The organism is Pantoea rodasii, from assembly GCF_002095465.1.
GTDB lineage: Bacteria > Pseudomonadota > Gammaproteobacteria > Enterobacterales > Enterobacteriaceae > Pantoea > Pantoea rodasii.
Genome location: NZ_MLFP01000008.1, coordinates 1 through 57671 on the forward strand (window position 1 = coordinate 1; position 57671 = coordinate 57671).

57 protein-coding genes and 9 pseudogenes (1 of these 66 running past the window's edge) are annotated in these 57671 nt (G+C 51.3%); 53 read left to right on the forward strand and 13 right to left on the reverse strand.

Annotated elements, in window-relative coordinates:
* Positions 1-207, reverse strand: a 207-nt coding sequence (locus HA45_RS27635) for a hypothetical protein (RefSeq protein WP_211280905.1), incomplete at its 3' end; no start/stop codon positions are given.
* 173 nt (positions 208-380) lie between these two features.
* On the opposite strand from HA45_RS27635, the gene HA45_RS27245 reads away from it, so the two are divergent.
* The 5 genes and pseudogenes from HA45_RS27245 (at position 381) to HA45_RS12185 (ending at position 3873) form a co-directional block, all read left to right on the forward strand.
* Positions 381-677: a winged helix-turn-helix transcriptional regulator gene (locus HA45_RS27245; RefSeq protein WP_158087313.1), complete on the forward strand. Its 297-nt coding sequence runs from the start codon at positions 381-383 to the stop codon at positions 675-677.
* Positions 665-985, forward strand: coding sequence for a transposase (locus tag HA45_RS12170; RefSeq protein WP_143808504.1), 321 nt, complete (start codon positions 665-667; stop codon positions 983-985). Before HA45_RS27245 ends, HA45_RS12170 begins: the two co-directional genes overlap by 13 nt.
* Positions 982-1329 (forward strand): IS66 family insertion sequence element accessory protein TnpB, encoded by a 348-nt coding sequence (gene tnpB, locus HA45_RS12175; RefSeq protein ID WP_100702978.1) that lies wholly within the window; start codon positions 982-984, stop codon positions 1327-1329. Before HA45_RS12170 ends, tnpB begins: the two co-directional genes overlap by 4 nt.
* Positions 1330-1348: 19 nt before the next feature.
* Positions 1349-2920: pseudogene (tnpC, locus tag HA45_RS12180) on the forward strand (IS66 family transposase).
* A gap of 56 nt (positions 2921-2976) precedes the next feature.
* A complete protein-coding gene (locus HA45_RS12185) occupies positions 2977-3873 on the forward strand; it encodes an ornithine carbamoyltransferase (RefSeq protein WP_100702979.1) in 897 nt (298 codons plus the stop codon).
* Between the two features lie 22 nt (positions 3874-3895).
* Here the strand turns inward: HA45_RS12185 and HA45_RS12190 are convergent, their stop codons facing one another.
* Positions 3896-4705, reverse strand: a complete 810-nt coding sequence (locus tag HA45_RS12190) for a shikimate dehydrogenase family protein (protein ID WP_100702980.1) — start codon at positions 4703-4705, stop codon at positions 3896-3898.
* Between the two features lie 756 nt (positions 4706-5461).
* Here HA45_RS12190 and HA45_RS27505 point away from each other — a divergent pair.
* On the forward strand, positions 5462-5632 hold the full coding sequence (locus tag HA45_RS27505; protein ID WP_166936816.1) for a hypothetical protein: 171 nt from the start codon (positions 5462-5464) through the stop codon (positions 5630-5632).
* A gap of 617 nt (positions 5633-6249) precedes the next feature.
* Here the strand turns inward: HA45_RS27505 and HA45_RS12195 are convergent.
* The 3 genes and pseudogenes from HA45_RS12195 to HA45_RS12205 all read right to left on the reverse strand — a co-directional run.
* Positions 6250-6477: pseudogene (locus HA45_RS12195) on the reverse strand (Y-family DNA polymerase); the annotation flags it as partial.
* Between the two features lie 8 nt (positions 6478-6485).
* Complete coding sequence (umuD, locus tag HA45_RS12200; RefSeq protein WP_100702982.1) at positions 6486-6935, reverse strand: translesion error-prone DNA polymerase V autoproteolytic subunit; 450 nt, start codon at positions 6933-6935, stop codon at positions 6486-6488.
* A gap of 1185 nt (positions 6936-8120) precedes the next feature.
* Positions 8121-8756, reverse strand: coding sequence for a hypothetical protein (locus tag HA45_RS12205; RefSeq protein WP_100702983.1), 636 nt, complete (start codon positions 8754-8756; stop codon positions 8121-8123).
* Positions 8757-9704: 948 nt separating this feature from the next.
* On the opposite strand from HA45_RS12205, the gene HA45_RS12210 reads away from it, so the two are divergent.
* The 13 genes and pseudogenes from HA45_RS12210 (at position 9705) to HA45_RS28130 (ending at position 19685) form a co-directional block, all read left to right on the forward strand.
* Positions 9705-10601, forward strand: coding sequence for an integrase domain-containing protein (locus HA45_RS12210; RefSeq protein WP_100702984.1), 897 nt, complete (start codon positions 9705-9707; stop codon positions 10599-10601).
* A gap of 305 nt (positions 10602-10906) precedes the next feature.
* Positions 10907-11254: a hypothetical protein gene (locus HA45_RS12215; RefSeq protein WP_100702985.1), complete on the forward strand. Its 348-nt coding sequence runs from the start codon at positions 10907-10909 to the stop codon at positions 11252-11254.
* Positions 11255-11351: 97 nt separating this feature from the next.
* Positions 11352-11693, forward strand: a complete 342-nt coding sequence (locus tag HA45_RS12220) for a hypothetical protein (protein WP_100702986.1) — start codon at positions 11352-11354, stop codon at positions 11691-11693.
* A 13-nt stretch (positions 11694-11706) separates the two neighbouring features.
* Positions 11707-12051, forward strand: coding sequence for a hypothetical protein (locus HA45_RS12225; protein ID WP_100702987.1), 345 nt, complete (start codon positions 11707-11709; stop codon positions 12049-12051).
* Between the two features lie 68 nt (positions 12052-12119).
* Positions 12120-12728, forward strand: coding sequence for a hypothetical protein (locus HA45_RS12230; protein WP_100702988.1), 609 nt, complete (start codon positions 12120-12122; stop codon positions 12726-12728).
* 80 nt (positions 12729-12808) lie between these two features.
* The gene (locus tag HA45_RS12235; RefSeq protein ID WP_100702989.1) at positions 12809-13420 is read left to right on the forward strand and encodes a hypothetical protein; all 612 of its coding nucleotides are present in this window, start codon (positions 12809-12811) and stop codon (positions 13418-13420) included.
* 71 nt (positions 13421-13491) lie between these two features.
* Positions 13492-14088 carry a hypothetical protein gene (locus HA45_RS12240; protein ID WP_100702990.1) on the forward strand — a complete coding sequence of 199 codons (597 nt, stop codon included), beginning with the start codon at positions 13492-13494 and terminating at the stop codon, positions 14086-14088.
* Between the two features lie 73 nt (positions 14089-14161).
* Positions 14162-15148: an ArdC family protein gene (locus tag HA45_RS12245; protein WP_100702991.1), complete on the forward strand. Its 987-nt coding sequence runs from the start codon at positions 14162-14164 to the stop codon at positions 15146-15148.
* Between the two features lie 102 nt (positions 15149-15250).
* The gene (locus HA45_RS12250; RefSeq protein WP_100702992.1) at positions 15251-16189 is read left to right on the forward strand and encodes a DUF1281 domain-containing protein; all 939 of its coding nucleotides are present in this window, start codon (positions 15251-15253) and stop codon (positions 16187-16189) included.
* On the forward strand, positions 16186-16413 hold the full coding sequence (locus tag HA45_RS12255; protein ID WP_100702993.1) for a hypothetical protein: 228 nt from the start codon (positions 16186-16188) through the stop codon (positions 16411-16413). Before HA45_RS12250 ends, HA45_RS12255 begins: the two co-directional genes overlap by 4 nt.
* 115 nt (positions 16414-16528) lie before the next feature.
* A pseudogene (locus tag HA45_RS12260) lies at positions 16529-18044 on the forward strand (UvrD-helicase domain-containing protein).
* Positions 18034-18990: a TraI domain-containing protein gene (locus tag HA45_RS28125; RefSeq protein WP_244563431.1), complete on the forward strand. Its 957-nt coding sequence runs from the start codon at positions 18034-18036 to the stop codon at positions 18988-18990. Before HA45_RS12260 ends, HA45_RS28125 begins: the two are co-directional and overlap by 11 nt.
* Positions 18991-19001: 11 nt before the next feature.
* A complete protein-coding gene (locus HA45_RS28130) occupies positions 19002-19685 on the forward strand; it encodes a conjugal transfer nickase/helicase domain-containing protein (protein ID WP_244563432.1) in 684 nt (227 codons plus the stop codon).
* Between the two features lie 32 nt (positions 19686-19717).
* Here the strand turns inward: HA45_RS28130 and HA45_RS12270 are convergent.
* The 3 genes and pseudogenes from HA45_RS12270 to HA45_RS12280 form a co-directional block, all read right to left on the reverse strand.
* Positions 19718-20105 (reverse strand): annotated as a pseudogene (locus HA45_RS12270) (acyl-CoA thioesterase).
* Entirely contained in the window at positions 20105-20575 is a 471-nt protein-coding gene (locus tag HA45_RS12275; RefSeq protein WP_049852759.1) for a hypothetical protein, read from the reverse strand. The pseudogene HA45_RS12270 and the gene HA45_RS12275 overlap by 1 nt, the downstream one beginning before the upstream one ends.
* Positions 20557-21132, reverse strand: coding sequence for a hypothetical protein (locus HA45_RS12280; protein ID WP_007885455.1), 576 nt, complete (start codon positions 21130-21132; stop codon positions 20557-20559). The genes HA45_RS12275 and HA45_RS12280 overlap by 19 nt, the downstream gene beginning before the upstream one ends.
* A 588-nt stretch (positions 21133-21720) precedes the next feature.
* On the opposite strand from HA45_RS12280, the gene dnaB-PI reads away from it, so the two are divergent.
* The 20 genes and pseudogenes from dnaB-PI to HA45_RS12380 all read left to right on the forward strand — a co-directional run bounded on the left by dnaB-PI (position 21721) and on the right by HA45_RS12380 (position 39229).
* Positions 21721-23109, forward strand: coding sequence for an SPI-7-type island replicative DNA helicase (gene dnaB-PI, locus HA45_RS12285; RefSeq protein WP_100702996.1), 1389 nt, complete (start codon positions 21721-21723; stop codon positions 23107-23109).
* Between the two features lie 136 nt (positions 23110-23245).
* On the forward strand, positions 23246-24661 hold the full coding sequence (locus HA45_RS12290) for a ParB family protein (RefSeq protein WP_244563444.1): 1416 nt from the start codon (positions 23246-23248) through the stop codon (positions 24659-24661).
* 3 nt (positions 24662-24664) lie between these two features.
* The gene (locus HA45_RS12295; protein ID WP_100702998.1) at positions 24665-25249 is read left to right on the forward strand and encodes a DUF2857 domain-containing protein; all 585 of its coding nucleotides are present in this window, start codon (positions 24665-24667) and stop codon (positions 25247-25249) included.
* Between the two features lie 45 nt (positions 25250-25294).
* The gene (locus HA45_RS12300) at positions 25295-25543 is read left to right on the forward strand and encodes a ParE family toxin-like protein (protein ID WP_100702999.1); all 249 of its coding nucleotides are present in this window, start codon (positions 25295-25297) and stop codon (positions 25541-25543) included.
* A gap of 76 nt (positions 25544-25619) precedes the next feature.
* The gene (locus HA45_RS12305) at positions 25620-26810 is read left to right on the forward strand and encodes an STY4528 family pathogenicity island replication protein (protein WP_100703000.1); all 1191 of its coding nucleotides are present in this window, start codon (positions 25620-25622) and stop codon (positions 26808-26810) included.
* Positions 26811-27041: 231 nt separating this feature from the next.
* Positions 27042-27755: a PFL_4669 family integrating conjugative element protein gene (locus HA45_RS12310; protein ID WP_100703001.1), complete on the forward strand. Its 714-nt coding sequence runs from the start codon at positions 27042-27044 to the stop codon at positions 27753-27755.
* Between the two features lies 1 nt (position 27756).
* A complete protein-coding gene (locus HA45_RS12315; protein ID WP_100703002.1) occupies positions 27757-28320 on the forward strand; it encodes a hypothetical protein in 564 nt (187 codons plus the stop codon).
* 14 nt (positions 28321-28334) lie between these two features.
* Complete coding sequence (locus HA45_RS12320) at positions 28335-30401, forward strand: DNA topoisomerase III (RefSeq protein ID WP_100703003.1); 2067 nt, start codon at positions 28335-28337, stop codon at positions 30399-30401.
* Positions 30402-30730: 329 nt separating this feature from the next.
* Positions 30731-31092, forward strand: a pseudogene (locus HA45_RS12325) (DUF3577 domain-containing protein); the annotation flags it as partial.
* Positions 31093-31269: 177 nt separating this feature from the next.
* Positions 31270-31875 (forward strand): single-stranded DNA-binding protein, encoded by a 606-nt coding sequence (locus HA45_RS12330; RefSeq protein ID WP_100703004.1) that lies wholly within the window; start codon positions 31270-31272, stop codon positions 31873-31875.
* Positions 31876-31937: 62 nt separating this feature from the next.
* On the forward strand, positions 31938-32180 hold the full coding sequence (locus tag HA45_RS12335; protein WP_100703005.1) for a DUF4160 domain-containing protein: 243 nt from the start codon (positions 31938-31940) through the stop codon (positions 32178-32180).
* Entirely contained in the window at positions 32164-32412 is a 249-nt protein-coding gene (locus HA45_RS12340; RefSeq protein WP_007885438.1) for a DUF2442 domain-containing protein, read from the forward strand. Before HA45_RS12335 ends, HA45_RS12340 begins: the two co-directional genes overlap by 17 nt.
* Positions 32413-32541: 129 nt before the next feature.
* On the forward strand, positions 32542-33189 hold the full coding sequence (gene pilL2, locus HA45_RS12345; RefSeq protein WP_100703006.1) for a PFGI-1 class ICE element type IV pilus protein PilL2: 648 nt from the start codon (positions 32542-32544) through the stop codon (positions 33187-33189).
* Complete coding sequence (locus HA45_RS12350) at positions 33186-33953, forward strand: DUF2275 domain-containing protein (RefSeq protein WP_100703007.1); 768 nt, start codon at positions 33186-33188, stop codon at positions 33951-33953. Before pilL2 ends, HA45_RS12350 begins: the two co-directional genes overlap by 4 nt.
* A 10-nt stretch (positions 33954-33963) precedes the next feature.
* The gene (locus HA45_RS12355) at positions 33964-34689 is read left to right on the forward strand and encodes a TIGR03759 family integrating conjugative element protein (protein WP_100703008.1); all 726 of its coding nucleotides are present in this window, start codon (positions 33964-33966) and stop codon (positions 34687-34689) included.
* A complete protein-coding gene (locus HA45_RS12360; protein WP_100703009.1) occupies positions 34668-35294 on the forward strand; it encodes a lysozyme family protein in 627 nt (208 codons plus the stop codon). Before HA45_RS12355 ends, HA45_RS12360 begins: the two co-directional genes overlap by 22 nt.
* A gap of 2 nt (positions 35295-35296) precedes the next feature.
* Positions 35297-35802: pseudogene (locus HA45_RS12365) on the forward strand (integrating conjugative element protein).
* A pseudogene (locus HA45_RS12370) lies at positions 35799-36367 on the forward strand (restriction endonuclease). Before HA45_RS12365 ends, HA45_RS12370 begins: the two co-directional pseudogenes overlap by 4 nt.
* The gene (gene traD, locus HA45_RS12375; protein ID WP_100703012.1) at positions 36364-38463 is read left to right on the forward strand and encodes a type IV conjugative transfer system coupling protein TraD; all 2100 of its coding nucleotides are present in this window, start codon (positions 36364-36366) and stop codon (positions 38461-38463) included. The pseudogene HA45_RS12370 and the gene traD overlap by 4 nt, the downstream one beginning before the upstream one ends.
* Positions 38456-39229, forward strand: a complete 774-nt coding sequence (locus HA45_RS12380; protein WP_100703013.1) for a TIGR03747 family integrating conjugative element membrane protein — start codon at positions 38456-38458, stop codon at positions 39227-39229. Before traD ends, HA45_RS12380 begins: the two co-directional genes overlap by 8 nt.
* 297 nt (positions 39230-39526) lie before the next feature.
* On the opposite strand, the gene HA45_RS12385 is transcribed toward HA45_RS12380, so the two are convergent.
* Together HA45_RS12385 and HA45_RS28135 are read right to left on the reverse strand one after the other, a co-directional pair.
* Positions 39527-42040, reverse strand: coding sequence for a hypothetical protein (locus tag HA45_RS12385; RefSeq protein ID WP_244563433.1), 2514 nt, complete (start codon positions 42038-42040; stop codon positions 39527-39529).
* 19 nt (positions 42041-42059) lie between these two features.
* Positions 42060-42641 carry a hypothetical protein gene (locus HA45_RS28135; protein WP_244563434.1) on the reverse strand — a complete coding sequence of 194 codons (582 nt, stop codon included), beginning with the start codon at positions 42639-42641 and terminating at the stop codon, positions 42060-42062.
* A gap of 726 nt (positions 42642-43367) precedes the next feature.
* Here HA45_RS28135 and HA45_RS12390 point away from each other — a divergent pair.
* The 11 genes and pseudogenes from HA45_RS12390 (at position 43368) to HA45_RS12440 (ending at position 52179) form a co-directional block, all read left to right on the forward strand.
* Complete coding sequence (locus HA45_RS12390; RefSeq protein ID WP_100703015.1) at positions 43368-43703, forward strand: integrative conjugative element protein, RAQPRD family; 336 nt, start codon at positions 43368-43370, stop codon at positions 43701-43703.
* On the forward strand, positions 43703-43945 hold the full coding sequence (locus HA45_RS12395) for a TIGR03758 family integrating conjugative element protein (protein WP_100703016.1): 243 nt from the start codon (positions 43703-43705) through the stop codon (positions 43943-43945). Before HA45_RS12390 ends, HA45_RS12395 begins: the two co-directional genes overlap by 1 nt.
* Positions 43946-43977: 32 nt before the next feature.
* On the forward strand, positions 43978-44367 hold the full coding sequence (locus HA45_RS12400; protein WP_100703017.1) for a TIGR03745 family integrating conjugative element membrane protein: 390 nt from the start codon (positions 43978-43980) through the stop codon (positions 44365-44367).
* Positions 44368-44378: 11 nt separating this feature from the next.
* The gene (locus HA45_RS12405; protein WP_100703018.1) at positions 44379-44744 is read left to right on the forward strand and encodes a TIGR03750 family conjugal transfer protein; all 366 of its coding nucleotides are present in this window, start codon (positions 44379-44381) and stop codon (positions 44742-44744) included.
* A complete protein-coding gene (locus HA45_RS12410) occupies positions 44741-45397 on the forward strand; it encodes a PFL_4703 family integrating conjugative element protein (RefSeq protein WP_100703019.1) in 657 nt (218 codons plus the stop codon). The genes HA45_RS12405 and HA45_RS12410 overlap by 4 nt, the downstream gene beginning before the upstream one ends.
* The gene (locus tag HA45_RS12415; protein ID WP_100703020.1) at positions 45397-46317 is read left to right on the forward strand and encodes a TIGR03749 family integrating conjugative element protein; all 921 of its coding nucleotides are present in this window, start codon (positions 45397-45399) and stop codon (positions 46315-46317) included. The genes HA45_RS12410 and HA45_RS12415 overlap by 1 nt, the downstream gene beginning before the upstream one ends.
* Positions 46307-47842 carry a TIGR03752 family integrating conjugative element protein gene (locus HA45_RS12420; protein ID WP_100703021.1) on the forward strand — a complete coding sequence of 512 codons (1536 nt, stop codon included), beginning with the start codon at positions 46307-46309 and terminating at the stop codon, positions 47840-47842. The genes HA45_RS12415 and HA45_RS12420 overlap by 11 nt, the downstream gene beginning before the upstream one ends.
* Before the next feature lie 12 nt (positions 47843-47854).
* Entirely contained in the window at positions 47855-48271 is a 417-nt protein-coding gene (locus HA45_RS12425) for a TIGR03751 family conjugal transfer lipoprotein (protein ID WP_100703022.1), read from the forward strand.
* A pseudogene (locus HA45_RS12430) lies at positions 48271-51131 on the forward strand (conjugative transfer ATPase). Before HA45_RS12425 ends, HA45_RS12430 begins: the two are co-directional and overlap by 1 nt.
* A 98-nt stretch (positions 51132-51229) precedes the next feature.
* Entirely contained in the window at positions 51230-51523 is a 294-nt protein-coding gene (locus tag HA45_RS12435; RefSeq protein WP_240629255.1) for a hypothetical protein, read from the forward strand.
* A gap of 219 nt (positions 51524-51742) precedes the next feature.
* Positions 51743-52179: pseudogene (locus HA45_RS12440) on the forward strand (VOC family protein).
* Between the two features lie 162 nt (positions 52180-52341).
* On the opposite strand, the gene HA45_RS12445 reads toward HA45_RS12440, so the two are convergent.
* Positions 52342-53082: an SDR family oxidoreductase gene (locus HA45_RS12445; RefSeq protein ID WP_100703026.1), complete on the reverse strand. Its 741-nt coding sequence runs from the start codon at positions 53080-53082 to the stop codon at positions 52342-52344.
* A gap of 245 nt (positions 53083-53327) precedes the next feature.
* Between HA45_RS12445 and HA45_RS12450 the strand changes: the two genes are divergently transcribed.
* Positions 53328-54062: a metallophosphoesterase family protein gene (locus HA45_RS12450; RefSeq protein WP_100703027.1), complete on the forward strand. Its 735-nt coding sequence runs from the start codon at positions 53328-53330 to the stop codon at positions 54060-54062.
* Positions 54063-54173: 111 nt separating this feature from the next.
* Here HA45_RS12450 and HA45_RS12455 read toward each other — a convergent pair whose 3' ends face one another.
* Both HA45_RS12455 and HA45_RS28140 read right to left on the reverse strand, forming a co-directional pair.
* Positions 54174-54704, reverse strand: coding sequence for a GNAT family N-acetyltransferase (locus HA45_RS12455; protein WP_100703028.1), 531 nt, complete (start codon positions 54702-54704; stop codon positions 54174-54176).
* A gap of 209 nt (positions 54705-54913) precedes the next feature.
* A complete protein-coding gene (locus HA45_RS28140; RefSeq protein ID WP_338064376.1) occupies positions 54914-55354 on the reverse strand; it encodes an NADPH-dependent FMN reductase in 441 nt (146 codons plus the stop codon).
* Positions 55355-57028: 1674 nt separating this feature from the next.
* On the opposite strand from HA45_RS28140, the gene HA45_RS29030 reads away from it, so the two are divergent.
* Both HA45_RS29030 and HA45_RS12465 read left to right on the forward strand, forming a co-directional pair.
* Positions 57029-57298: a DUF6404 family protein gene (locus HA45_RS29030; RefSeq protein WP_366557339.1), complete on the forward strand. Its 270-nt coding sequence runs from the start codon at positions 57029-57031 to the stop codon at positions 57296-57298.
* Positions 57299-57609: 311 nt separating this feature from the next.
* On the forward strand, positions 57610-57671 hold the 5' portion of the coding sequence (locus HA45_RS12465; RefSeq protein ID WP_100703031.1) for an HAD family hydrolase. The gene runs 616 nt beyond the window's last position; 62 of the gene's 678 nt are visible here — the first part of the coding sequence; it begins with the start codon at positions 57610-57612; its stop codon lies off the right edge, out of view.

Consider the following 57671-nt stretch of genomic DNA (forward strand, 5'->3'; position numbering starts at 1 on the left):
GGTTCCCGGAAGGGCGCCACGCGGCAGGGCAGACAGCAGGTGCCAGGTGAGCCTGAGCGTGCGCCCGGTTCGGGGGCCTGCGAAAGGCGGGTCTTCCCGGGCAGACACCAGCAGGCGAACCGGCGCGTCAGGCAGAATGCCGGCGGGTAGCCGGCAAATCGTCAGGACGTGTTCCGTGACGGGTGCAGATTGTGCGGCAGCGGACATGGAGCAGCTCCTGATGATATTCAGGATATCCTGATGCCGTCCGCTGGTGCTGTACAGCAGAGAGTGAACTTAAGGGCTTAATTCAGCGAAATCCGTAAGCGTCTCATCCAGACCGTCTTTTATTTTTCCCCGTGTTTCCTACCATGGACACTTTCGCGAACATGGACACTACCGTGGACAGAAACACGCCTTACACCAGTAGACCCTGGATCACTGCTGCACTCAGCCTGCGGTTTAACGACGCCCTGACTTACCGTGAAATCGCAGAGCAGCTGAACATCAGCACCTCCGCCACGCATAAAATGTTCAAGCGTTTTCGCCGCACCGGCATTAACTGGCCGCTGCCGGAGGAATACACGCCTGAGCGTCTGGAAGAAGAGCTCTACGCTTTCAATCTTGAGACAAATCTGCCGGTAAAAAACGCCGTCCGGACTGGCCACTGGAGTTCAAAATCCGCATGGCGGATTTAACCCTGCAGCCGGGCGCCTGTGTGGCGCAAATTGCACGTGAGCATGGCATCAACGATAACCTGCTCTTCAACTGGCGGAATCTGCATCGTCAGGGACTGCTGGACCCTGCCAGCAGGGCCACTCTCATTCCTGTCACCGTGGAGCCGCTTTCACCGCCGCCAAGGCACAACGGGGCCGTATCAGCAGAAACGACACCGGTCATCAGTTGTAAGCTGACACTGCCGGGCGGCAGCCTGAGCCTGACCGGGCCACTAACGCCGGAGCTCCTGCGGGCACTGGTCAGCGAACTCAGGGAGAGTGAGACATGATTAACTTTCCGGCTGGCTCGCGCATCTGGCTGGTCGCCGGCGTGACGGATATGCGCTGCAGCTTCAACGGGCTGGCGGCGAAAGTGCAGAACACGCTGCGTACGGACCCGTTCAGCGGGCACCTGTTTATCTTTCGCGGCCGGCGGGGTGACATGATAAAGGTGCTGTGGGCCGACCGCGACGGCCTGTGCCTGTTCACCAAACGGCTGGAGCGGGGGCGCTTCTTCTGGCCGGTGACCCGCGATGGTAAAGTCCATCTGACGCCCGCGCAGCTGGGCATGCTGCTGGAAGGCATCAACTGGAAACATCCGCAGCGGACGGAACGCCCTGGTCTGCGCATCTGAACCGGAGTAATGTGGCTGCATGGAACGCTCACTCTCCGATGAAAATGCCCGGCTCCGGGCGCTGCTGGACACGCAGCAGCACACAATCCGCCAGATGGCGGAGTACAGCCGCCTGCTCTCACAGCGGGTGGCGGCCTACGCCAGCGAGATAAACCGGCTGAAGGCGCTGGTTGCTAAGCTGCAGCGCATGCAGTTTGGCAAAAGCTCCGAAAAGCTGCGTGAGAAAACGGAGCGCCAGGTGCGTGAAACTGAAGAACGCATCGGTGCCCTGCAGGAGGAGATGGCGGAGGTGCTGGGTGAGCAGCATGACCCGGTACTCCCGCAGCCGCTGCGCCAGTCTTCCGCCCGTAAACCGCTTCCTGCCTCGCTTCCCCGCGAAACCCGCATTCTGCCGCCTGCCGAAACCGCCTGTCCGGCGTGCGGCGGCAGCCTCAGCCCGCTGGGCTGCGACATGTCCGAGCAGCTGGATCTCATCAGCAGCGCCTTCAGGGTTATCGAAACGCAGCGGCCAAAGCCGGTCTGCTGCAGCTGTGACCACATCGTTCAGGCCCCGATGCCGTCAAAACCCATCGAGCGCAGCTATGCCGGCCCCGGCCTGCTGGCGCGCATCGTCACGGCGAAGTTCGCGGAGCACACGCCTCACTACCGTTAGTCGGAGATATACCGCCGTCAGGGCGTGGAGCTGAGCCGGGCCACGCTAGGGCGCTGGTCCGGGGCGGTAAGTGAACTGCTGGAGCCGCTGTACGACCTGCTGCGGCAGTACGTGCTGATGCCGGGCAAGGTGCATACCGACGACATCCCGGTACCGGTGCTGGAGCCGGGCAGCGGCAAAACGCGCACGGCCCGGCTGTGGGTGTACGTACGGGATGACCGCAACGCGGGCTCGGTAATGCCACCGGCAGTCTGGTTCGCGTACTCACCGGACCGTAAGGGAATACATCCGCAGCAGCACCTTGCCGGGTACAGCGGTATCCTGCAGGCAGATGCCTACGGTGGCTATAACGCACTTTACGAAGGCGGGCGCATCACCGAAGCGGCCTGCATGGCGCACGCACGACGAAAAATCCACGACGTTCATGTCCGTACACCAACAGATATCACTACCGAAGCGCTGAAGCGCATCGGTGAGCTGTACGCCATCGAGGCAGACATACGCGGCAGCCCGGCAGACGAACGGCAGGCGGCCAGGAAAGCGCAGACCGTCCCACTGATGCAGTCGCTGTACGACTGGATACAGGAACAAATGAAGGTGCTGTCACGGCACTCAGATACGGCAAAGGCGTTCGCGTACCTGCTGAAACAATGGGACGCGCTGAACCTGTATTGCGGCAACGGCTGGGCAGAGATAGACAATAATATTGCGGAGAACGCCCTGCGATGCGTCGCTTTAGGCCGAAAAAACTGGTTATTTGCGGGCTCAGACAGCGGAGGCGAGCGAGCCGCCGTTATATATTCGCTTGTCGGCACCTGCCGGCTTAACGGCGTGGACCCGGAGGTATGGCTGCGTTATGTGCTGGAATATATCCAGGAATGGCCTGTGAACCGAATACGTGATTTGTTGCCATGGAATGCCGGTGTGACCTCTGATTAAGAAAAGGCAAGAGGTTAAGATATATAATGCTTGCTCGTAACAGAAAAGGAAGAGAAATGAATTCAGTGAATCTGATAAGAATTGATGCGATGGATCCAGATACCATAGAAAAGATATCCTTAAGGGCTATCGAACTATCTTCTTGCTGGCAGAACCGACAAATGCCTGAGACACTTTACAACGCAAGAGTGGGATTAATTGAGGAATTGCCGGGCTGGCGTAATCCGGCAGCGATTAGTCTTGGAGGTGCCGCCATGGGTGCACATGTGACTCATCTGAATGCCCAGCTTGAAGGTAGTGAGTCTGTGGAGGATTTGGCGTCTTTCCTTGAAAACTGGTTTGATATTATTGCCATCCGGACACCTTCACTGAATAAACTTCAACAATTTTCTGCAGTAACTAATATGTCAGTCATTAACCTGCGAACTCACAGTAATCATCCCTGTGAGATTTTGGGGGATTTAACTTATATTCGGCATTTGAGAGGTGGCTGGGATGGCATCCATGTTGTTGTAATAGGTTCTGACGCAAACATTTTGCGTTCATGGATTGAAGCTGCATCTGTATTGCCTATCAAAGTTACCCAGATAGCCCCGCCAGAATTATTCGTCCCTTATGGTGACATAATTAAGAACTTTAACGTTACTGATGATAAAAGCCTCATTGAAATGGCTGACGTAATAGTCACAGATTGCTGGCCCTCTCAGGTTAGTAACAGACTTAAAAGTGAACTGGAAAAATATCGGGTCGATAAAGAATTACTGTCATCGTGTGATGCTGATACGGTGTTTATTCCATGTCCACCTGTCACTCGTGGCAAAGAAGTTTCATCGGATGCAATGCTGGACAAACGTTGCCATGTAAAAAAAGCTAAAGCATATCTGTTACATGTACAGAATGCGGCTATGGAATTTTTGTATAAAAACCATCTCAATTCAACTCGTGAGACTTAAGTCATAGTCCTGACAAACCACACTAATCCGGACGTAGCATAAAATCTAGCATCAGCTTAATCTGAGCATCAAGCATAGATCTTCCGTTGTGGGTGGGGAGTTTTTTTTGCTCCGCACGCCTGAGTAGACTAGTTTTTTCAGGGAAAATAACGATGTCGCATATAAGAGTATCTGCTGCGAGGTTTTCTATAGAAAAAGGCAAATCAGTGTTTTCTCCCATCCCCAAACATGTTGCATTGATTGCGATATCGACCTGTTCCGGGATCCCGGTGCCAACAATAATCCTTATCTCAGGGTGAAGGACGGAAAGATTGTTAACCAGTGCAACTGCTTTTTCCAGAGTACGGTTATAAATAATCAATTCAGCAGGTTTTTGTCCGGCCACTGCGTGTGCGATGGCTGAGCCAGCCCCGCCCGTTCCTGCAAGGTAAACTCTACTGCCTTTAATGTTTACACGTCGATGCAGGAGGCTTAATACAAATCCTTCTCCATCAAGCATATCGCCGTACAATCTGCCTTTACTATCTCTTCTGATGACATTACATCCCCCAGTTGCCAAAGCAGACTCGCTCGCAGAGTCAATAAATGAAAGCGTCTGCTGCTTATGGGGCATTGTTATGATAGCACCATGAAAGTTCTGAACAGATTTCAGTCCATCAAGTACATTTCTAAGTCCGGCAGGGGCTACATGAAGAGGTACCATCAACACGTCTGAGATATTTTCTCTCTGCAGAGCTGCGTTTATCATCAATGGCGCGTTTACCTGAACTATGGGGTCTCCGATGATGGATAAAAGTTGCAATTTCCCGCTCACGATACTGAGTTCAGTCATGTTTATCCCCCTTAGAAAAACCATTAATCATGATGCTTAATTATGAGAACCATAATTAGACATTACCACGCCAATCCAATTTTTTGAAGTCAGTCTTGTATTAGTTGGAGGCATTTTACCTTAAGGGCAAAACTTCAATTAAAAACTGGCTGCTATCTCCTTTCACGTGCGTTTCCAGCTCCTCTTCGATTCCTCGCTCAGTGCAGAATGTCAAATATGATTTTATTTGTCAGTGAAATCATTCAGTAAATATCCAATAACTAAATGATAAAAAACAATTAAATTACTTCTTGTTTCATCGAGTCGATTGTCAACACGGTCGTTATGTGTCGCTTACCGAAATCTGTAGCGTGAGAGATATATTTCTGCACGGGTCAGGATAAAAGAAGCAGAATCAGAGAGTTCCTGGCATGATTTTTCCAGGGTTGCATTAAGGTGGGCCTGTGCACCCGGCCACGCAGAGGGCCGTCCGTGACGCCTGCAGTTCGCCTCTCAGGACCCATGGTCCGCTTTACACAGCCGGCGTGAGACCGGTTATGTGAAATCCAGCCTTGCTCCCGGGACGGAACACCCCGGGAGATTTTTTATATCCTTCCAGCCCGCCATCCCTCAGGCTCTGTCTGAAGCGCGGGAGACACATTTGTGACGCAGCGCATGCTTCTCCTGACCTCAGGGTGCCGGGGGGGATATCCGTGCATGCTAAAGTCTGTTCAGGAGCGGGAAAACCATGCCTTCATGCACAGAGGAGAGGTCATAATGAAAAACGGTGCCACGCCCTATCGTGAAGCGCTGATACGCCTGAGCGCGCTCCGGATCCGTTACCGGCGGGCAAGCCGCAACCCGGCGGCCGGAATGGTGGATCTCGCGGCGCTGATGTCCGAGCTGGAGGAGGCCGAACAGGACGTGGAGCGATATGAAAAACAGTAAGCATCACAGAGGACCGGGCTAAAGTTTTTCAGCGGATAGCCGATAACATGTAGGTGGTTAATCCGATGGCCACACTCCACGACACGAGTAAGTCCGTTTATCTCATTGATGTTTTCAGGGGCTGACCGCCCCTTTTTTTTAACGTCTGTTCAGCCTGCCTTCGCTGTGTCTTCAGTAATGAATATCTCTCCCGCGACCTGAATTTCCAGCCTATCTGACCCAAATTTTTCTCTGAACGCTAAGTTCTGCTCTTCTGTGTTGCCTGTACGGCTGACATTACGATCAGCTTCATGGGAAAGGGTTCAGAATCCGGGCGCTGGCGGCCCGGTACAGGCATCGTAATAAAAAATGGCTTCCGGTAGGAAGCCATCAGCACAATCAGTCGCAGTATCGGTTATATGTGCCCTGATGAGGCACACATTATTTATCGGCTGACTGCGAGAATGCATTAGGGCTGGAAGGGAGTATTGAGCAAAAAAACGGCCTCGTGCTGCAAAAAAATATCGTCGCATGATTGAACCTGATACCGTCGTTATTTGCGCCAAAAACCTCACTTATAAACGCAGCCATTATCATGAATTTCTGGTAGAAAATGTTGCATTCCACTTAACTTACTATAGCGCGTAATTTGAGCTAAACACATGAATTTTCTCAAAATATCCTTCATTTTTTATCTGGAACCATAGCGCGCCCATTTTGATCCCGAGCGCTTTGGCCCCTGCGGAACGGGCAATAACGCAACCGTCATTGTTGCTGAGCACCACAACTGGCTTGCCGCGCAGGTCGGGGCGAAAAAGTGCCTCGCAACTCGCATAGAAGGAGTTAACGTCAGCCAGGCCAAACATGGGCATGATTACCTCCGGCGCGCGCGCGTGCTGTTGAAAAACCACGTTACTACACCGAGCAACTGCAACTCTTCGGGATAGATGATTGCGTAGGCTGGATTCATGGGCAGCAGGGCAAGACGTGGTTGCAGTTGAAGGCGCTTAACTGTGAACTCACCGTTAACCTCGGCTATGACGATATCTCCGTGAGATGCCTCTTCGGCACGATCCACGACCATGACATCTCCGTCGTAAAGTCCCAGCTCCTGCATGCTACTGCCGCTGGCGCGAACAAAAAATGTCGAGGCGCGCCGGCGTATGCAAAGCTCGTTGAGATCAAGCTCGGACTCCACGTAATCCTGAGCGGGGGAGGGGAAGCCCGCCGCGCAAGGATCTGCAAATAACGGTACGCGTATACGAGACGTGAAAATTGGCGGCCAGAGGATCGTCAGGCCGGGACTGTAGGCCACGGGCTTCATGACTGCCACGCCGTGATAAAAACCACCTTACCGGCTGAAAAAAACATGGTATGACACATAAATCCCTCTCTGATATTACTGTTTATACGTACAGTATTAATGAGCCGGGATTTGATGACAAGTCAGTTTTCTTAGAGAACCGTCCTGCTCGTGCTCAGGGCTATGAAGAACAATGAAATATTTTTGGTATTTATCGGACGCCGACTTACTAGCCCGCAACGCTGCTACTTCATTTAGCCGGCGTCATGTGCTCATTTAATGAACTCCCACTATCAATTCCTTGACTGACACGGCGAGCGGTAAATTGTCCACAGGGTTTTGGAAGGTCTGTGCACCTATATTGTGGACAATTATTCCTTTCGCTAAGGACCTTTGATCCGGGCTCTGTTAACCAGCGGGAGACCGTTGATGACAAAAAACACAGTTGTCAGTAACAGTTCTAGACCTCAACTTTACATTTGCAGATGGCGTTGCCGACGCATGAATAGCGTCTAAACTGCCGGGCACTCTTGAGCATATCGCCGTTTCGCTGCCTCTGCGGCGTCATCATGCCAATCTTTCCCACATTACGTACGTTAAAGCCCTTTCACGGGAGTTGAGACAAGCACAAGCTCCTTGGTCTTCTAAAGTTAACTGATTGTCGGCCATGTTGATTTCTGACCACTGCGTAAGACCTGAATATGTTCTCATCCAACCCGGAAGCCTGCCGTTACTAGGGTTGGTTTACGCCCTCGTTGCGAAGGTTCTCAAAAGGGTAAAGTTTAAACCGCAGGAAAGAACCAGCCGATTTCTTCAAAACGTCAATAACACGTCTCCCTAAACTCATCGGGTGATAGAGGGAACAGTAAACACTTTAGAATATAAAATATGATTTAACGGAGGAGGAATTATCTGTTCCTATTAATCTATTTTTAATCAGCACCAAATATCTACATATGCATGGGGTACGGTAGCAAAATTTATGATGGCAACCTCTATGGTTTTTATACAAATAGACCGATCCGATAAAATAGCTTAGCACGAAATTCAAACAGAAAGCTACTTAGTAAGTTTAGGTCTCACCTCCCCAATGAATGTTTACCCTTTATTTTCAATGCCAAATGTCTATTCCTCAAAATCACAGTTATCGTAAAGGATAAGGTATAATAACTATGACGAGCCATCATAAAAATATATCAATGACATTCAAATATTGAGTCTCGAAATCAATTTTTTGTAATGATTAAAGCTGCCAAGTACAGGGTGGGCTATTAAGTTTAAAGTATATCTTATTAGCATAAATATTGAAATGCATCCGGTGACTACAGCCAATGGGATGTGTTCTTTAGTTTCAACTAACGAAAAAGAAGCTTGAGAAAAAATGATTGCAAGGACGATATAAAAAATGACGTGCACTACCCCTCTCATCTGTTTTTTACAGAATCTTGCACGGTTCAGTGATAATGTGATTTTAGTTATTGACGGGCTCAAATTGACGACTTCCTTATCTAGATAGTCAATTACTGTTCTGATGGAAGTTTCTTTCTTAGTGTCTAGATAGGGGTTGTTTTTTATGATTTCCAGCATTAACGTGGCAAGCGGGATGCTTTTTATTTTAGTAAGCTCATAAAAAACTTGTTCTTTTAACTTCTCTTTAGCTACCTTTTTAGCATCTGATAACTTCTCATTACTGTCTTCAAGAGATAATATTTCTTTATAAACGGAAATTCTTTCATTTGTGAATCTCTTCAATCTTCCGTGAATACCAAAGAAAAAATTAACAGCAGCTAAAGATATAGTAACTGCTAAGGTTAGAATGGTGGCATTACTGATACCTTCCATCTTTGTCTCCCTGTTAATAAGCTGATTAAGTCCAGTTTCAACAAATTATGGTAGTTTGGTTTTGACAATAATACTCATGTATTGATATGGTTTATTGGCAATAAGTTGCCTTATGGCAACCACCAATGGTCTGTGGCTTGAGATGACCGCCTTCGGGTAGCTACGAAAACACTCCTGTAGCCTGAAAGGGAGAACACATCAGTGTGGTAAATCTGCTCGCTCCTGGAAGCAGATATCGTCAAAACAAGCGCACCTACGACGCGACGATGGGGGTACATTAATCACACCAAAGCATGGCTTTTACATACGCCTCACGCCCTCAGACAGGCATCCACAATGATGCTTTTCTTCACTAACGTTATGAATATTTGCAGGGATACGCCCTGAGCTGCATACGACTTTTGCTATGACGCATAAGCCCATTTGGAACATTTGGGCGCTTGCGGAAGACGCATTAGGAGCATGAAGCTGCGTGGCGTCACTTTGGTTCGAGTGAAACGAGAACAAAGTGACGCGCGCAGCGCATAACGACCAAACCCATTTACAGTGCGGTTTTCAGCATGCCGGTACATTCTGACGTGCACGTATTACGTGTTTTCAGATGCTCAACTGGCTATTTATCAACCATGACGCGACGTTAACGAACAACCCGTTAAGGGCGTTTTATTAGAAGGAGAATGATCGACTCGGTATCGATGGCGACATCAGGAAACTGGTGTACGGAGGCAGACTGACAAACGTCAGCACGGCGCAAGCCGCAAACAGGTCAGAGACCTGGGGAGCCTCGCAAGAACTCAACATTTCGCCGCCCCGATGCACAGATACCAGTCGAGACGCAGGAAGCGCAAAGCAACCGTGTCATCGGGGAAGAGATGTACAGATTCAGAGTAGAGTCATACAGCTGTGGGTTTATGAGCTTACAGCTGTAGGTTCTTAAGGAGATAAAAAGTGTCTGGTAAATTAGGTAAGCAACTCGTCACGCTCGCACGTCAGGGTGGGGGAAGTTTTAAAACGGTTTCTGATCGTTCAAAGATTGCCAGTCGCTTTTCGGAGCGACTGGCAACCCTTAATATTCAGATTCGGGACGTAAGCCATATTAAAACCAAGCATCTCGAAAATTATATTCGTAGTCGGCAGGATGAAAATATCTCGTCACGGACCTTGCAAAATGAAATGGCCGCATTACGTTCTGTTCTTTCTCAAGGTGGGCGTAACGTTCTGGCTAATCCTGCACATGAGAAATTAAGTAATCAGGCGCTGAATATTTCAGGAGCCAGTCGGGAAGGCACCAAAGTTGCCATTTCGGACGAACGTCTCAGAGAAATTATTTTAACGGTTTCAGAAAAAGATAGGGGGATTGCATTAGGTATTCAGCTCGCCAGGTATATTGGTCTGCGTGCAGAGGAAACTGTTCAGTCGGCAAAGTCACTTAAGACCTGGAGAAAAAATTTAGAATCCGGAAATAATAACGTGCGCGTTGTGTTTGGCTCTAAAGGAGGGCGTCCGCGCGATGCCTCCGTTTTTGATAAAGAGAAGGTTGTTAACCTGTTAAATGAAGCTATTCGTTACATAGAACAAAATAACGGTAAGTTAATCGATAAACCAACGCTTCATCAGGCGCTTGATCGTTATCATAACGTATTACGTGAAAGTGGAATGACCGGGATCTATGCACCGCACAGTCTCAGGTATGCTTATTCAAAAGATGCAGTAAATCATCATTTAGAAAATGGCTTGAGTCGTAAAGAAGCTGAGGCGCTTGTATCAATGGATCTTGGACACGGTGATGGACGTGGTGCTTACGTTGCCCGGGTTTATAACCGGATAGATGAGTCAGATGAATAAAAGGCTCTTGTAATTTTCCTTAAGCAAACGCTATTATTAAAACGCTTCTTACGTTGTCTTCGGACAACCACCAATGGTCTGTAGCTTGAGATGATCGCCTTCGGGTAGCTGCAAACAACACTCCTCTAGCCTGAAAGGGAGAACACATCAGTGTGGTACATCTGCTCGCCTTTGGAAGCAGGTATCGTCAATCACGGCTCCTACTGCCTGGCGATGAAGGTACATTCAACCATCCGGCTCCGGCCTTCGTCCTTCGTGGAAACATTCCCGTCAGGGCAAATGTTTCTCTGTTTTCTGGAGGAACTATGTCCATTACCCGCTCGTTTCTGAATGAGTTGCGTACGCCATTCGATCTGGTCGATTCCATTGCAACTCATGTTGCATCTGAATTTCCTGATCTTAAAGCTGCACTCAGGGGAACATCGTGGCTTGCTTCATCTTCCGGTCATGATGAATTTCGCTCCCGCGTATGGTTTGACGATCAACTTTATCACGCCATTGTTATGGCAAGAACGTTGGCCGAAGGCCAGCTGGGCGATGAATTCATTTTCAGCCGGCACGGTAAGCACTTTACGCACCAAGCTTCAGTGAAAGCCGCTCAGCATGCCGCGTCTGATTCTGCGACTTCCAGGGAGTTCGCCGCTCAGAAGTAACAGCGCAGTCGTCTGAACCATATATTCGCTATGCGAATGCCCATCGGGAAACATCTTCCCGACAGGCAGGTGTTTCCCGCTCAACAGGAGAAACACCATGTATACCTTTTTATTACCAACCTCCTTTTCCATAAAAGGCATCTGTTCAGCGGCCTCCGCTGCAGCGTTGTCCCTGCGAGATCGCGTCGCAGCCGGTAAGAGAAAAGAACAGTGGATAACGAACCGGGCTGGCTCACTCAGCTTCAGGATTCAGGTTCATCAGTTACCGTCAGGAAAATGGACGGCCGGCATACTTACCCGTTCCGGCACGTTTTACGGCAATCACCGGTTTGGTTCTCTGAAAAAGCCGGATGAGGTTTTCAGCTCGTACCGTCATGCTCGCCGCTATGCTCTGAAGTTGGCGAATCAGATGGCTAATCTGCGTTATGCCTATCAGTGAGGAATAGTGGAATATGACTATTTCAACCAACCTGGCAGATATGCTGCAGTTAGCTAAATACGAGTGCGACATGCTTACGGCATTAGCCTATCAGCGATTTGGTCTGGACGACCTTGACGAGCAGGTGCACCTCTGCGGTGAACTGCCCGTCACTATGTCCGTTCAGATCAACGTTATTTACAACCTTGAGTTCGGTATGGTTCAGGACCGCTTCCTCAGTCCTGGCTGTACTGACCTGGTTGACTCCATCCGTGCAATGAGCATCAGGCTCGACCGCACTTTGCATGAACGGATTTCTTCAGATGGCCATAATGATGGTCTGGGATATCTGGAAATTGCCAGATTAGAATCTCTCTAATCTGACGTAACCCTGTGGGGATTTATTCCCCATCAGGGGTATAAATCCCCTTTTTTTGAGGATTTATCATGACACCAATATCCGTACCGCCCCAACACGTCACTTATGAAGTTAAGCAGACCGGATGGATCTCTCCTAGCGATTGGCACAGTTTTACCTTGGCAGTTACTGAAGCATTCTGGCTGTTACCGGTACATCTCCGCCCTTGCTCGTCAACAAACGGTACGCCTCTGGAACGCGCTTCCATGATGTTTCCTCACCCCGAGGTATTTGAATTCGGTGGAAAAGACGAAGGGAATTACATATCCAGAAGCGTGATGTTTACCCTGGATATGAGCCCTGATTTGCGTATTGAAACGGAAGGTCAGCCCATCGACTTCTTCACGCGGATTGCGCTGCTAATGCTGTATCAACATTGCTCAGACTGCTTTGAAATAACTTCATCAGCTGGCGGCGTCAGCTGGGCGCTTCCTGTTCGCTGGGCAATACGACACCAACTGATTAGTGTCAGTGATGCTCCTCAGCCTTTCAGCACGGAAGGTTTTATTACCGGCGCAGCTGATGAACTGCTTATCAGAAGCGTTTCCGGAGCTGAACGTCCGTTTACGACGGCTGACTGGGGACTGATTTCAGAACTTGAGTTCGCACTTGAAGAACTGAAAACCGGCAAACGCTGATCCGGCAATCGATTTAACTTAACCCAACGGGGATTTACCTCCCTGTGGGCGGTAAATCCCCTTTTTAATGGAGATTTACCATGACACATACACCAACCGAGCCTCTGGTCCTTCCGGGCGTTTACCAGTTTGAGCAGGGAGCGTCCATAAATGATGAACAGTGGTTCAGATTTATCGACGCAGTTAAAGAAGCATTCTGGCTTCTTCCCGCTCAGCTCCGGCCTTATAAACAGCTGGGTTATGACATGAACCGCGCGTCAGAACTTTTTGACGAAGAGGGTTCGGTCACGTTCAACCATAAGGACGGCGAAGGCTACTGCCTCAATCCGCTCTACCTCAGGCAGACGCTTTCGGATAATTTTCGTACATACCGTAAAGTGGAGAGCCATCGATGCAGACAGGATTTATTCGTGCGCATCGTGCTGGTTCTTATGCATAACCTATGCCCCGAAGGCTATTACATAACCAGTTCCTGTCCGCAAAGCTGGCATTTCGCGCAGCGATGGCTGGCATGGAATATGGATATGTTTACCAGAGCACCTGAAAAAATTCCGGCATCGTTTGTTATACCCGGCGCAATTGAACATCTGCTGCTGGTAAAAACCTCCGGTCCCGGCAAGCAGGTCACCACTGAAGAGTGGGAAGCCATATCAGGCATTGAGTTCTGGCTTGCTCAGCAGCACAACAGCTGACCTTTATACCCATCCTTCCGGGATTTGCTCTCCGGAAGGAGACAGGTCCCGCTATTACAGCAGGTGATCCTATGTTTACTTTCGGCAGTGACGCGCTCGCGCAGCTGTTTCATGAAACCTACCATCAGGCTATGTCAGTCAGGCTTGTTATCTGTTCGCAGGAAGGTTTGTTCCTGGAGTTCAGGAACGGACTACCCGGTCAGCTTTTCTACCGTAAAGCGCGCATTTATGCGCTTGAATACAGCGGTGGGAGTACCGACCCGGGCGTGCAGGTTGAACTGAAGTTTGGTCAGATCTCTGAGGCGTACGAGCTCACTGTGGAAGACCCTGACTTTTTCAGCCAGATAACGTCCGCTGACAAAGTGGTTGTTCTGTCTGTCCGTTCAACGTATCAGCTGAAGCGCAAAACCATTAGCTGGCTCAGTCAACGTAAACTTGAGCTGTTCCGTGAGCGTATTAACGCAATGAGGACTTCAGATTTTTGTGACTGCAACTGCGACGAAGAGCGGGCCCGGTGGTTCGGTTCGGCAGCCTCAACGTTTGAAAACGCAATATTCACTGACAGTAAGCGTTGTGATCAACACGCTTTCTATTATCCCAGGCAGCAACTCCGGTTGCGGCTTAACAGCATAACCGCCGACGGAAAGATTATTTCTCCGGTGCCTTAACCACTTTCCCTGACGGGCGTATTTCTCGCCCGTCAGGGGAGGGATGCGCCCTTTTTCATTTAAGGAGCATCCCATGACCAAACCAACTAAAACCCGTCGCACGAAGAAAACTGAGAGCGTGGATCTGTACCAGAAGGTCACTGACCGTATCGTTGAGGCACTGGAGAACGGCGTGGCGCCATGGAAAAAACCGTGGCGCACTGCTGGCCACTACGCCGCAGCGGGTCCGTTACCGGTTAATGCCTTAACCGGTAAGCCTTACAGCGGCGTAAACGTGCTGCTGTTATGGCTGGCCGCTGAGGAAAAAGGATACAGCACCGATCGGTGGGTAACGTATCGTCAGGCGCAGGAGCTGGGCGGTCAGGTTCGCAAAGGTGAAACGTCATCAGAGGCCATTATCTTCAGACCTTTTGAAAAACAGGCTGAGGATGCCAGCGGAAACAAGCTGTTTGATTCCGACGGAAAGCCGCTGATGGAATCGCGGGCCATGATAAAGCCTAACTTCCTGTTTAACGTCGAGCAGTGTGACGGTTTACCGGACAGTGTTGCGGCTGTGCCGCATGAGTCTCCCGTAGCTGAATATCCCGGTACGATCGACTGGCCGACGGAAAAACGGATATGTGAGATTGTGCATATGGCGGGCGTTAAGGTTGAGTTCAGATTACAGAACCGGGCCTGTTACGCCAGACACACTGATTCCATACTGATGCCGAAGGCGGAACAGTTTTTTACCCACGCCGACTACTTCAGCACGCTGCTGCATGAAGTTGTGCACGCCACCGGTCATGAGTCACGACTGAACCGCGAAGGCATAACCAAACCGTCGAAAAAGTTCGGCGATCCGGTTTATGCGTTTGAGGAGCTGATAGCGGAGATGGGCAGCGCGTTTCTGTGCGCCCAGCTCGGCGTGTTTGGCGACGTTCAGCACGACAGCTACATAAAATCGTGGCTTGAGGTACTGAAGTCGGACAAAAAAGCACTCTTTCGTGCCTGTCGGCAAGCAAGAGAAGCGTCAGAGTTTTTACTACAGTTAGATGTAAGTGCAGCAGAAGCTGCATAACACACCAACCCGGCAACGTTAAATAAACGCGTTGTCGTCCCGTGAGGGCATTGTTCCTCACGGGACAGTGCCCTCTTTTTTTGGAAAGAAGAGGAATTAACCATGTCAGACTGGTGCCATAACCGTTTAGAAATCACCGGAAAATCCGCGCTCATCAGCATCATGGAGGAGTGGATCAGCGGTGAAGCCGTACCGCTTTACCGTCACGCCGTCATGCGCAGCATAAAGCTGTTTCTGGCGGGGTGTGGCGGCCTGCTACGCCCGGTTAAAACGGAGTCTTTTCCGCCGTTTCCCGGGTTAATGCATAGCGGAACGGGACAGGGCACGCCAGCCAACCTGGCATTTGAGCAGTGGCTCGGTTTACTGCGCAATGACGTATCGCTTGACGGGGAGCATCTGCGCAAAATTGAGCGGCTTTATCATCAGTCGGGTATCGACGCGATCCGCTGGGATAGTATTCCGGACGTTTCACGCAGACATATCGCGCGACTCATTGAGGAACGTTATGCAGACTGGTTTGGTATTGCCACGCTTTCCCGGGAAATCGATCCGGGTCAGTGCTGGGAACGACTGAGTCAGCTGCCTGACAGGGCGCAACCCTGCGATATGCTGCAGATAATCCCGAGCCGGCTGGCTGCCGAGCTGAACGGAAGTGGCGGACTTCTGTCCGGGTCGTCTACGTCCTGCAGCCTCTATTGCCGGCAGTACGGTATGGAGTGGCCGGCAGGTCACAATGTTAGCTGGGAACGTGATGGCGTCAGCAGCATAAAACTTGCGTTTGATTCCGCCTGGTTCCCGCCGGCAGCAGAGGTCATCGCGGCACTGTCATCGACCTTTGACTGTGAAATTCGGCACTGGTACAGCGAGCCGGTTCACGATCTTGATGGTTATGACTGTTACGATCGGGGCGAGCACGTCTGCAGTGCTGAGGCGATTATTGACGAGCTGGACGACGGGAGGCCCGGGCTTCATCTGGTGCCGGTCGTTGAACCTCATGAACCAGAAGGTGCAACATCCGTTGATCAGGCGGCACAGGGATGAGCGGCAACAGAGAGTACCTTCGCTGCCGCGTTATTTCGACGGCTCACCTCAGCGCAGAAGACAATACGCTGTCCTATATACAGCTCTCGCTCTGCGGCATTGCGGCAGAGGTTATGACCGGAAACGCGCTGACGCTTGAACGGCGTCGCACGCTTTACACCCCGCTGCACTACACCGCTAGGTGGGCAGCAAAACTCGGCAGCGCAGAGCAACGCGCAGCCTGACCATAACGCCTCTCCGGAGGCGTTTTTTTTGCGGGTCAGTATAGAGTTTGCGGTGGATACCGCCTCCCCGGCAGGGCATGGTTCATGGCATGACGCTGACGGAGGTACTGAATACATGCAACCCACGCAGGAGCAGGCAAAGATCATCGCCTGGAAAGGCAGAAAACTTGTCGTTACGGCATTTGCCGGCACGGGTAAAACATCCACGCTTGAAGCCTACGCGCTGGCAAACCCTAAGGAACGGATCCTCTATCTCGCCTACAATCGCGCGATCAGGGAGGAATCTGAGCGCCGTTTTCCTTTTAACGTGGAGTGCAGGACGTTTCATCAACTGGCATGGCCGACGTTCGGGCGACACTTTCAGGCGCGGCTTACCACGTCTCTGCGCGTAACGGATGTGGCGCGGCTGCTCAACACCCGTCACTGGCTGCTTACAAGAACGGCGCTGAACACGCTTAACACCTTTCTGTACAGCGCCGATGGGGATATCTCATTTCTGCATCTGCCTGATGAGAGCGATCGGGGCGGACTGGAAACGGGAAAAATACTCGGAGCGGCACAGGTCGTATGGTATGAAATGACCCGGATGGATTCACATTTTCCGGTGACGCATGACACATATCTTAAACTTTATCAGCTGTCAGTGCCGGAGCTAAATAAGAAATGCGACGTGATCCTTTTCGATGAGGCACAGGATGCGAATCCGGTGACCAGTCAGTTTGTTCTAAGCCAGCCCTGTCGCATCATCCTTGTCGGCGATCGTTATCAGCAGATATATCGCTTCAGGGGGGCGGAAACGCTCTCGTGTCTCCGCAGCTGGAGATTGCAGACAGGCTGTGGCTGACGAACAGCTTCCGGTTTGGTCCGGCGGTCGCAGACGTTGCGAATACCCTGCTTGCCGAGGCGGGGGAAACCCGCCGGATCTGCGGCCTAGGCGGTGACGACCAGGTTGTAGCCGAACTGCCCGACGGAACCGCGCACTGCTGCGTTATCAGCCGGACGGTAGCGGGCGTGATTGGCTCAGCCTGGTGGAGAGCCTGACGGGTAAAAAGGTGTACTGGGTGGGCGGCATGGAGGGATACCGCATTGGTGAACTGGAAGATTTGTACTGGCTTTCGGTTGATATGCCCGATCGCATTCAGTCGCCGCAGCTGACGCGTGATTATCGTGACTTTGAAGAATACCGAACCATTGCCAAAGCAACAAAAGATCCGGAAATGGGGCAAGGTGTACGATTGCTGGACATGTACTTTCCACTGCCAATGCTGCTGGCCGTGTTAAAAAAGCAGGCGGTGACGCGCGAAAGCGATGCTGATGTGACGGTCGTGACGGCGCACCGCGGTAAAGGGCTTGAGTAGAACGCAGTCAAAATAAGCGACGATTTTGTTGATATTACCGATCCATTATTAAACCCGCGTGAAAAAGAAGATGAGCTGAATCTTTTGTACGTATCGGTGACGCGCGCGCGCAAAATTATGGTGCCAAACGAGCTGGTCTGTATCGTGACTGGCTGCCTCGATGCACTTAGCGAAGACTCAGAAATGCCGGGCGGAAAGGACTCAGAGAGCGCAGAGGCTGCGCTTTATATCAGCAATGAAGCTGAATTATCAGGAAGCCAGAATGTTCAGTAAGCTCATAACCATAATATCCGGAGGGCAAACCGCGGCTAAGACAGCGCAGGCTGGCGGTAAGGTTCCGCCGGGATATTTCGCGCCACAGTCAGCCGCAGAGCTGCTTTCTTCCCCGCATCGTAAGCTTCTTCTCAGGCAAATCTGGGATAACACGTCTTTGCCGGAGGAGATTTATAACCGGCTTTACCTGGCACCGCTGAAAAGCATCGCTGAGGGCGTACAAAACGTGCCGGCCAGCGCTGAAGGTGAATGGAGTAAAGAGGGCGGATACTTAGATCTCACCCTGAAATTTACCGCCTGCAGCGTCAGGCTGGCAAAAGGGCATATGTTTCCTCCGGGCGCGGCACCTGAGGAACAGGCCGCTAAAAACACGCTCTGGAATGCGGTTGTTTTCTGGTCAGCGCTTACCACTCATCTGCCGCAACTGACCAGGATTGAAGGTGAATTACTGGACGGACAATGCTGGATCCCCGGTATTTCATCGCCGGGTGCACCCTATCGATTCCGGATAAGCAATGCAGCCGATTCCGGTATGGCAGCAATGATGGCCACCAGGCTGTTACCTGATGACGGGGTCACCTGGCTTTGCGGCGATCGACAGGCCATGCGGGTGATGGCTTCTCTGGCCCGCGGGGATGCGGCGGCCATGCCGCTAATAAATGAAATTCTCGAGAAAGCGCGGGGCATCAGCGGATCGCCCGCTGGTTCTCCGCCGGCAGGCTTGCCTGCATTGGCCGCTGGGGTGCCGATAGCGGATCCGGGGCTGCCGGCGACGGCTTTCCCTGGCGATATCATCAGTGCGGCCTCAGCACTCGCCGGTATCGGGTCGGAAAGTGCAGTGGGTCTGGCCTCCGGTCTCGCACCAGTGAACGCAGAATCTCCGTTAACTGAGGATGATGAAACCGGGTTTTGCCCTCAGCACTTTCAGAAAACTGCGGCGCAGTAACTGAGCAGCCAGTGGCTGAAAAAGCGGCTGATGATGATACGACCGTCCTTCTCAGCATGTTTGCTGCAGCTGAACCGGCTGAGACCAATGTGGATGAACAGGCGGATAGAGCAGTTGTGGCTACAGCAGATGAGTGTTGGCCTGTACAGGATATTAATGAACAGGTAATTGCGGTCCTGGATGAAAGCCTGGAACTCATTCCCGATGAAAAGGCGCAGGAGACATTGCCTGTCATTGATTCAATGCTTGAACAAACCAATATAGAAAAAGTTGCGTCGGAAAATCCCGTTGTTCTCTCTGGACATGAAAGCAGTGAGGTAAATAATCTTGGGGAACAATTTTTATTATGGCTTAAAGATTCAGTTAATAATGATTCGCTCAGTGTGAATGAAAAAGACAGTCTGCTTCATGCAGTGAGTGGGTTTATGTTTATTTCCCTGCCGGGTGCGGCCTTTAAATTCATCGAGGCCACAGGTATTGATAATGGTCGCAGGGCTGTGCAGGCGTCATTTGAAAAGAACGGCGTGTTGCATATGCGCAAAGATAAACGTTTTTTCAGAGTGCGCATATATGAAGCTGAAGGTCTGGAAGGTAAATATCAGAAGCGGAGTGGATATTTAGTCCGTCTCGCTTTATTTTATGAGACAGGAAAGGATAAGGTTAAAGACAGCCGATTCATTCTGATTGAAAACTAATGAGGGAACCCGAAAGGGTTCCCTCAGGCATTTCAGGCTGGAATAGCATTCTTCACTGCATCAGGAACACCAGGCCTGCCGTTAGTGATGCACGTAGCGGTAAATACCGCTTCTGCATACACAACATCGTTAACCAGTATTTGCTGAACAAAATTGACGCGGCTTCGCTTCTCGTTTGCCTGGAGGGCGCATGTTACCTGCATTTCATCCCCTTTCTGCAGGCTCTTTTTTAAAGCGCATCGTGTATTCTAGGATCATGTGAAGGCGTCCTTCAGCGAACTCCTGTTCGAGATCCAGCCCCAGTTCTTCTTTCATAAACGCGTGGCGCGTCCACTCCATGTAGAAGGGATAATACAGGCCATCCACAACACCCTGAAAATCAACGTGCTTTTCGTCTACGGAATAAGTTTTGGTAAACATTATAAGTCCTTAAAATAGTTCAGTAGTGCAAACCGCATTGGCAGTATTAAATTTTCAAATTCCTTTTGCGAGGTGTCAGCCCCGGTACAGATGTTGAGTGCCATACTCAACTCATTTTCAATTCCATAGATAAAGCTGATGCCGTGATAAATGTTGTGTTGCCGACGTTGTTCATCGATGACATTATTTTTGTCATTGCGGAGAGCGTCATCCCAGACCACTGTACTGACGTCCCCTTTTTTGATTTTCGTTAGCTCAATGCCAATTTTAATGAGAAGGCTGTCTTTGTATTTCCCATCGTAATAAAACTTGTTATCCCAGTCCGCATAACCATTGCTCTGATGGGCTGAGATAGTGTTTTTTTCAATTAGCAACGTGGATATATAGGTCGTTTTTTCCAGCTTGTTCAGGAAGTTTATAACCTCTGTGCTGCAGCGATGAAAATTTAGCTTTACCTCTTTTGAATCCACTTCACTCTCCGGCACTCGAGAATATCTTCTTTCTTAATGGCCGTGCTTTTTACACCTTCAATAGTGACGTTATCCTCGTCAACTATTTTGACCACCCCAATTACCAAGCCGTTTTTGTGCCTTACATGGCATAGCTTGTTGTTATTAGGGTCCAGAGTTCGCTCATTAGATACAATACAGAACTCTCCGAAACTTATATAAGGCTCGCCGTATGTACCGCCGACCTGTATGAGTTCGACGTCGGGTATCTGGCGGCTGGCCAATATGAAAAGGGTATCTTCATCGAGCTGGGTGTATTCAGTGAACTGCGGCGGAAATCCCGCACCCGTCATGATCCAGTCACCTTCAACCTTCAGGCCGCTCTCGCTGAAAAAGCCTGCAATCAGATTGATCACATCAATGCGTCGCGGCGGTACGGTACCTCCAGACTCCCAGCGGGTGTAAGTCGTGTAGGAGAGGTCAGTATTCTTCTGCTGAACGTAGTTCACCACTTCCTGAGGCGACGTTCCGGTTGCCGCGCGGCAACATTTCAGCCTCTTCTCAATTGTGTCAAGCATGCGTACGCCTTAAGCGAAATCAATACACATGATTCTAAAGGAAAATTTAGTATTTGTTGTGGGAATAAATACCACTTAATGGGAAATATTTGCACGAAAGTCTTAAGTGATGGTAATATTTAAAGACTTTATAAATAAAACGTTAAAGAATTTCATACTCTTTCATCAATGCTGGCATGGTTTTCATGGAGCGGGCAAGAATTTCGCTTCAGGCATGATGTTTGTTGCTGCTGAGCATTCGGGATCATTCAGGGGCCAGAAGAGATGGGCCTGAAAGTAAAAATTTGAGTTAAGAAGCAATCCACACGTTAACTTAAGCCGGAGAGACTATGCCCTCAGTTACTGATGCCCAAAACCCTGCACCAATCGTTTATATAGGTCCAGTGAGACGTATGAGAACTGAAGACTGTGCCGTCAGGCTCACACAGTCTTCAGGCCGGGTGGTGAGCGCAACGAAAATCGTTCAGGGTCTTATCGATCGTTATCTGGACATCTATACAGAAGAGTTAGCGGCTCAATCAGTTAACAGCTAGCACCTCATCCATCAAACGAATGCTAATCCACGTTTATTTGTGGAGGGATCATCTCATGCCTGAAAAACCATTAGTAACAGAAAGTATTCCTTACCATACCGATGCAGAGCAGTGCGTGTTGGGTGCGTTGATGCTCGATAATGAACGATGGGACGATATCAATCTTCTGCTTACCGGAGACGATTTCTTCGTTGGCGCTCATCGGGCGATTTTCCGTGCCATGAGTGGCCTGTCCTCTCGCTTACAGCCATTTGACCTTATCACCCTCAGTGAAACGCTGGAAAGCGAAGGCCGGCTCGATACGGCTGGCGGCTTTGCTTATCTGGCCGAACTCAGCAAAAACACCCCTTCAGCGGCAAATATCCTCTCATATGCCGGAATTGTTCTCGAAAAGAGCCGGCTCAGACAACTACAGATCATTGGTAACTCTCTTCTGGCAGATATTGGCAGTAGTAGGCTTAATTCCCTTAGTGTTGCCGCCCACGCAGAAGAAGCGCTTTTCCGGTTGAGTGAGCAGGGACAGCATGCAAATGAGTGCGAAACGGAAATCATGCAGGCGCTGGATCAGCTGTTGAGCAAGCTGGAAGTGGCCACTGCCGCAGACAACGGAATTACTGGAACGCCGACCGGGATGGCTGAGTTTGATTTTATGACGTGTGGACTGCAGCCCGGTGATTTAATCATACTCGCCGCGCGTCCCTCCATGGGTAAAACCTCTCTGGCACTAAGCTGGGGCATCGGTGCTTTGCTAAGCCGACCGGACGAGAACGTAATCATTTTCAGCATTGAAATGCCCACCGACCAGTTGACCATGCGGATGCTGTCGATGCGCAGCAGGGTAGAGCTCAACAGCCTGCGCAGCGGCAATCTCAGTGACGAAGACTGGGGCAGGATAAGCATGGGTGCACAGGAAATAGCGGACTGGCGGCAACGGCTAATAATTGATGATAACAGCAATCAGACACCGGCTACCCTTCGTACCCGCGCTCGCAGATACGTCCGCAAATACGGCAAACCCTCTCTCATCATGGTGGATTATCTTCAGCTGATGCGCTGTCCGGACATGGAAAACCGCACTCAGGAAATCGCTGAGATATCCCGCTCTCTTAAAGCGCTGGGTAAAGAACTGGGCTGCCCCATCCTTGCACTGTCACAGCTAAACCGCCAGGTTGAGCAACGCGCTGATAAGCGGCCCAATAATGGCGATCTTCGTGATTCAGGGGCACTTGAGCAGGATGCTGATCTGATTGCTTTTATTTACCGTGATGAGGTTTATCACGCAGATACGGCACATCCTGGCCAGGCCGAAATCATTATCAGTAAACAGCGCCAAGGACCAACCGGCACTATCAAAACGCAGTTTGACGGCAAATTTACTCTCTTCAGTGAATACCCGGAAGGGGGATATGACCTGGGGTATGACTACCGGAGGCCAGCACAGTGAAGAAGGATCAGCAGGTTATAAGCGCATTGACAGAGGGAGAAAACATCGCCCATGTGTTCACTTTGGATCAATTGTGCGCTAATCCCGATAATCCACGAAAACCCGAAATCCTCGTTACGATGATATCAAAGAGTCTATTCGCGCGCGCGGTCTCGACTCCGTGCCTCTTGTCACCCGCGATCCGCGACTCCCTGAAGGGATCTGGACCTTCAGCGATGGCGGGAATACGCGTTATGCCATTATGCGTGAGCTTTGGGACGAGACCGGAGATGCGCGTTTTTACCGAATGACCTGCGTGGTGAAACCCTGGGCAGGTCGCTTTCAGTGCCTGACGGGGCACCTGGCAGAAAATGAAACGCACGGACAGCTGACGTTCATTGATAAAGCCCTCTCGGTTCAGGATGCCAGGCAGTTGCTTGAAGAAGAGAGAGGGAAAAAAGTTTCGCTGCGGGAGTTGGCATCTGCACTGACAGAGAACGGGCTACCCGTCCATTATTCCAGCGTCTGTCGTATGGAAGATGTCGTCAGACATCTTTATCCGTGGATGCCTGAACTTCTTCGCTCGGGGTTTGGCGGGCAGGAACTTCGGCATCTGCTCAAGCTTCGTAAAAGCGCTGAATCAGTCTGGGAAAAGTATCAGGCAGAAAAGTTTATTGAAACTGATACAGATTTTACCCCGGTATTTGGCATGTGCTGCAGCAAATTTGACGATCCAGAGCTGTGGTCTCTTGAGATGTTCAGGGATGAGTTAATCGGCGATCTCACGCAAGCGTTTCCCTGTGAAGATCTCAACTACGATGGCTGGCTGCTTGAGTTAAAAGGCAACTCTAAACCTGACGCCGGTGATCCAGACAAAGTCTTCTCGGTCGCTTCAGCGGACGAAACTGTGCCGGAAGCCGAATTACTGAAAGCTGGCCGTGAAATTCCAATCGGGACTGAATTGCAGCAGTCTGAGCCTGACCAGAGTTTTGAAGATAATACACCTGATTTTCAAAATCCGGATGATCAGGAAGCATGCGCTGAAAATCGAAACGGTTGTCAGGAGCCTTCTGTCCAGGCCAGCGTCATTCCGCATTCTTCCTGTACTGAACCAGATATACAGTCATCCCTCGTAAAAGACCCGGCTGAAGTTGCTGAGCCACAGGAACACGCCGTAACAGACTCGCTGTGGCACGTTAATGCTCTCCAGGACGACATCGACCATCTACAGAACCTCTCGTGGCGCCTGAGCTGGGAAATTGCCAGCGCCCATGGTTGTGGCGATGATCTTGAACCAGCCTGTGACAGTGAAACCTCACCGGGTTTCCGGATGGTTTCTGCCAGTAACGCATCTGATGTGGCCATCTTTCTGGCCTCGCTTACCGGTGTATCTCATTTCGCCGAAGACGTAAGCCTTTCGACTGTTTTGCTGATCGGGTCATCCGAATCAGCCTCACCGCTATTTAATGACGAGCAGACCCTGACCCTCTTCCGACTTATCAGGATCCTTCGTCGCCTCCGCGAACTGCAGCGTTTAACTGCTGCGCCTGTTGTTCCTGTCAATGAAGGGTAAACGATGAACACCAATCTCTCACGCGCCGCTAACGGTTTCCTGCTCGATCTGGTCATGGAGCTGAAGAACGGTTTTATACGCCGCTGCGACAAAATGGGCCTGAATTCCGATGACGTCGCCATGCTCAGGGACATGACCGTGGAAGACATTCACTACATCATCAACAGCGAAGTATCCGTGCTGACGTTTGCCATAAACCAGGACAACCTTGCCCGGCTGGTCATACAGGCGAGACTTGAGCAAACGCGAAAACAGCGTATCGACCGGGCGCTTGCTCTGGGCGGCTCAATCAAACTCATGGAGCATTTTTTCGGGCTGATCAGTAATGACGTAGCGGCGCGTCGCAGGATCGCTGGCATAAAAATTCGTGCAGGTCGTGGAAGCGTCCTTAGCGATGAACAGAGTACGGAACTGTGGGAAATCTGGGCAGCAAATGACAGTAAAACACTTCGCAGCGAAACGGATGAGGGGCTGGATTTAATGCTGCTTGCCGCTGAACAAATGGATATTTCTCTGACTGCTGTCTGGAACACTGTTCTCAGGTGGGAAAATGACAATCTGACAGCGGCCACGAATAGAAGAGCATGACTGTTAACCCGTGTAGAGCGTTCACTGTAATCAGAAGGGGTCAACGTGCGATTTAAAGAGATCATTCCGGGCCTGAAAGCTCCGGCGACTGTTCCGGCGTCATTGTCTAAAAAAGCGGCCAGCGCGGTTCGAAGATTCTGGCTCGGAGAGCGTAACTTTAAGCGCCTGAATGAAAACCGGACGGGCTATTACAAGATTGATCTCGGCCCGTTCTGGCGATTGCTCAGCCGCGATGAAGGGCGCACCTGGGAGATGATGAACCATGAGCGCTATAACACGGCAATGCGTAACTGAAGCGTAGTCAGAATGCTGAGCGATGAGCCTTTAGCGGCACATTGCTCAGCATTTTTTTGTATTCAGAAGGTGAAGAATGACATTACCGGATGACAGCCTGATCCAGCAGGCAGTTTCTAAGATGAGCGATCGGCTAAATGCTCGTGCTGTAGATGAACAAAACAGTTTTGTCCGTGGAGGTCTGCTTTTTACGGGCAACATTCACGATTCTATGCCCCGCCGGTTGCTTCTCGATCAGCGCCTTTCTCCGCTTGATAAAATGGGCTGGATAATTATCCGCCTGCACGCTTTGAGCAATGACGGTGCCGTTTTTCCTTCTTATGAAGAATTGCAGCTGCAGCTGGCAACGCCGGGAAAAGGCAGGGCATCAAAAGAGACCATCAGCCGGATACTTCTGATGTTACGCATCACGGGCTGGCTCAGCCTCTGCAAACGCGTCAGGGATGAAAAGGGAAGGGTAAGAGGAAATATTTATGCGCAGCATGATGAGCCATTGTCATTTGCTGATGCAGAAATGTTCGACCCGCACTGGCTTAAAACAGTGGCTGAAGCCTGCCTGAGCAGTAACCGCACCATCAGCGCTACCGCAAAAACAATCATCAGTGAAATCCGGCTTGATCCCACAATGCTTCATCATCGCAGTCATCTCCAGATGATTGAGGCCCGTCTGGGCTCAGTCCAAAGTCCTGAAGAATTTACCCGCCGTGCTGAACCCGGGCAGACAGGGCGCTCGCCGGGTTCGGATTCCGAACTCAGCTTAAAAATGCATGATCAGCAGCCCGGTTCGGATTCCGAACACAGTGAGAGTACCGGTAATAACAACCGGGTTCGGAATCCGAACAGTTACGTACGTAGTTTTACTAATAATACAGATAAAACATACGTAACCGATTCGGTTTGCCTGCCAGATGATTTCGGCTCACTGCTGAAACCAGAAGATCGGGACATGGTTAATCGCCAGCTGCAGGCGCTGTCGCCTGAGCGATCCGCTCTGGTGCTGTCGAATGTTATTCGTGCACAGCGTGAAGGCAGCCTGCAAAACCCGCTTGGCTGGTTGCTGACGGTGCTTAAAAAGGCCCGACAGGGGGAGCTTTATCCTGCAGAAAACGTAAGAAAAGTACCTGATCACATGAGCCCGTCACCGCGCCCTGAACTGCGCCCTTTTAAGCCTTCTCGTCCCGATAGCCGGCAGACGTGCAGTGAAGAGCGCGTAAAAGAAATCGTTCAGAGTCTACGAATGTCTGTTGGAACTCAGAGAAATGATTAGGTGGTCAATTGCGCTCAAGAAAAGAGATTAAAAAGCGAGCAGTGTTGCACGGTGCAACAGAGGCTAAAAAACGAGCAGTGTTGCACCGCGCAACAGAGGTCATTAATTAAGCGTCATAGGCAGCGAAGAAATTTTACGTTTCGAATATCTGATTTCGAATTGTTTACGGTTCTCTCAGGAATGAGGATCGCCACTTAACTAACGAAAGCCTTTGCCAATCAGGAGACAGCTATGGCCGAACAGACAACCCCTCAAACAGCGCTCCGGCGATCTGGCGGATTAGTATCCACGCTGACTGTCGAGCTGCATTCGCATTATGCAATCAGGCTCTGGGAAGGGCGCAATCGATCAGATGAGAAATCAAAGGCTGAAAAACACCCCAAAATTCTGGGGATGCCGGAAGCGATTTCGCGGGCAGGATTCGCCGGACGTGATGCTGCGGCCGGCAACCCCTATGGTGATGAGTTGCTGGTCAATCTTGAAGAGGCCATTAAGCTGGCGACTGAGAAGGTGGAAGGGCAAGTCAAAAAGATAGCAACCATCACCGCCGCCATTCCGGCAGGTATCACCATATCTGAAGTTACATCTTCCGAGCCGCTGAACCTTGATGTATTCAGCCGTTCCCCCCTCGGCTATCGCTGTGTCTGGCTGTTAGTGCATTACGATCAGCTGGCGCTGAAAGCCTTCCGGGCATTCCATTACGGCCTGATCTCCCGTTCACAACGCGATGATTTCCTGGAAAAAGGGAGTAAAGCGATACGTGTCGTCTACGGGTTGATTCAGAACTACCGGACCGTGCCGGTGACATATGAGGATATCCGTCATAAAACGGCGCGGGGTCTGGCTGCCATAGAGCGTCTGGGTGAACCCGATCCTTCCGTTATGTCGGGTAAAAAACGTTCTTCATTCTCTCCACTTTCTGCCGTTACCTCAGAGGACGATTAATTTGAATCGGATGATTACTTCGGGCGTTATCTGCGCCCTTCTCAGCGGCTGTGCAGGTACTGACTTTGCCAGCATCAACAAAAATATCAGCGATACCGCTTTCAGTATCAGTAAAACCATGCGCGGCAGTGATTCGGATTCCATGGATTCCGGCAACGGTATGCCGGTACTGACAAGAGCCTCAGGATCTGGCGGGAAAAGTGCCAGTAAACAGTTCAGCGTGCCGGTAGATATAGATACGGCCGCCGCGCGATTAAAGCGCCACTATGGCTATGTGAGTGCGGATGAAATTGAACGTATTCGCTCCAGAGATCGCAACAGCCGCTGGAGTGCCGCTGCCATTGAGGATGCCCATCCAGTGTGGGAAGCCGTTCCGGGGAGCTCCTATCGTATGGGCAGCGACGTGGGTGACAACGACCATATGGATATTGAGCTTGAAAAGAACGGTTCCGGTACGCGGGTATATGTGACATACAAATCACCCGTCGCATCGCACCTTACCGGCAGCGCGTTCAACAACGTTATGTCTCAGGTCCGCCAGGTTGCTTCTGGTCAGGCACGTTAAAACCGGAGGCCGGCATGCAGCTTTATCTGTGTGAAAAACCCTCTCAGGCCAAAGATATTGCCCACGTGCTGGGCGTCAGCCAGCGCGGCCAGGGGTGTATTACCGGCGGTAACATTACGGTCACGTGGGCAGTAGGCCATTTGCTGGAAACGGCCACGCCCGAAACCTATGGCGAGCAGTTTGGTCGCCCGTGGCGCTCGGAAGTGCTGCCGATCATCCCGGACCGCTGGCAGATGACCGTCAAAAAAGACACTGCCGATCAGTTTGGCGTTATCAAAAAACTGCTGAAACAGGCCAGTGAGGTAGTCATCGCAACCGATGCCGATCGCGAAGGTGAGGTGATCGCGCGCGAGCTGATGGATTACTGCAATTACACCGGTGCCGTGCGCCGGCTGTGGCTTTCCGCGCTGGATGAAGCCAGCATCAAAAAAGCCCTCAGTGAAATGCTGTCAGGCGACAAGACCGAAAAACTGTATCAGGCGGGTATTGGTCGCTCGCGGGCGGACTGGCTTATCGGGATGAACCTGACGCGACTTTATACCCTTAAGGCCGGTGACGCCGGGTTATCAGAGGTGTTTTCCGTGGGCAGGGTGCAGACGCCCACGCTCGCTATAGTGGTTAACCGGGATCTTGAAATTACCGGCTTCACACCAAAGCCCTGGTGGAAAGTCAGAGCGCAACTTGAAAAAGACGGAGTCCGTTTTGAGGCTGATTGGGTTGCTGCGGAGCAATACTGTGATGATGAAAAGCGGTGCGTAAATCAGCAGATTGCACAGGCCGTTCAGCAGCTCTGCCTGAAAGCCGGGAACGGCAGCGTGATTTCCGTTGAGAAAAAGCGGGCTAAAACGCCGGCACCGCTCTGTTTTTCCCTCGGCGATCTTCAGGAAGCATGCAACAGGAAATGGGGTTTGGGCGCTAATGAGGTGCTGTCTATAGCCCAGTCGCTGTATGAAACGCATAAAGCGACGACCTATCCGCGAACAGACTGCGGTTATCTGCCGGTATCGATGCGGGAAGAGGTCAATGACGTTCTCCAGGCTGTACAGCATTCTGATCCTGCTATCGGCAGCGAGTTTCCCCGAATTGATACCGCATTTACCTCGCGCGTCTGGAACGACAAGAAAATTACTGCGCACCACGCCATCATTCCGACGCGACAGCCATTCGACATAGCAAAGCTGAACGCGAAAGAACTCAAAGTCTACTCTCTTATCCGCCTGCACTATCTGGCTCAGTTTATGCCGCTGCAGGAATCCGATGTGACGGATGCCATCTTTAATATCGGTAATCAGCTTTTCCGCACGCGCGGTCGCGTGATGGTTCATGCCGGGTGGAAATCACTGTTCATGGGGGAGCTGGCTGAAGAGGAGAAGGGTGATAAGGAATCCGCCGCGCAGCTGCCCGTGATTGAGCAGGGCAATGTCTGCAGCGTCAGCGGTGCAGACGTCAAAGATAATGTGACAAAAGCGCCGCCGCACCACACGGAAGGAACGCTTATTGCCGCTATGAAAAATGCCGCCAGCCTGGTCACGGATCCTCAGCTCAGGAAGATACTGCGTGATAACGCAGGGCTTGGTACTGAAGCAACGCGCAGCGGCGTACTGGAAACGCTGTTTAAACGGGGTTTCCTGGAGAAAAAAGGAAAATTCATCGTTGCCACACAGATGGCGCGGGAACTGATCGCTGCCTTGCCGGAGACGCTGACCAGTCCGGGCATGACGGCCCTCTGGGAGCAGGCATTGGATGACATTGCCCGGGGAAAAAGCGGGCTCAGCGAATTTATGCAAAAGCAAAGCCAGTGGACACGGCATCTGGTCGAAAAAGGGCGGGGCACTGCCTTTAAGGTCACGGTTCCGGTCGGTCCCGCCTGTCCGCTGTGTGGAGGGCAGACCCATCAGCGCAAAGGTAAGGAAGGGAAATTCTGGGGCTGTGTGATGTACCCTGACTGTAAGGGGATCGTTGGTGAAACAAACCGTAAAACCCGACGCCAGACTGCGGGGAAAAGCCGGGGCGCTGGTAAAGGCCGGAAAAGCCCAGCTTCTGCGCCGGCTACCCTGAATCTGCAGAGCCAGAAAGGTTGACAGTAGTGACATTTGGCTTAAAAATAAACGTGCTTGTCCGTCGTCTCTGACGACCACCAATGATTCACCGGCCTGAGAGAATCGCCTTCGGGTGGCTGAACATAACACTCCTGTAGCCTGCAAGGGAGAACACATCAGTGTGGTAAATCTGCCCGCCTTTGGAAGCAGATATCGTCAATCACGGCTCCTACTGCCTGGCGATGAAGGTACATTCAACTATCAAGACAGTCAGAATTTAGCTGATTCTGACTCCCCGACGGGAATACTTCTCCCGTCCGGGCAGAAGTTTTCTCCGTCGAACCAAATTTGACCTCCATGGAGAAAACATCATGTCTGTAAACAACACCTCTAATGCCAGTAACACCGGTAAATCTAAAGACTACTTCAACCTGACTATCAATGGACTGGGCTATCTCAGCAACGTTCGCCAGGTTAATGCTCAGTCCGGCACCTTTATCAGCTGCGTTATTAACGCACTGTCAGGTCCGAGCGACAGCCCTTCTTATGTGCGTTTTGACGTCACCGTTGCCGGCAAAGAAGCCAGCAGCCTCATAAACCGCTGCCAGAAAGCGGTGGATGAGGATAAGAAAGTGCTGATTGGCTTTGTTCTGAGCAACCCATCAACGGACATTTTTCAGCTGAAAATGGTGAGCACGCAGGTGAAAGTCGCGTCAGTCTGAAAGCCCGCCTGATCAAGGTGGACTGGGTCAAGATAGGCCAGGACATGGTCTTCAAGACTGAACGCGCCGAACCGCAGCATGCGCAGAGCGCCGCTTCCCAGCAGCAATCCTACGCAGAAAACTCATTCTGATTGTTCACCATAGCCTGCTCTTTTCTGAGCAGGCTTCCCCTCATAAGGAGCATACTTATGTCCTCACGTGGCGTAAACAAAGTCATTCTCGTTGGCAATCTCGGTCAGGATCCGGAAATCCGCTACATGCCTAACGGCGGCGCTGTCGCTAACATTTCACTGGCAACGTCGGAGTCATGGCGTGATAAGCAGACCGGTGAAAATCGTGAAATCACCGAATGGCATCGCGTTGTGCTGTTTGGCAAGCTTGCAGAAGTCGCCGGCGAATACCTTCGCAAAGGTTCTCAGGTCTATATTGAGGGTCAGCTGCGTACCCGCAAGTGGCAGGATCAGAGCGGGCAGGACAAATACTCGACTGAAGTTGTCGTGAATGTTGGCGGCACCATGCAGATGTTAGGTGGCCGTACACAAAACAGCGACCAGCAGCAGTACAGTGGCAACTGGGGCCAGCCTCAGCAGCCGTCACAGCCAGATCCCGCTCCGCAACAGAAAAACAGTGGAAATAACGGAAAAGGTAATCGTGGTTCGCAACGTAACAATGCCGGCCAGCCCACGCCTCAGCAGCCCGCGCCACAGTCGCAGCCTGCAGGAGACTGGGATGATGATATACCGTTCCTCGGACACGGTTACGGCATGGCAAAACACGCTTCATCCTCTCTCTGACTCTTCGCTGCGTTTTGACTGCTGCACTAAATTTCACCATAATCCTTTAAAGGTTACTGACGATGCCTGCCATACTACGGCTGAACGGTTTTCGGTTCTTTTTCTACTCTAACGAAGGTAATCCGCGCGAACCTGCTCACATTCACGTGATAAAGGCTGGTACAGAAGCAAAATTCTGGCTGGAGCCGGTTGTAAAACTGGCAAGTAACGATGGATTCGATTCACGGACGGTAAAAGAGCTGATGACAGTGATAAGGCAACACCAAACCATGCTTCTGGAGGCCTGGAATGATTATTTCAGCTAAGAACGTTCGGTTCGATCATCACATCATGTGGGTCGAACTCTCAGACGAGCGGATAATCGGCGTACCGCTTTCATGGTTTCCCCGGCTTCGCAATGCGTCTGCCGAACAGCTGAAAGACTACGAACTGTCCCCCCGTGGTATCCACTGGGACGCACTGGACGAAGATATCTCAATCGATGGCCTGTTACAGGGGCGCGGTGATGTTACGCACCCGCCTCATCAGGTCGCCTGAAGGTGCTGATTAAAAAACGCTGACTCCGGTCGGCGTTTTTTTTGAAAACGCAAAAAGAGTTGTTGATAGAAGCATGCTGAAGAGTTGCGCACAGTGAAGCCTGTTCTCACTGTACAGGAACTTTTTCAGATGAAATTTAAAGCCGTCTTTGCCGCTTTACCGCTTGCACTGCTGGCGGGGTGCGTTCAGCAGCCCCAGAAGTTGCAGGAGCGTGCTCCCTCCGAACCGGTTCCTCCGGTCAGCGTTTCCCGCAATATTCAGACACCTGCTGATGATGTATACGCGCGTACGCCTGAAGTGGTTCGCTACGATCGTTACATGCTGGTCAGCACTGATCCGCAGGCTGTGCAGCGCGACCCCCTCTCACAGATTATTGACGTCCGCATCCCCTCTTCAGTGCAGCCAACCGTGGCTGACGCCATGCGCTATGCCCTGAAGCAGTCCGGCTACTCGCTTTGTCAGACCGGTCCGGCTAACGGCGTGTTGTACCGTCAGCCGCTGCCGGCCGTCCAGTTCCAGCTCGGCCCGATGCGCCTTCGCACCGCGCTGCAGGTGCTGGCGGGCCCGGCATGGGAGCTTGAAGTTGATGACGTACAGCGTGTGATCTGCCACAGCCTGCGTGCCGGTTATCAGTTGCCCGTGACACAGCTGCCGCCGCGTCCTGCCAGCGCTTACGCACCGGCTGCTGGCACTCCATCTTCTGCCAGTTCCTCTCAGGTGATCGCCCCTCGTCCCATTCAGGCCCAGCCTGCTCACGGAGGGTGGCTGACAAAATGACCACAGAAACGTCCTTCCCTCACGAAAACGGTGATGACGTTGTTCCGTCATCAGGCGGCAGGTTCAGCGCCCTAAAACGCCGGCTGCCGGCTATAGGACTGACCACGCTTTCGGTTGCCGCACTGGGGCTCGCATTCATATCGCTTCGCGCCGGTGTGTCGCAGGAAAACCGTCTCAGCTACGTCGAGAAGCAGCAAAACGTGGTTTACACCCAGGCACTGGCTAAAACCGATTTTGAACCACTCCAGGCCAACATCAGCACTCAGGCCGAGGCGATAAAAAGGCAGCAGGTTCAGCTCGATGCGGTCCGTAAATCGCTAGAAGCATGGTCTGCCAAAGGCTTATCTGAAGCAGTCGATCAGGTTCGCCATTCGATCGATGAGCTGAATGATTCGCAGACTGCACTGCAGAGCCGTCAGGCTGCAATGGAACAGGCAGTTACCGCACTGCAGCACCCGCCTCAGAAAGCGCAGCAGGCCACAGCTGAACCCAAAACGGCAACACCTGTAGAAAAGCCAGCACCCGCTAAGCCGCACCGGGCAGTCAAAACCGTGGCCCGTAAAGCGCCATTTGTACTGACCGGCGTTGAAAAGCGGGGCACGGAGTCGTTTGCGGCCATTGCGCCGTCGGGATTCAGCTCGCTGGCTGAAATCCGCCTGATCGGCGAAGGCCAGACCGTTAATGGCTGGACACTTGTTCACGCCGGCTACGGGCAGGCGCAATTTCGTGTGAACGATCGCTTAACGACTATCAACGTTCGCTAACGGAGGTGATATGAAGCTAAAAATAGCCAGCTTTGCAGCGATTATGCTTTGCTGCTCTGCGCAGGCCAGCGTTCTGGTTCAGAATTCCAGGGGCGATCCGGTGGATGCGCCGGCGCAGAGCGTGCAGCAAAGCAGCGTGCAGGATCTGAAACAGCAATCCGGTCAGTGGGGGCTAAGTCAGGACGATTATGAGCGCTATCAGTCGCTGATGAACGGTCCGCGCGGCATTCAGTCACCGGGTCTGGATCCTCTGTCAACGCTGGGTATCGAGGCGCGGAGCCAGGCCGAACGTTGTCAGTATGCTGAGAAGTGGGTAAAGGAAGAGTTTGCGCGTACGCAAAAAGAGCTGGATTTCCAGCGCGAAGTCACCGCCGCATGGAAGCGGCTCTATCCGGAAACGCTTGCGGTAAATATGGGCAACGCAGCCGGCATTGCCCACGACACCGGAGGCCGGCTGGCGCTGTTCGTTAAGTCAGCGGGCTGCGGGCAGTGTGACGCCCGGCTGGCAGCGGTATTAGCCGATAACAGGCCGGTTGATATCTACCTTGTAGACAGCCAGGGCGATGACGGGAAACTTCGCGGCTGGGCAAAAGACCATCACATTCCGCTGGACAGGGTGCGCAGCCGTCAGATCACACTGAATCACGACGGCGGTCGCTGGATGCGGTTCGGTAACGGCATGATGCCGGTGGTTCTGCAGCAGGGGGAAGATGGATGGCAACTCGCCGCATTCTGACCGGAGCGGCGCTGCTGCTTTCATTTTCCACGTTCGCCGGTGGCAAACAGACCGTTCCGGAGGGGTATGTGCGCGTGGCACAGACTCACAGCGTGCCGCCTGAATCGCTCTACTCCGTCAGCCTGCAGGAATCATCGCGCAGGCTGCCGCAGGGCGAACGCCCGTGGCCGTGGACCCTGAACGTCGCAGGTAAGGGCTATCGCTATAAAACTCGCCTTGAAGCCTGGCAGGCGCTGCAAGTGTTCATGAAAACGAACTCACTGAAGCGCATCGATGTCGGTATCGCTCAGGTTAATCTCGGCTGGAACGGCCAGCGTTTTACGTCAACCTGGGAGGCGCTGGATCCTTACGTGAATCTCAACGCCGCTGCCGCCATCCTGCGCGAGTGCTGGGACCGGAACCCCGGAAGCTGGCTCGATGCAGCCGGCTGTTATCACCATCCCGCAGGCGGCGCACCCGCTGCCCGCTATCGCGCTTTCGTTAAAAGTAAGCTCGCCATGCTCCAGTCCTCGCCGCATCTGCCGGCGGCTACCGCAGTTGAACAGACCGCGTCCGCATCGGTGCCGGATAACGGCCTCGTCTGGATAGATCCACGGAGTCAGTGATCATGAATCTGAAAAACCTCATTGTTACCGCATTCATCGCCTTTTCGCCCGCCGCGCTGGCTGAGCTCAACGTCATTGCAGACCTGGGCGGGCAGAGCACGCAGGCTATGTTCGAAGCCGTCAACCGGCAGGATACGCCGCCTGCGCCTGCTGCAGCTCCTGAAAAGGGTGAAGCGGCCATGCTGCCCGTTATTACGCCAGAACTTTCCCCCGGAAACGTGACTCCCCGGGCGCTGCAGCTGCCGGGCATCGGCGCGCTGTTTATCATGGGTGATGACAGCTATTCACGGCAGTGGCTGCAGCAGAACGTACAACAGCTTTCGGCCAGAAATGCAGCCGGCCTCATTGTGAACGTTGAAAGCATGGCATCGCTGGAATCTCTGCGCGGTCTCGCGCCCGGTCTTCAGCTGGCCCCTCATCGGGATCTGAACTTGCCCGCCGCCTGCAGCTGACCCATTACCCCGTACTGATCACGGACAGCGGCCTGTCTCAGGAGGTAGGGCATTGATATCAGCTCCTTACGTCGCGGCACTGCTGATGCCAAATCCGGTCCTGCTGGCCGACTTGCTGGCCGTGATTATCTTTCTGCTCTGGCGCTTTCGCCGGCACTCGGTCAGCGAGCGGCGGCACCGCCGTTATCGCGCAACGGCAGACCGTGTCTATACCCGCCTTCGCCAGCTCAGCGGAGACGGGCAGCGCATGAGCTATTTGCGCAAGATTAATCCCTACGTCTTTGAGGAGTTACTGCTGCTGGCATTTGAGCGTCAGGCTATGCCGTACAGCGTAATGCGTCATACAGCGGCGACGGCGGGCTGGACGGACGCGTACACATAAACGGTGAGTGCTGGCTGATTCAGGCCAAGCGCTACAGCCGGGCGATAACGCCGGCGCACGTTCAGGACTTTGATGCGCTGCTGACGCGTATGGGGCAGCGTGGTCTGTTTATTCATACCGGCCGGACGGGCCAGAAAAGCAGGACTGCCAGTAGCAGTTCACAGCAACTGATGATTATCAGCGGACAACGCCTTCTGGCTCTGCTGGCTGGTAAACCCTTTAAGGAGTTTTCTTTGTGAGTGATAAATATGTAATTGAGGCCCTTCTGCGCCCGGCTGTGGAACTGAATACAGCGGTCGCAGCGGGCACTGCCGCCATCGTCTGCGTGACAACTCCCTGGGCAGTAGCCCTGGCACCCTCCGTCAGCTATGTCACCGCCGGCGGATTCGCAGTGCTTTCTGCCATACGCGCGCGTCAGGGAATGCAGGTTATTCGCTACCGCCGCAATCTTCGCCGTTTACCTCGCTACATCATGACGTCAAAACAGATCCCCGTCAGTAAACGTCGGCTTTTTCTGGGCCGCGGGTTTCGCTGGACCCAGAAACATACCCAGCGCCTGCGCGATACGCTGCGCCCGGAAGTGGCCCATTACCTTAAGCCATCAAAGCTGTATCAGCTTGCCCGCCAGTTAGAGGAAGCGACAGAAAGCAGTTTGCCGGCGATCGGCAGACTGCTTAGTGCAGATTCGCCAGTCAATCCGGTTCGCCCGCTTCCCCCGGTTGGCGGTAATCCGGCCGTACACGGCATTGAACCGGATGAAACTGACGTCACGCTCGATCTACGTGAGCGTGTCGGTCACACGGTTGTCTACGGTACGACACGCGTGGGCAAAACACGCCTCGCTGAGCTGTTAATCACTCAGGATATACGTCGTGGAGACGTCACCATCGTGTTTGATCCAAAAGGCGATGCGGACCTGCTGAAAAGGGTCTGGGCGGAAGCGCACCGGGCGGGGCGGGGCGATGAGCTGACTGTTTTCCATCTGGGCTGGCCTGATATTTCCGCGCGGTATAACGCCGTAGGACGCTTCGGGCGCGTATCGGAAGTCGCTACCCGCGTTGCCGGCCAGCTCAGCGGCGAAGGTAACAGCGCAGCGTTTCGCGAATTTGCCTGGCGATTCGTGAATATCGTTGCCCGGGCGCTGGTTGCTCTCGGGGAACGTCCGGATTACACGCTCATCACTCGCTACGTGAACAACATCGCCGATCTGTATCTGCGTTACGCCGAAAAAATCATTACCGAGAAACTGCCTGAACTGCACAGCCAGATCGAAAACAACGCCAACGCATTTAGTGAGGACGACGTGCCGCGCAACATGCAGGGGCAGCCTGAAGCTATCCGGATATGGGCAGTTGAAGTGGCGCTGAGTTCTGACGCAGGAAACGAGCTGTATGACCCGATACTTGACGGGCTGCGCTCTGCAGTACGCTATGACCGCACCTACTTCGACAAAATCGTGGCGTCACTGCTGCCGCTGCTGGAAAAGCTGACCACCGGTAAAACGGCGGAGCTGCTGTCTCCCGATTATCTGAACATGGAAGATCCGCGCCCTATTTTTGACTGGGAGCAGGTTATTCGTAAAAAAGGCATCGTTTACGTGGGGCTTGATGCTCTCAGCGACAGCGAAGTTGCAAGCGCCGTGGGTAACAGCATGTTTGCCGATCTGGTGAGCGTAGCCGGTCATATCTATAAGCACGGTATCAACGGCGGCCTGCCGGGTTCAAAAGAGGGCAAAGACCCCATTAACCTGCACTGCGATGAATTCAACGAACTGATGGGTAATGAGTTTATCCCACTCATCAATAAAGGCGGCGGTGCGGGCATGCAGGTGACGGCCTATACGCAGACCTCATCTGATATTGAAGCCCGGATCGGGAGTGCGGCCAAAACCTCTCAGGTTCAGGGTAACTTCAACAACCTGATCATGCTGCGCGTGAGAGAGAACCGGACGGCAGAGCTGCTGACCTCACAGCTGCCGCAGGTTGAAATCTACAGCAAAACGCTGGTCTCGGGTCATCAGGATTCAGCTGACGTCACCGTCAATCACGACTTTACCTCCAGCACCCAGGACCGTGTAGGCACCATTAAGGTGCCACTGCTTGAGCCTGCCGACATTGTGACACTGCCTAAAGGTCAGGCTTTTGCGCTGCTTGAGGGCGGCCAGCTCTGGAAAATTCGCATGCCGCTGCCGGCGGGCGATGCAGGTGACGTGCATATGCCTGAGAACATCGCGCGTCTTGCAGAAGAGATGCGCCGGAATTACCACAGCAGTGAAGGGTGGTGGGACAGCCGCAGTTCAGCAGCTGCGCCAGTGAAGGGAGATAACAATGGCTGAGGCACGTCGTACCGCACCGCAGCAATATCCGCAACAGCACCCTGCGCAACCGCGTGAGCACGGCCTGTTCTATAACCTAGTCTGGGGCTGGCCGTGGAAACTCGTTGGCGTGATCCTGGCTTCACTGATGGTGAGCCTTGTCATTGAATATGTCGGGATTGCGTTCTTCTGGCCTGAAATGGGGGCAGCGCACAGCCAGGCCGTGATGAATACCGAGTTTGGCTATCTGTCTTCTGATTTTACCCGCAGCCTGCTGCTTTCCGAGCCGGCTGCAACGGTGACGCGCTGGATAACGGATGCTTATCAGTGGGCGTTTGTGGACAGTGGGATCATCGGCTGGATACAGGAAAAATATCAGGCCGAGATGAACAGCGGCGATGAGGTATCGCGCAATCTAAAGGGTGCCAGCAGCTGGCTGGGCAAATATCTGCAGCAGTACATGCTGGCAACGGTATATGTCTCTATCGTGACGCTGATTCGCGTCACGATCATTGCCCTTTCTGTACCGCTGTACGTACTGGTTATATGCGTTGCCGTGGTTGAAGGGCTTGGCCGACGTGATTTGCGTCGGTTTGGTGCCGGATATGAATCGTCTTTTCTGTACCACCGTGCGAAAAGGTTGATTAAACCAGCCGTGTATCTGCCGGTGATGGCCTATCTCTCTTGGCCTTCGGCTGTCTACCCAAATCTTCTGCTGCTGCCAGCAGCGTTAATGCTGGGGCTCACCATTACGGTGACAACTGCATCATTTAAAAAATACTTATGACTTTTATAAATAATTATCTGCGGGGTGTTTTTTGATGAGCACTGAAAAGCCATAGGGCATAACAGTGCATTGGAAATAGTGATGGAAAACGACCTGACCGGCTTCCTTTCTTTTACCGCCAGTACATCTGGCTAACTGTAAGCCACTGACCGTGTAAGCGTGTCTCACGCTGCCTTATAAGCCGCTCATGCGGCTTTTGCTTGATTCAAGCTCTGTTACTTATCGAATCCGCAAGAGTTAACATAAAAATCCTCCGCAGTTAAATAGTCTATCAGTCAGTGGCTGATGCAGTCAGGTTCAGATGTGTTTGTATCGGGATTCCAGTGTTCCGGTCAGTCGCATATCCATTTCCCAGAGGGTTGTCATCACACCCTCAAGTGGATCTCTGCCGCTATGGTAGTACGTATTAAAAAGTGTGCCGTCGGGATATTGGAACAAACAAAGTTCATCTAAAGAATCTTTTCTTACCAATAGAGATGACTCTACTCGAGAGTTATAAACCATATAAATCAAGCAGTTGTTAATTCTTAATGGTAATGTGTTCCCTCCTTTTGGTGACACATCAATCGTGATGCTGAGTGAAATATGTCTCTCCCGCAGATAAACAAGCTCTCGGAATTCTTCACTAAATCTGGAACCATAAACAACGAGGACGTAATCCAGCTGGTCAGCCGTTTTGTTACTAACATCTTTGAGCAGGGCGTCAAGGCTGTTGACCTGCATAGTAACTTTTGCGGATAATTTCCACATGTATTGATGCAGTTTGCGAAGTATATAATTTTTGATATCAGATGCTGAGGGGAAATCTACATGAAAATTATGATTTAGTCCCAGGGAGACATACTCTTTAGAGACATTTGCTGGAATATACTCCATTTGCCAATTCTTATTAAAATTCGAACTGGTAGTAAAACTTAAACATGCTAGTAAAATATCTTCGCGAAGACTTTCTGATAATGATTGTGTAAGTCTTAATTCTATGTTTCTGAAATGGTCCTTATCAACTTCAGCTGATATAATATCGGATTCTTTGCTGCGGTTAAACAGGGAGATATATCTATCCAGAATGCCGTTAAAGAAAATTACATTCGTTGCGTAGTCGGCCTCGGAAATAATATATGCATCAAAGGGTTCTTCATGGGTCCGTTTTAACCTTTCCAGTAACATGATTACTCTGCACTTACTTGAATAAGAGAATAGTCCCCCAGCCAGAGCTTCGTTAACGCGATGCGTAACCTGCTCGTTTTTCCTGGCAAGTTTTATGGCGAGTAAAGCGTAGGCACCATAGAGGCTGCCCAAATCCTCTCTAACTCCTGAATACATGCGCCCAGCAATCAACGGCCTTTCATTAAATGAGTTCATGACTTCAATCGTTTCTGACAAACCATGATACCAACTGGAATCATGATGAGTATTATAATGCTCAGTTCTTATAATAACATCTATAATATCGGTGGCATCTCTGAATGCAGGCGTTAGTGTATCGTAAGTGCCTCTATCCTCATACAATCTCGAGTCTAGAAGATGAGTAACAAGATCAACTAAATCAACATGCTCTTGTGGTTCTATATTTGCAATAATATAAGCTGATATCAGCAGTCGCATATCCGACAATGCGTTTGAAAAAATAATGGCTTGTGCTGCTGCTTCATTGTAAGAGCCACTTCGGAGCATCAAGTTCCATTGTGAATCTGTTTCCTGCAGATTCAAATAATCAGGTGTCAGAAAGAAACTGTGCCATCGATACTCTTCCTCCCAATGTCGTTCAAGACGACTTTTCTCATACCAGAGGCAGAGAACGTCATGGACGTTTCTCACTGAATAATTATTATCACCAACCACCGGGGGGAGCAGCAGACGGACAGTCTGATGCAAGTGGTACATGAGGCGGGCAGCAAATTCATCGCTGCCGGGTTTGCCAATAATCAACCCTAGACTCCACCCTTCCCACTGGCTGATAAAATTGCGAATCAATTCCTGGTGCGTTTGCTCCTGACTGGCTGAAAGGGTGGTTCCAAGCCCGGCTCGCCACTCATTTAGCACATGCCAAACGCCAAAGAGTGACTGCAGGAACTGTTTAAAGTCCGAAAAATTAGACGCCTCTGATTTCCGATACACATATAACGGGATATACATGGATTCGTGAAAATATTCACCTGATGTTTCCGTCGTTTTTACCACCTCACGAAAAAATTTTCTCAAGTCGTAATGAAAAGACGCGCTGATTGAAAGATGTCTCCCAAGTTCACTTTCTGTATCGAGATAGTTTCCTTCTGAATGTGAAAAGCCTCTTTTTAGTGAGCTATACGTTTCAATTAATCGAATAACGCCCGCTTTAAATACGCTAATATTCTTATCATCAAGTGCATCGTACGCTTCAGCAAAAAAATCGAAAGTAATATCATCTTGTCTATTCAAATCCTCTGGCACACCTGTCACGAAACAACGGCTGTAAAGCCAGCACCAAAATTTGGATGGTTTTACTCCCTGATAGGACAGTAAGATTAATTCACCAGGCATGTTATTATGCGTAGGTAAAATCACGATCTCTACTTTTCCCTCCGATGCAGGGCGGAGTCTCTTAAGAAGAAATTTGAGGGGTTTTATATAGAAATCAATAATGATCTCATTCTTTTTGATGCCGCGTTTTACATATGACATGTTATTTTTGCCATAAGCCTGATAAGGAAGGATTGAGACTTTTTTTAGGTATTTTTCACCAAGGTAGACTCCTGGATACCTTAGACAAGAGCGAGTCATTGATTTATGAATATCATCCATCAGAATATGTGAAAGAAAATACTTTCTCATTAGTCCGTCTCTTTTTCTTTCATCCAGTACATTTTAGGCTAGTAACAAAAAACCAGATGGATAGTGTAATATTGAACAGCATCCATAAAAATGCGGTGACTGCAAATGCAGTATTAGTATATTTATCACCAAAAGATGAAGCCATCCCACCTAGCAAAATAAATCCTGCAAGTGACAGACCACTTAGACCGGAGAACATGTATCCGGAATGCAGTTGATAGGCTGACTGAATATGTAGCCTTGCAGATTTCTTCTGGAAAAGTACGCTAATAAGGCCTACAACTAACGGAAATACGATACCAATAATTGTGAGTTGGCTGCCAAGTAAATTCGACATCCATCCTGATAAATTGGTAATGCCTGTGAAATGCTGGCGTGCGAATGGATGCAGTACAGGGCGAAAATATTCAGCCAGCCATACGGCGCCTGCCGCAGTAGTCCAGAGTACAATCATAGCCTTGATGTAATGGGTAGAACAACTAACAAGCAACCTCTCTATCCAATTCCATCTGAGTTTTTTGTGGTCCCGGTTTAATTTCAGATCCCGAAATACATCTTCCTTAGTCTGCCATGAAACGCTCTTCAGTAGTTTGCCAATCATAGATATCCCTAACTATCGATAAAAATTATCCCTTACAATAATTGTTAATCAGAATTTAATCATGTGAAAGTTTTGCCGATTCATTAGTTCTTGATTTTCAGTTTTATATGTCTTCCGGGAAGATAAATTTACAAGAGGCTCCAACTGACAAAAGGGGTTGGGGATGCGATGCTGGCCGACGTCAAGGTGATTTCCTATCAGGATAACTTGAACCGCAGCAGGGTGGCCGCACTTACATCACTATAGAAGCTCAAGCACGAACTCGAATTGGGTGGCTGGGCATCTATCCTGGCAAGAGTTGATTCGCTGGTGAACTGGCTCGTACTGCGGACTAAATCAATGAGGCTGAAGTTTTTTATACATAACTGCTGGCGCGTACGGCGCTTGCCAGAATTAGCCAATCTAATTTGATTGAGTTACAAAGATGACCAGCTGAATTTTTTGCGGAAAATTAGTTTGATTGAATAAACCTTTTTTAATTCATCTTCGCTGGACGGCGGCACCTGAAATTGTTTTCAGGTGCCGCCGTCAGCAGGCAAGGTGCGTAGCGTCGCGTCAGATTCGTACATTAACTACACCAATTAATATCAATTCTCTCCACGTCACTCCCCTTCAATCAGCTTCCGAGCTGCTTCTAAATTTTTATTTTCCCAAAAAGAGTTAACGGCTGAACCCGGCTGCCAGATTTCGCATGCTTACCGCACTCAACAACCACTGGAGGTGCATATGAAATCTCTTCGTCCGGCAACACAACTTCTGTTATGCGGCGGTGTGCTGGGCCTGACCTTTTTCGCGTCCTCTCCTGCGTCTGCATCTGAGAAAGACGAGCTGGCATCCGCTCAGCGAATGATCGTCCAGGTTCAGGCTTCGCTGGAGCGGGCGCGGGTTGCCGCAGCACAGGCTGATCTATCGGAGCGTGGCCGCTATTTCTTCGATTATCAGCGGGCAAACGACGACCTGAAAAATATCAGCACCGGCATTGACCGCTATATGGAACCCGCGCGTGCTCAGCCCCGTGATTTGACGGGCGTTGCCGGAAATTACCGCCGGGAGCATCCCTGATGGCGATGACCGCTGCTCAGATCGCTGCATTCAAATCTGCCTCCGGAAATCTGGATCCATCAGGTCTGCATCTTCTTTGCCTCGGGTTTCTGTTCGGCTTCATGTTCTGGTGGGCTGCCTGGGCAATCGTTGACGTTTACTCGGGCTGGGCAAATCAGCGCCTCAAGGACGGTGCGTTGGGCAGAGCCATTGTCCGCTCAGTTTTATTGTTAGTTGTAAGTATCTGGATGTTTGGTAGTTAAACCTTAATCAACCCCTTAATACAGGTGAAATCATGTCTAAATTTGCTTCTGTTGTATCCCGCTCAGTTGTTAAAGCTAAGTCTTTTTATGCCCGCGCTCTGGCACTGGTCCTGTTCGGCTGGTTGTCTGTGAAACCGGCCTTCGCAGATCTGCCAACTGTTGAAGCCCCCACTTCAAGTGGTTCCGGTACCGGCCTTAATGGTCAGCTGACAGGTTATATTCAGGATGGTTTGGTTCTGGGTGGACTTGTCCTTTGCTCGGTTGCGTTTTTTATGGTTGCTCAGAACTGCCTCGTTACTTTCAATGAAGTGCGTAATGAACGCGCCACATGGGTCAAATTTGGTTCGATTGTAGTTGTTGGCGTCGCGCTTCTGGTTGCCATCATCTGGCTGCTGGGCAAGTCTGCCGGCATCATCGGATAAGGAGCTTCACATTGGCGACCATCAGGTTTTTACCGGATCGCCTGAATGCTGAGCCTGTGGTGTTTCGGGGGTTTACCACCCCCGAGTTAGGGCTTGCGGCGCTAATCGGGGTTGCGGTTGGCTTCATTCTGTCTCTGCCTCTGCTCCTGTTCTTCAGCTGGCTGATTGTGCCCACGGTAACGCTGCTTTTCCCACTCGTCCTGATCGCATTTGGTGGCCGGTGGCTCAGTAGCAAAAAACGTGGCAAACCCGAGAATTTTCTCTGGCAGCGGTTTGATCTAAAAAAGCGCCGCATGGGGCTGGGCGATCCGAGATTAATTATTGACTCGCAGGGCTGGTCCCTGCGACGCAGCAAAACCCTCAGGAGTACCAGATGAGTCGTTTTCGCCACGCGGTTAAGGGCCGCGATCAGCATATTTTTACCCTGCGGGCGACCTGTGTCGTATTGCTGCTGTTACTGGTTACCGCTATGGGGGGCTGGATGCGGGCACCTGAAAAGCTGACCATCCATAACCCGCCTGATTTGCGTAAGGGCAGCACGCGCCCGTGGTGGGAAATCCCGCCTCCGACCGTGTACGGCTTTACCTATTACATTTTCCAGCAGCTGAACGCCTGGCCCAAAAACGGCAAAGTGGACTATCCCGCACGCATTCAGTCGCTTTCAGCTTACCTGACGCCACAGTGCAAGGCGTTTCTTGAGGAGGATTCAAAGGTTCGCGGTGAAAAAAACGAGTTAACCGACCGTGTGCGCGTCGTTTACGAAATTCCCGGACGTGGTTATTCAGGTGACAGCGTGAAGGTCATCGATCGTGATAACTGGGTGGTGAAACTCGATCTTGTTGCCGACGAGTACTACCTCACCGAGCCGGTTAAACGCGCGATGGTGCGCTATCCGTTAAAAGTCGTGCGCTGGGACGGCGACTCTGAATCTAATCCATTTGGCATGGCGCTGGACTGCTATGAAGGCATCCCGCAGCGTCTTTCCGCCGCGCCTGAACAGCAGAAACCAGAAAGGAAGGGGATGTTCTGATGTTGAATCCATCTTTTAACTCAGGATCGCGTGCATGCCTTATGGCGCTGTCACTGTCGCTGCTGCCGGTCGCAGTGATGCTTTCCGCACCGGTGCAAGCGGACGAACTGATGAAATGGGAGCGCGTGCCGCTGCAAATTCCCCTTAAAACGGGTCAGGAACGCGTGATTTTCGTTGATAAAAATGTGCGCGTGGGTTTCCCGCCGGCACTAAATGGAAAATTGCGCATACAGAGCACCGGCGGCGCGGTCTATCTCAAAGCTGACAGTGATTTTCCTCAGACTCGCCTGCAGCTGCAGGATATGGAAAGCGGTGAGGTTATTCTGCTGGACGTTCGTACGACGGCCACCGCATCAGCCGAACCGGTTAAAATTGTTTACAGCGGAGACGTCAGCACCCTCAGCAGTGCAGCCGCCGGCACTGGAGAGAAAGCTGACAGCGACAGCAACAGTACGCAGACGAAGCGTAAAAAAGTGAGCTATAAGGCTCCTGTTCCGGTACTGCTGACGCGCTACGCAGCTCAGAATCTGTATGCGCCGGTGCGAACAGTTGAAGCCGTGCCGGGCATTCATCCCGTTAATCCGCACCTGCCATCACGCATTACGACGTTATATCCCTCGGCTCCTGTGACCGTGTCACCGGTAGCGGGCTGGGGCGTGGCCGGTCGCACCGTCATTGCGCTGAGGATCCGCAATAGCTCGTCACAGAAGGTCGTGCTCGATCCACGTGAACTGCAGGGCCGGTTTGTCACGGCCACCTTCCAGCACCGCTGGGTGGGTGCCGCCGGCACGCCCGAAGACACCACCACGCTGTACCTGGTCACCGCCGGTCGTCCTGATGACGCTTTTGTACGTGAGCCCTCCGTCGCGCACAAGGCTGCTACCCGCCCTGCCCAGAAGGTGATCCGCTATGAAAATTAAGTCAAACGGACTGGTTAAAGTGCTGGTTCCGGCCATTCTGGTTGGCGGCGGATTCATTGCGGTGAAAAGTTACAACAGCAAGCCGCAGGAGCCCGCCACGCAGGCTGCACATGCACAGACAGACGACGCGCTGAAAAACCTGTCTCCGCAGGAGCTCAAAGCGCTCGGCATAGAGGGCGACACGCCACAGGATACGCTGAAAACCATCGTGGGCTCGCTAAACGCCGTTCGTCAGCAGCAGGATTCTCTTAACAAGCAGAATGCCAGGCTGCTGGATGAAAATGAAAAGCTGCGGGAGCGCAATACCAACGTTTCCGGCCAGGTTAATGAAGCGGTTCAGGGCGTGGAGAAAAGCTATCACGAGCGTGAAAGCCAGATGCGCCAGCAGCAGAACGTCCTTACGTCAAAAATCAACGAGCTGACGAATAAACTGCAGAATGCCGGTAAGGGTATTGCAGACAAGGCAAAAGAGTCTGACAGCGATATCCCGCTGGGTCTTGGTCTCGACGGCATGGGTGCCGGCGGTGGCAATGCCCCGGCCTCCGGCAGTGATGGCCTGATGTGGATCACGCCCCAGGACCGCCCCTCCACGCCCTCAGCGCAGAAAAATGGCGCGTTGGACAGCAGCGCCGGCAGTTCACAGTTCCCGACGTCGTTTCTCAGTGAAAACGCGCTGACGAAGCAAAAAGGTAGCTATGAACAACAGGTAAAGGGTTCAACCGCTGAAAAAGGCGCAGAAGAGGAAGCCGAACCGGTGTATACGCTGCCGGAGAACTCCACGCTGATTGGCAGCCGCGCCATGACGGCACTGCTCGGCCGCGTGCCGATCAACGGCACCGTAACCGACCCTTATCCCTTTAAGGTGCTCATTGGTAAAGACAACCTGACGGCCAACGGCATCGAGCTGCCGGACGTCGAGGGCGCGATCGTCTCCGGCACCGCCTCAGGCGACTGGACCCTGTCCTGCGTGCGTGGTCAGGTCAACAGCGTCACCTTTGTGTTCACTGACGGCACCGTACGTACTCTGCCGAAGCCGGACCGCAGCGGCAAAGCCGGCAATAACAGCAATCAGAACGGCGGCAAAGAGACCGGCACCAGTGGCGGCATCGGCTGGATTTCTGATGAAAACGGGATCCCCTGCATCTCCGGCACGCGCAAGTCTAATGCCTCAAGCTATCTGCCAACGATCGGACTGCTGGGTGCCGCTGGGGCTGCGGGTGACGCCATCAGCCAGAATCAGACGACAAGCCAGACCAACGCCTACGGCGGCGTGACCTCTACGCTCACCGGCGATGCCGGGCAGGCCGTTCTGGGCAAGGCGATTTCAGGCAGTTCTGATGAAATTTCCGAGTGGGTTAAACAGCGCTACGGGCAGACTTTTGATGCTATCTACGTACAGCCGGGGGCAAAACTTGCCGTACACATTACTCGAGAGCTGGCGATCGACTACGAAGATGAGGGCCGCAGGGTGCGTTACGACTTCACCCTGCCGGGCGAAGACGGCAGCACTGGCGGACTGGACTGAGGATAAGTGACCATGAGTATTACTGCAAAATTCGGGATTTTCATGATTATTGCAGCCAGCGCGCTTGCCGGCTGCTCCACTAACAAAGATGAAATGCTGCCGCCGGGTTACAGCAACATGCTGGAGCTGTGGAAAGGTACCGACGGTGAATCAGGCGTCTCGCGCGGCAGTGAAGCCCGCAGCACGCTGCGCCGTGGCCTTTCTGACAGCGAGCAGCAGGCCGCACTGAGCGACGATAACAGCTACAGCCGCACGCAGGAGTCCGAAATCAGCCAGCAGTTCCCGCGACTGCCTAATCCTGACATGGTGATGTACGTGTTCCCTCATCTCGCACACGGAAACACTCCCGTGCCCGGTTACAGCACCGTTTTCCCCTTCTATGACCAGACGCAGTACGCCATGCCTGGCGAACGTACGGAGGCGCTGTAATGTTCGGACTCTTTAAAGGGAAATCTCCTGAAAAAAACCGCCACTTATCTGACGTTTCTGAGCAGGCCGGTCCGGAGCCCGTTGCCCGTCCCGGTAAAATGTCTCAGGCCGATGAAAAACGCGTTTACTCGCATAATCCGTCCATCGTTGATTATCTGCCGTGGGCAGAGTTTCTGGATGAGGAGCAGTGCCTGCTGCTTGATGATGGAATCTCCGTAGGTGCCGTCTATGAAGTGGCGCCGGCGGCAACCGAAGGCCGTCCTGACGATCGCCTGGAGCAGATCCGCGACGTGGTGGAAGATGCGCTGCAGGACAGCTTTGACGACCTGGCGAGCAATCCGTGGATCGTTCAGTTCTACTGTCAGGATGAAAATAACGTGGATGCCTACCTTGACCGTCTGCGCGGCTACGTAAGGCCGCACGCGCAGGGCAGCGAGTTTACCGAGGCGTGGCTCAGGGAAACAGAACAGCATATGCGCGGGATTGCGCGTCCTGAAGGTCTCTTTGAAGACAAGCTGATAACCGGCCAGCCGTGGCGCGGGCAGCAGCGACGCACGCGCATGGTTATCTACCGCTGGGCGACAAAAACAGCGTTGATTTGATGTCACCCATCGGCATGCTGAATCAGGCGTGCGAGCGCCTCTGCAGTGCCTTTTCCAGCGTCAACATCTACTGCACGCGCCAGAATGGCCTGCAGGTTCACGCCTGGCTGCTGCGGATGTTTAATCCTGCGCCCGAGGGCATGAATAAAGAAGCGTTTTACCGCGCGGCGGCCTATGAAGACAGCCGCGACACGCCTGCAGGCATGATACCTGTAGAGAATGATTTTGCCGAAACCCTGCTGTTCACGCCGCCACGTTCTGACGTTGAAAACGGGGTGTGGTGGCTGGATAACATTGCCCATTCAGCCATTTCCGTAGAGCGCCTGCGTAAACCGCCTGAGCCCGGCACGCTCACCGGCGAAAAGAGCCGGGGTGAAAAGAAAATTAACGCGCTGATGGACACGTTCCCCGAAGGCACCATGCTGTGCATGACGGTCGTTGCAGAGCCGCAGGACACGCTGGAAGAGAAGTTTAACCGCCTGGCGAAAAACGCCATCGGCGAGAATACCGAATCGGGCCGCGTCCGTCAGGACGTCGCTGCGGTCAAGGAGCTGCTGGGGAACCGCCACAAACTGTATCGCGCGGCAATCACCTTTATCCTCCGCGCAAAAGACATGTCCGAAATGAATCGAAAGCGCATCGAGCTCAGCACCGTACTGCTGAACGAAGGGCTGCAGCCTGTGCGCGCTGAACATGAAACCGGCCCGCTTAACACCTGGCTGCGGGCGCTGCCTATGTGCTTTAACCCGCAGCATGACAGGAAAAACTGGTATACCCGCCTGACGTGGGTTCAGCACCTTGCCGGGCTGCTGCCCGTCACCGGCCGCGAAACCGGGACCGGCAATGCCGGATTCAGCTTTTTCAACCGTGGCGGCGACGTGCTGGACTTTGATCCCCTGAACAAGGATGACCGCTCTCAGAACGCGCACATGCTGCTGTTCGGACCGACCGGCGCAGGTAAATCCGCCACGCTCTGCTCGATGCTATGTCAGCTGATGGCTGTTCACCGTCCGCGCCTGTTCATCGCGGAGGCTGGTAACAGTTTCGGACTGACCGCTGACTACTTTGAAAGTCTGGGCCTTACGGTTAACAAGGTCAGCGTCAAACCCGGCAGCGGCGTATCGCTGCCCCCCTTCGCTGATGCGCATAAGCTGTTTGACGGCGACGCGCCCGCCCCGGCAATTGATGAGAGTGAACTGCCGGACATTGAAGACGACCCGGATGATGATGAGAACGGTAAGCGCGACATTCTGGGCGAGATGGAAATTTCTGCCCGAATGATGATCACCGGCGGCGACCCGAAAGAAGACGCCGCGCTGAAACGTGCCGACCGCGCCATGATCCGCGAAGCGCTGATTATGGCCGCGCGTATAACTCTGGATGAAGGCCGCCAGATGCTGCCGGGTGACCTGCAGAATGCGCTAAACGCCATTTCACTGGAGACTGAAAGCGGCAACGGGCAGGTGCGTAACGAAACCCGCCGGGCGAAAGCGGCTGAAATGGCGGAATCCCTGGGCATGTTTACGCAGCAGGGGAGCTTTGAGGCTGAGCTCTTTAATCAGGAGGGTTCTCTGTGGCCGGAGGCTGACGTTACGCTGATTGACCTGGCGCACCTTGCCCGTGAGGGGTACGAGGCGCAGATGGCGCTAACGATGGTGTCGCTGACCAACACCATCAACAACATTGCCGAACGGGACCAGTACCTTGAGCGCGATATTGTTTTTACCGTGGATGAAGCCCACGTTGTAACGGTTAACCCACTTCTCGCCCCCTATATGACCAAAGTGGTTAAAATGTGGCGTAAGCTTGGCGCATGGCTATGGCTTGCCACGCAGAACCTTGAGGATTACCCGAACGCCGCTGGCAAGATGCTGAATATGGCGGAATGGTGGATCTGCCTGACGATGCCGAAAAAAGAGGTGGAGGATATTGCCCGCTTCCGGACGCTTTCAGAAGAGCAAAAAGCCGTGCTGCTTTCCGCCAGTAAGCTGTCGCGGTGCTATACCGAAGGCGTGGTGCTCTCGAAGAAAATTGAAGCGCTGTTTCGCGCTGTTCCGCCCAGCCTTTACCTCGCGCTCGGGATGACGGAGAAAGAAGAGAAGGCCGAACGTAAAGCACTGATGCGTAAACATAACTGTTCTGAGCTGGATGCTGCAATTCTCGTAGCGAAAAAACTGGATCGTCTTCGTGGATTGATGACGGAAGATGCCGCCGGGATGGACGAACACAACGAAAAGAGAGAGATGCTGACCGCATGATTAAGCTTAAGTATGCGCAACCTCTGACCCAGCGCCCTGCGCCGGACGAAACGCCAACCCCTGTGATATTCAGACTGCATCCGCAGGGGGAGCCCGCGATGACGGCAACGACGGCAGAGCGACTGGCAGCAGTGGAGAACGCGCTGAGGTCAAGGCTGCAATCGCCGGTAACGATCACCTGTAACCCACATCGTATCGGCAAAAGCAGCTGCGTGTCGGTTCATCTTGAAGACAGCAGGGGCAAACGTGCGGACATTCTGCTGACGCAGGAAGGCCGCGCTGGACTCCCGCTGGATAATGAATTTGATTCTCCACGCTGGCATGTAAACGTACCTGACGCGGCTGATATGGTTTTCCTGACGCTTTGGATCAACAATATTTTTCCTGACTGAGATCAAAGTCAGCATGTAACCGGCCCTTTGGCCGGTTTTTTACGCTTAATGACCGAGAAACCGTCTGTAACAATGCCCGCTATGAGCGAAATATAGTCATTCGCAATTTATCGATAAAAGATGCAGGCTTGTAAAACGGTCGCGCATTTATCGTGTAGAAATAAAGCAGGATTTCTATATGGTTGGATAATGAACTTTCAAAACTCAGCAGGTAATTGCATGATCTTAAATGTTAATCACGTTGGTTTTTCAGTTAAAAACATTGAAGACTCATTATTTTTTGGACTCAGATTCTTGGAGGTAAATTATTACGTGAAGGGAAAATGTCCGGACCTATAATCGATGAGGTAACAGGTGCAAGGGGAGCTGATGTACGAATGGCTTTGCTTGAACTGGCTGATATTCGAATTGAATTACTACAATACAATAATATTGAGCAGCCAGAAGAACCTTCAGCGCCCTATATCCCAGGCTACGCTCACCTTGCTTTTAATGTAGAGGATCTTGATACGCTCTTGGGCAAAGTATCGGATTACGGCTGGAAGACGCCGGGTAAACCTCAGACAGTATTGTCAGGCCCCATGCAGGGAACCAGAGTAATATATTTACAAAGCCCTGATGGTCAGACGCTTGAATTGATGGAACGGAGTCAATGAGGCCCACATATCATGACCTGTTATCCTCTAATTAAAACAGAGATGTTTGCAAAGTCCGCTTTTGGCACAGAGCGGACATCTACAACAGACAAGATCCGCTATGAGCGAACTGCAAACTTTATTAAATCTACTCGATAGATTTAATAATTCCTTATAGACGCATCAGTAATGTACCAGCCCGCCGTCTACAGCATACTGGCCGCCAGTAACATAGGATGCGTCATCGGACAGGAGAAAGAGTGCAACCGCAGCGGCTTCTTCTGCTGTGCCTGCGCGACCTAAAGGAACCTGGCTTACCACGAAATCTTCAAACTGCTGACGCGATTCCACTGGCATAAAGTGCCTGAAATTAGTTTCAATTGGGCCCGGTACCAAAGTGTTGGCGCGAATGCTACGTTCGGCCAGAGCAGATGCCCAGCTTTTGACCATTGCGATAACGGCGCCTTTCGTCGCTGCATACAGGCTTGTCATAGCAGCACCTTCGTAAGTTGAAGAGGACGAAGTAACCAGAACGGATGCACCTGAATTAAGTGATTTTGATAGGGCGGCAAGCTGCAGCATTGGGCCGCGTACATTTGCGTTCATCATGCGATTAAAAGAATCCGCCGTTACAGCTTCCGGAGAGCTGACCTCCGCGAAGCCAGCATTGAGCCATAATCCATCAAGTGAACCCCAATCGCTAATAGCTTGCTTTAACGTATTGATGTCAACTTCGCTTGCAGAATCACTTTTCAAAATAAGCGATGTTTTAGGCAACAGAGTTCGGGCGCGTTCCAGTCTTTCTTCGCTCAGTCCTGTAATAGCTACATCACCACCTTCAGTGATAATGCGCTGCGCGCCTGCCAGCCCCATGCAACTAGTACCACCGGTGATCAGTATACGTTTACCCTGAAATCTGCCCATGCTTAGTCCTTTTGTTGGCTGAGGAATGAGCATTTACCTTACGTAATCAAAACACTGTTCGTCATCTATTTCATTACGCAATTAAGGCATTGCTGATTAAACTACTGCTTCTGGCACTTGACTGATATCCCTGGAGCGATAGATTTGCTCTTATTCTCTAATATCTGTTGAAACTGTATAACATCTTCTCTTGGTTGCAGGCCGCTATGGCTGGCATATGAGTCATACAGTATAGGAAAGTCAGTATGAAGCTGGCAGTAATATCAGACATCCATGGGAACCTTCCGGCGCTAAACGCCGTTTTGGCAGACATACAGGCTCAGAGTGTCGATCTAATCCTGAACTTAGGAGATATCGTTTCAGGAGGGCTATTTCCGGCAGAAACTGCAGACAGGCTCATGCCTCTCGATATTCCGACTATTAGAGGAAATCACGAACGGCAACTGCTTGAGCAGGATGTTTCAAGCATGAGCCTGTCCGACAGGCATGCTTTTGAGCACCTTCGCGCACAGCACTGGCACTGGCTTAAAAACCTGCCGGCAGAGCTGACCATTAGTGATGACGTTTTAATGGTGCACGGAGTACCGGGGGATGACCGCATTTATCTTCTCGAAGAAGTTACTGCTACAGGTGTGCGACCGTCATCTGAAGCGCGTGTGTTATCGCTTGTGGCTGACAGAAGCGCATCTTTGATACTTTGCGGGCACACGCATATTCCCCGGCAGTTGCGCCTGGCTGACGGTCGCCTTATCGTTAACCCCGGCAGCGTGGGGCTTCAGGCATATGATGATGATAAGCCCCGCTCACATGTGATGGAAAGTGGTTCGCCCCATGCGCGTTATGCAATCGTGGAGCGTCAAAATGGAGAATGGGATGTGGAATTTATGACGATTGATTATGACTGGGAGTCGGCCGCCTCAGTTGCGTTCGAAAATAATCGGCCCGATTGGGTAAATGCTCTCAGGACAGGTCGAATGTAGAACCTGCGCAGCATTTTCACTGCCATTAAATTCATCGCTATATCTACGTCAACACCCGGCAGAAAGCACCCTGAATTAACAGCGTCCGGTCTGCTATAAGCGATGATCGGACTACCTGAATTCTTCTCTCAACAACCCAAAAATCCAGTCATCTTGCCAACGCCCATGCAGGAAATAATTTTTCCTTAGCGTACCCTCCTGTTTAAATCCGCCCTTTAACAATGTCCTGCGTGATGCCTCATTCCCTGATGTAACTGTGGCTGTTAACTTTCGATAATTATGGGTATTGAAGGCGAAACGAGTAATATCTATCAGAGATTCATAGCCAAACCCCTGACCCTGAAATTCTGCGCCGAGGATGAAACCTACTTCTGCGATGCCTTCGCTACGCTCAATGAAGCCAGTTACACCAAGAGGTAAACCGGTGCTCTTTTGACTTATAACAAGGCATAACCAGTGTTCGCTTCCCTTATGCCAGGTTTGCAAACGTTTCTCGAAAGACTGAATCCTGATTTCATCATCAGTGCGAGGATCGCTAATAAAATGCATCACATGGCGATTCTGATTTAAGGCCTTAAAGAACTCCCAGTCGCTGCGTTCCAGACTGCGATAATCAAGCCTGACAGAAGATATGTCATGCATAATAATTTCCTTTCCCAGCGTGAATCCCCGTTAAGGCGAGTGGCCTCCCAGGGCTTAACTAATTGATAAATATAAAGACGATGCACCAGTTGCAACATCCGCATTTGGCACGGGCCAGTCCCTATGCTGGACGTAAAAAGCAGCTGAGGACAGACAACTGAAGTGGGTGCGCAATCACTGTCAGTATGAGAATAAATGACTCTCCTTTTTTAAACATTAGATATTCCCCTGGTGTTTGTGATTACCAAATCGATGTTTCTCCATAGTCCATTAATTCTTGAGCATATGTCTGCGTTTTCAATCAGAGAAAATTCTGTCGCATCAGGAAGTGTGTAAGGCGCATCAAGCGTTGCTCTGGGGCAGCACTCTTCAGTCAGCGCTGCGCCCATGACGAGTAATGTTTCTGAAAGCTGAGAGTGTGCCAGATTGGATCGGACAGACAAGTTAGGCAATGACAGCGGCTTATTCAGTAATTCCCCGCTGCTTACAATCCAGTCAAGCGCATTTTTTATGACGCCGGTGACACCATGGGCATATTCCGGGCTGGCTAATAACACCAGATCTGACCGGGAAATCGCGTGTCTCCAGTGGTCAACCGCAGGCCCCGGATTAGGTTCATCATCAACATTAAAGAAAGGGATTTTATCCAGGGAGTTTTATATTTCAAATGTGATTCCCACAGGACAAAGTATAGACATAGCCCGTAAAAAGACGGTATTCAGCGAAGCAGTTCGAAGACTGCCGGATACGCCCAATACATGTTTTACCTTAAACATCCTAATGCGTCCTGAATTTTTATATTGTCTGCCCACGCCAGTTTGATGACCGGGGATTTTCTGTCTCTTCCACAGACTAAGCTTTGAGCTATCCACAAGAAACTATGACATGTTTACGGAAACCCTCTGAACATAATGCATTAATGCCAGTGGTAACTATGCAACTTCCTGCCACCTGCCCATAACTTTTAGAGAATGCCTATCCATTATTATCAGTTGGATTACTTAAGACGGATCCCCCGTGTCATCTGTTTCAGCCCGTAACAATGCCATGTATCTTTCAAATTCCATTACTGATACAGATCTGACTGACAATCAGACTGATGTAGGTTGGTAGCTATCAATTAAAAGGAGTAATAATATATTCCTGGTGGTGATATGAAATGATTGATTTCACTACTTTTAATCGGACCTGAAAATAGTTAACAGTCTTGTATTTATAAGGTGTCTATTGCGATTACATTTCAGAAAGCAGGGGTGGAGCTCACAATTAGATATTTTGTCATGGGGTTTTCTTCAGGAAACATACAATTATTAGCAGGTTGCGCTTTAAGTTACAGGGGAGTAGGATATTCCCACTTAAAAAAATATTTGAATGCGTATTTTATGAGTTGAATATTTAAGGAAGATAAAATGAAGCCGGATTATTATTATGTTTGTAATAATTCATTCCTGGGGATGGTAGTCCACCGAAAAGGTTGCAAAAATCTCCGGGAAAATGAAAAAAAATTTTTTGGGACGTGTTACGGTTATTCTCAGGCTATGGTAATAGCCAGGCAGCGTTACCCTGAAGTTGATCAGTGCCAGGAGTGTCTGGAATTGAAGGTTAACACCCCTTAATCACCAGCAGAGGAGAACCCGGAGAAATTTTTGAGTTCCAGTAAGAGGCCTGAAGCCAGCCCCACTAAAGTGCATGTTTCTGAATTAAAGACTAAAAGTACAGGTCATATTAAACGCGTCCCGAGAAAGCACTCATCGCCTGTTTTCTGATTCAAAAAGCATGCCATTTTTCATGTAAATATGAGAGAGCATGGCTTCACCTCGCTTGAGAAAAAGTGCCATATATCAGTAGATCTATGTGCCTGCTCGCGGCGGCGCATCTACGCCATGTTGCAGGCATTAAACTTCGACCCATCTGAACATCACACTTTTACTCAGAGATGAAATGATATCATCCATGGGTGATGAAATGATTATTAGCTAATTATTTATACTCATTCAGCCCGCAATGCGGTACTCACTCTGAGCTGCGTGGCGCAGTATGACGCAAGCATGAGTCTGCTACAGCTGGTGAGCCGCCGTGCTTTTACCAGCCTGCAGTGGGTCATACAAACCAGATCGGAGCTGAGTCTGCTAATTATTATTTTTCAGGCAAAAGGCTGACTAAGCAAAGGGTTGCCTCATTGGTATCAATCCTTATGCTTAGAACTTCTGCTATAGGGTTAATAAGGAGGTTTATTTAATGAAAGATGCAGAGTTTAATCGAAAAACGGAGAAAGCCTTTGCGCTGTTAAGGCAAAGGGGTTTGCGTAAAAAAATCGTACACCGATAACTTACCGGCTGCTGTGGTCGGTGGGCATAAAGAAACGTCCCGCACTCTTTGACAGCTTCGGTCGCAATGCGTGCTTTCTCGGGGTTTATTTTGCAGTGATGTATGGAGGTATTATGTGGTTTGTTAGCTGGCGCCCACACGGGATGGACCCACTTACCAGCCTGATATCTTCGCTGTTAGCTGGCCTGTTCTATGGACTTTGCATGGCGGCTGTATTCAGATTGCGTCGTAAATCACAGGACCTTCCGGACTGGGAAAAATTGTAATTATTCGCGCCGAACCTGCAATAAAGGGCCTGACGCTCTGCGGATGGCCGGTTTGTGATGTTCAACGCACCTCACTGCCGCCGATACTGAGAGAGCCCCGCTTTTATATAACTCCACTGAAAAATTAATTATAAAACCGTGTCGTTAACTCAGAGGTGGACGGAGGCTGCTGTAATGTTTTTTCGGCTACCTTTTCCATTATACGCGTTTCTAATTGCGAATAAATTAGTACTAGTAGCCGAATTTAAGACATATGTTGATAATCCTATTTAAGCCACTGACTAATATTTTTGACATGATGGAAAGAGTTGATGAATAAAGCAGATTCTGGGATTGTAATATTTGATATTGATGGCACGCTGACCGACAGCGT

Coding starts and splice junctions, on each gene's coding strand:
- HA45_RS12170 (WP_143808504.1), top strand. CDS start 665: ATGGCGGATTTAACCCTGCAGCCGGGCGCCTGTGTGGCGCAAATTGCA.
- tnpB (WP_100702978.1), top strand. CDS start 982: ATGATTAACTTTCCGGCTGGCTCGCGCATCTGGCTGGTCGCCGGCGTG.
- HA45_RS12185 (WP_100702979.1), top strand. CDS start 2,977: ATGAATTCAGTGAATCTGATAAGAATTGATGCGATGGATCCAGATACC.
- HA45_RS12190 (WP_100702980.1), bottom strand. CDS start 4,705: ATGACTGAACTCAGTATCGTGAGCGGGAAATTGCAACTTTTATCCATC.
- HA45_RS27505 (WP_166936816.1), top strand. CDS start 5,462: ATGAAAAACGGTGCCACGCCCTATCGTGAAGCGCTGATACGCCTGAGC.
- umuD (WP_100702982.1), bottom strand. CDS start 6,935: ATGAAGCCCGTGGCCTACAGTCCCGGCCTGACGATCCTCTGGCCGCCA.
- HA45_RS12205 (WP_100702983.1), bottom strand. CDS start 8,756: ATGGAAGGTATCAGTAATGCCACCATTCTAACCTTAGCAGTTACTATA.
- HA45_RS12215 (WP_100702985.1), top strand. CDS start 10,907: ATGTCCATTACCCGCTCGTTTCTGAATGAGTTGCGTACGCCATTCGAT.
- HA45_RS12220 (WP_100702986.1), top strand. CDS start 11,352: ATGTATACCTTTTTATTACCAACCTCCTTTTCCATAAAAGGCATCTGT.
- HA45_RS12225 (WP_100702987.1), top strand. CDS start 11,707: ATGACTATTTCAACCAACCTGGCAGATATGCTGCAGTTAGCTAAATAC.
- HA45_RS12230 (WP_100702988.1), top strand. CDS start 12,120: ATGACACCAATATCCGTACCGCCCCAACACGTCACTTATGAAGTTAAG.
- HA45_RS12235 (WP_100702989.1), top strand. CDS start 12,809: ATGACACATACACCAACCGAGCCTCTGGTCCTTCCGGGCGTTTACCAG.
- HA45_RS12240 (WP_100702990.1), top strand. CDS start 13,492: ATGTTTACTTTCGGCAGTGACGCGCTCGCGCAGCTGTTTCATGAAACC.
- HA45_RS12245 (WP_100702991.1), top strand. CDS start 14,162: ATGACCAAACCAACTAAAACCCGTCGCACGAAGAAAACTGAGAGCGTG.
- HA45_RS12250 (WP_100702992.1), top strand. CDS start 15,251: ATGTCAGACTGGTGCCATAACCGTTTAGAAATCACCGGAAAATCCGCG.
- HA45_RS12255 (WP_100702993.1), top strand. CDS start 16,186: ATGAGCGGCAACAGAGAGTACCTTCGCTGCCGCGTTATTTCGACGGCT.
- HA45_RS28125 (WP_244563431.1), top strand. CDS start 18,034: ATGTTCAGTAAGCTCATAACCATAATATCCGGAGGGCAAACCGCGGCT.
- HA45_RS12280 (WP_007885455.1), bottom strand. CDS start 21,132: ATGCTTGACACAATTGAGAAGAGGCTGAAATGTTGCCGCGCGGCAACC.
- dnaB-PI (WP_100702996.1), top strand. CDS start 21,721: ATGCCTGAAAAACCATTAGTAACAGAAAGTATTCCTTACCATACCGAT.
- HA45_RS12295 (WP_100702998.1), top strand. CDS start 24,665: ATGAACACCAATCTCTCACGCGCCGCTAACGGTTTCCTGCTCGATCTG.
- HA45_RS12305 (WP_100703000.1), top strand. CDS start 25,620: ATGACATTACCGGATGACAGCCTGATCCAGCAGGCAGTTTCTAAGATG.
- HA45_RS12310 (WP_100703001.1), top strand. CDS start 27,042: ATGGCCGAACAGACAACCCCTCAAACAGCGCTCCGGCGATCTGGCGGA.
- HA45_RS12320 (WP_100703003.1), top strand. CDS start 28,335: ATGCAGCTTTATCTGTGTGAAAAACCCTCTCAGGCCAAAGATATTGCC.
- HA45_RS12330 (WP_100703004.1), top strand. CDS start 31,270: ATGTCCTCACGTGGCGTAAACAAAGTCATTCTCGTTGGCAATCTCGGT.
- HA45_RS12335 (WP_100703005.1), top strand. CDS start 31,938: ATGCCTGCCATACTACGGCTGAACGGTTTTCGGTTCTTTTTCTACTCT.
- HA45_RS12340 (WP_007885438.1), top strand. CDS start 32,164: ATGATTATTTCAGCTAAGAACGTTCGGTTCGATCATCACATCATGTGG.
- pilL2 (WP_100703006.1), top strand. CDS start 32,542: ATGAAATTTAAAGCCGTCTTTGCCGCTTTACCGCTTGCACTGCTGGCG.
- HA45_RS12350 (WP_100703007.1), top strand. CDS start 33,186: ATGACCACAGAAACGTCCTTCCCTCACGAAAACGGTGATGACGTTGTT.
- HA45_RS12355 (WP_100703008.1), top strand. CDS start 33,964: ATGAAGCTAAAAATAGCCAGCTTTGCAGCGATTATGCTTTGCTGCTCT.
- HA45_RS12360 (WP_100703009.1), top strand. CDS start 34,668: ATGGCAACTCGCCGCATTCTGACCGGAGCGGCGCTGCTGCTTTCATTT.
- HA45_RS12380 (WP_100703013.1), top strand. CDS start 38,456: ATGGCTGAGGCACGTCGTACCGCACCGCAGCAATATCCGCAACAGCAC.
- HA45_RS12385 (WP_244563433.1), bottom strand. CDS start 42,040: ATGAGAAAGTATTTTCTTTCACATATTCTGATGGATGATATTCATAAA.
- HA45_RS28135 (WP_244563434.1), bottom strand. CDS start 42,641: ATGATTGGCAAACTACTGAAGAGCGTTTCATGGCAGACTAAGGAAGAT.
- HA45_RS12390 (WP_100703015.1), top strand. CDS start 43,368: ATGAAATCTCTTCGTCCGGCAACACAACTTCTGTTATGCGGCGGTGTG.
- HA45_RS12395 (WP_100703016.1), top strand. CDS start 43,703: ATGGCGATGACCGCTGCTCAGATCGCTGCATTCAAATCTGCCTCCGGA.
- HA45_RS12400 (WP_100703017.1), top strand. CDS start 43,978: ATGTCTAAATTTGCTTCTGTTGTATCCCGCTCAGTTGTTAAAGCTAAG.
- HA45_RS12410 (WP_100703019.1), top strand. CDS start 44,741: ATGAGTCGTTTTCGCCACGCGGTTAAGGGCCGCGATCAGCATATTTTT.
- HA45_RS12415 (WP_100703020.1), top strand. CDS start 45,397: ATGTTGAATCCATCTTTTAACTCAGGATCGCGTGCATGCCTTATGGCG.
- HA45_RS12420 (WP_100703021.1), top strand. CDS start 46,307: ATGAAAATTAAGTCAAACGGACTGGTTAAAGTGCTGGTTCCGGCCATT.
- HA45_RS12425 (WP_100703022.1), top strand. CDS start 47,855: ATGAGTATTACTGCAAAATTCGGGATTTTCATGATTATTGCAGCCAGC.
- HA45_RS12435 (WP_240629255.1), top strand. CDS start 51,230: ATGACGGCAACGACGGCAGAGCGACTGGCAGCAGTGGAGAACGCGCTG.
- HA45_RS12445 (WP_100703026.1), bottom strand. CDS start 53,082: ATGGGCAGATTTCAGGGTAAACGTATACTGATCACCGGTGGTACTAGT.
- HA45_RS12450 (WP_100703027.1), top strand. CDS start 53,328: ATGAAGCTGGCAGTAATATCAGACATCCATGGGAACCTTCCGGCGCTA.
- HA45_RS12455 (WP_100703028.1), bottom strand. CDS start 54,704: ATGCATGACATATCTTCTGTCAGGCTTGATTATCGCAGTCTGGAACGC.